The organism is Paraburkholderia nemoris, assembly GCF_905221015.1.
Lineage (GTDB): Bacteria > Pseudomonadota > Gammaproteobacteria > Burkholderiales > Burkholderiaceae > Paraburkholderia > Paraburkholderia nemoris.
Map to the genome: position 1 here is coordinate 115344 of NZ_CAJNBO010000013.1, position 56450 is coordinate 171793.

A 56450-nucleotide genomic window follows, 5' to 3' on the forward strand; every position below is an offset into this window, starting at 1 on the left:
CAATGCGTCGGCGGAAGATGTCTACGCATCCAAGTTTGCGTTTTGCGCGGCCATCGACGAATCGGTGTTGTCGTCGACCTTCAAGATTCGCACGGAATGGGAGCGCCGGCCACTGCAACTGGTGCTGTTCGGAGAGCAACTGGCAGGCGAGAAATTCTTCCAGTATCTGGAGGAATGCCGTGCGCAGGGCGCCGCGCGTTTGCAGTCGCTCGAAGTGTTCCACATGTGCCTGCTGCTCGGCTTCCAGGGTAAGTATCTGCTCGAGGGACCGGAGAAGCTCGCCTATCTGACCGCGCGCATCGGCGACGAAATCGCGCATATGAAGGGCAAGCGCGCACCGTTCGCACCGCATTGGCCGCTGCCGGATCAGGTCGCACACCGGCTCAAGCGCGAGGTGCCGTTGTGGTCGATCGGCGCGGTGTTCGCGCTGGTCGGGCTGCTCGCTTATCTCGGGCTGAACACTTACCTGAAAGATCAGACGTTGCGCACGCTCGCTCCGTATTCGCAGGTGGTCAAGCTCGGCCCGCAATCGGCCACGTTGACGATTTCGCTGCCTTAAGAAGCGTTAAGGGCCGTTAAGGGGCCCTTTGTGTCCGTGCACGTCGGCACGCGACGTCGTTAATACACCGCTCCCGGCGCACGGCCTCATATGACGCGTCAATGGCTGATCATCCACGGCCGGCCGCCAGGATTGGTCTTGAGGCCGCCTTGGGTCGTCGCGCCCGCGGACGCCTTCGACCCGCACCCGCACCCCGGCCCATGACGATGCGTGTATTCGCCCGAACGCTGCGGCGCATGCGCGGAGCGCTCGTTGATCTGGTGACCGGCACGCGCGTCCGTCGGCATCAGCGACAACGCCGCCAGGCTCAGCATGCGCTGCGCCGGTGCGGCGCAAGCGGGACACGCGCAGGCCGTATTGCGCTCGGCGACGCGGCGTATCGCGGCAAAGGGGCCGCAGGTATCGCAACGGTAATCGTAAGTCGGCATCGTGCTGCCCTCTAAAGATCGGTGGATCGGAATTTGCATCGCCCGCATGTCGGATGGCCGCCGTACTGATGACGCGGCGGCCTCGTCACGCGCTATAGCGCCCGCTCAACAAGACACGCGTCAGACCAGATCCGGCGACAGCGGCAGGTCCACCCCACCCGCGATGTGCCTGACCGGCCCGGCCGAACTCGGCCGGATATCGAAGTCGAAGATCTGCGTGGGCAACCACAGCGTGGCGCACGCATTCGGCACATCGACCACACCGCTGATATGCCCTTGTACAGGCGCAGTACCAAGAATCGAATAAGCCTGCGCGCGTGAATAGCCAAACTTCGTCAGATATTCAATCGCGTTCAGGCAAGCCTGCCGGTATGCGATATGCACGTCCAGGTAGTGCTGCTTGCCCTGCTCATCGACCGAAATACCTTCAAAAATCAGGTAGTCGTTATAGTTCGGCGTGATCGGGCTCGGTTTGAAGATCGGATTCCTGATGCCGTACTTCGCCATGCCGCCCTTGATCAGTTCGACCTTCATATGCACCCAGCCGGCCATTTCGATCGCGCCGCAGAAAGTGATTTCGCCGTCGCCCTGACTGAAGTGCAGGTCGCCAACCGATAGGCCGGCACCGTCGACATACACCGGGAAGTACACCTTTGAGCCGCGCGACAAATCCTTGATGTCGCAATTGCCGCCATGCTCACGCGGCGGCACGGTGCGCGCGCCTTCGGCAGCAGCTTTGGCGTGATCCTCGCCAGCGAGTCGTCCCATGTGCGCCGTCGCCGCGAACGGCGGATTGGCGAGGCCGGGCACGCGTTGCGGGTCCGTGGCGATCAGCGCTGCCTCGCGTTCATTCCACGTCGCCAGCATCTTCGGATCGGGCAGGCACCCGATCAGCCCCGGGTGAATCAGCCCCGCGAAGTTCACGCCGGGAATATGCCGCGAACTGGTGTAGAGACCATGAAAGTCCCAGATCGACTTTTGCGCCTGCGGGAATTGGTCGGTCAGGAAGCCGCCGCCGTTCTTCTTCGAGAAGAAGCCGTTGAAGCCCCACTGGCTTTCCTGCTTGGCGCCGATATCGAGCAGATCGACCACCAGCAGATCGCCCGGCTCCGCGCCCTTGACGCCGACCGGTCCCGACAGAAAGTGCACGATCGACAAATCGATATCGCGCACGTCGTCAGCACTATCGTTGTTCTTGATGAAACCGCCGGTCCAATCGTAGGTTTCGAGAATGAAATCGTCGCCGGGATTGACCCAGCAGGCCATCGGGATGTCCGGGTGCCAGCGGTTGTGGACGTTTTCGTTGTCGTAGGCCGACTGTTTCAGGTCGACCTTGATTAGCGTTTCAGCCATTGCAAACCCTCCTCCAGAAAATGACAGACAGTCGGCTCACACCGACAGGTATTCGCGAATCTTTGCGGTGTCGACGGCGCTGCGCGGACTCTCGTGCACGAGCCGGCCGCCTTCGATGACGAACAGCCGATCCGCGACGTCGAGCGCAAAACTCAGCACCTGCTCCGATACGACGATCGTGATATCGCGCAGCTTGCGGATCTCGTTCAATGCTTTGGCAATGTCCTTGATGATCGACGGCTGGATGCCCTCGGTCGGCTCGTCAAGCAACAACACTTTGGGCTGGGTGACGAGCGCGCGGGCAATCGCCAGTTGTTGCTGCTGGCCGCCGGACAGGTTGCCGCCCTTGCGGGTGCGCATGTCGTAAAGCACTGGGAACAGTGCGTAGATCTCCTCGGGTACCGTCTTCGTGGGGGCATTCTCGAGACCGGTCTGGATATTCTCTTCGACACTCAGCGTGGCGAAAATCTGCCGGCCTTGCGGCACATAGGCGATGCCTTTGGCGACCCGTCGGAAACTCTCGTCACGCGATACCTCTTCGCCGTCTACCTGCACCGAACCTGCCTTAAGCGGCAAAATGCCGATCAGCGATTTGAACAGCGTTGTCTTGCCCATACCGTTGCGTCCCATGATCGCCACGGTTTCGTTGTGGGCGGCATTGAAGCTGATGCCGTGCAGCGCTTCGCTTTGGCCGTAACTGACGAATACGTCGTCGACATTCAACATGCTGGGCTCCTCCGTGAACGACTCGATAGCCAGCTCAGTGGCCGAGATAAACGTCGATGACGCGCGGATCCGCCTGCACCTGTTCCATCGCCCCTTCGGCGAGAATCTTTCCCTGGTGCATCACGGTGACCTTGTGGGCGATCTGCGCGACGAACGCCATGTCATGCTCGATCACGATCATCGAGCGGTTCTGGCAGATCCGCTTGAGCAGCTCGGCCGTAACCTCACGCTCGCGCACGCTCATGCCGGCAATCGGCTCGTCGAGCATCAGCAGCTCCGGCTCCTGCATCAGCAACATGCCGATTTCCAGCCACTGCTTCTGCCCGTGCGACAGCAGCCCAGCCTCGAGATCGAGCTGGTTTTCAAGGCCGATTTCACCGGCCACACTGCGCACGCGGTCGAGCACATCGTCGGTGCGCCGGAACGTCAGCGCGCCAAACACGCCCCGCCCGCGCGGGAACGACACCTCGAGGTTCTGGAACACCGAGAGGTTTTCGTAGATCGACGGCGTCTGGAACTTGCGGCCAATCCCTTTGCGCACGCGGCGAAACTCTGGCAGCCGCGTCATCTCCTCGTTGCGAAACTTGATGCTGCCTTCGCTCGCCCGCGTCTTGCCGCAGATCAGATCGAGCAGTGTGGTCTTGCCCGCGCCGTTCGGCCCGATCACCACGCGCAACTCGCCGCGATCGACATACAGGTTCAACGAATCGATCGCCTTGAAACCATCGAACGACACGCTCAGGCCTTCGACGGCCAGCACGAAATCGGTATTGCTCATGAAGCGCTCCTTGCGCCGAGGCGCGCGAGCCATGGTTTGACGTGGCTGTCGTAGAGACCCGCCAGCCCATTCGGAAACGCCATCACGACGCCGATGAAGAGCGCGGCCATCAGGAACAGCCACAGATTCGGGAAACTCTCGGAGAACCACGTCTTGCCGAGGTTGACGAGCACCGCGCCATAGACCGCGCCCACCAGCGACATGCGCCCGCCCACCGCGGCGTAGATCACCATCTCGATGGACGGCACGATGCCCACGAACGACGGCGACATGAAACCGACCTGCAGCGTGAACATCGCCCCGCCGATCGCCGCGAGCACAGCGGCGATGCAAAACGCGAACACCTTGAACATGGCGACGTCGTAGCCGGAGAAGCGCACCCTGTCCTCCTTGTCGCGCATGGCGAGCAGCAAGGTGCCGAGCTTGCTGCGCTGGATCTGCCGGCAGCAGACAATGGCCACGAGCAGCAGCACCGCGTTGACGAAGTACAGGATCAGCTTTGCTCCATCGCCGCGAATATCCCAGCCGAGCAGCGTGCGCAGATCGGTGATGCCGTTCACACCGCCGGTATAGCCCTGTTGGCCGATGATCAGCACCGACAGGATCAGCGCCACCGCCTGCGTAATGATCGCGAAGTAGACGCCGCCCACGCGCCGCTTGAACATCGCGAAGCCGACCACGAACGCGAGCGCGCATGGCACGGCCAGCACCGCCGCCAGCGCAAACGGCAGCGAATGAAACGGCTTCCACCAGAACGGCAAGGCGGTCAGCTGATTCCAGTCCATGAAGTCGGGAATGCCCGGCGTCGACTGGATCTTTGTGCTGATCGGGTCCGAAGCTTCGAGCTTCAGGAACATTGCCATGCAGTAGCCGCCAAGGCCGAAGAACACGCCCTGCCCGAGGCTCAGCACACCGCCGTAGCCCCACGCCATCACGAGCCCAACGGCGACGAACGCGTAGGTCAGATACTTGCCCATCAGGTTAAGGCGGAACACATCGAGCGCGAGTGGAAACACCACGAGAATCAGCAGCGCCAGCACGACGATGCTGCCGTAGCCATCGCCCGTCAGCCAGCGCTTCAGCGCATGCCGCAAGCCGGCGCGGCCCGCGGCGGAGTCCGGCGCGACGGACGCGCCGGCGGAAGGGTTCAGCTGGTCCATATTCGTTTCTCCGGGCTGAAGCGATTGAAAAGGCCGTTCAGTGACGCAGTCGATAAGTGCTCAGGCACGGCGCACCTTCGAAGCGAAGAGCCCTTGTGGCCGCAACATCAGCACAACGACAATGGTGAGCAGCGTCACCACACGAGCCGATGAGCCGGTCATGAAGAATTCGCTGATCGACTGCATCTGCGCGATGCCGAACGCGGACGCCACCGTGCCGAGCAAACTCGCCGCGCCGCCGAACGTCACCACCAGGAACGAATCGACGATGTAGAGTGACCCGCTGGTCGGTCCCGTCGAGCCGATCGCCGTGAACGCGGCGCCCGCCACGCCCGCGATCCCGCAGCCGATCGCGAAGGTCAGCCGGTCGGTCTTGCGGGTATCGATGCCAGCCGCGTTCGCCATCTGCCGGTTCGCAACGGTGGCGCGCACGCGTAGTCCCCAGCGCGAGCGATACAGCGCCAGCAGCACGCCGCCGGTCATCAGCACCGCGAGGCTCATCACGAACAATCCGTTGATCGGGATGTCGAGACCCGGCTTCGGCGACCACGAACCCATCAGCCAGTCCGGCAGCGTGGGGCTCACCTCCTTCGGGCCGAACACCGAGCGAAACACCTGCTGCATCCCGAGGCTCAGGCCCCAGGTCGCCAGCAACGTGTCGAGCGGACGCCGGTACAGGTGGCGGATCAGCGCCCACTCCGCCACCCAGCCTGCCGCGAACGCCAGCACGAAGGCCGCGCAGATCGCGATCGGAAAGTACACCGGCGCGTAGCCATGCCAGTAGTTGTCGGCCAGTTGCGAGAACATGTAAATCGTGTACGCACCAATCGTCATGAACTCGCCATGCGCCATGTTGATGACGCCCATCTGGCCGAAGATCACCGCCAGCCCCAGCCCCATCAGCAGCAGCACACTGAACAGGCTCAGGCCGGCAAAGCCCTGCATCAGCGTGACGTTAAGAATGTCTGAAGGCGACATGACTCTCTCCTCGAAATGATCCGCGCGCGCTCACGTGGCGGCAGCGCGCCTGATTCGCGGCTGATTCGTGTTTCACTGATAACCCTTGGGGAACGGGTTCGGCTCGATCAGATCGGGCGACTCGGCCACCACCTTGAACTGGCCGTCCGCCTGCGCCTGACCGATACGTGTGCGGCTCCACAAGTGATGGTTTGCATGAATCTTCACGTAGCCTTCCGGCGCGCTCTTCAACTCGATGCCAGGCGATGCGGCAACGACCTTGTCGACGTCGAAGCTGCCGGCCTTTTCCACCGCAGCTTTCCACAGCCATGGACCGAGATAGGCGGCCTGGGTGACGTCGCCGATCACCGACTTGGGTCCGTATTTGGCCTTGAACGCCGCGACGAATTTCTTGTTGTTGTCGTTGTCGAGCGATTCGAAATACTTCATCGCCGAATAGAAACCCGCGACGTTTTCGCCGCCGATCCCGAGCACTTCGTCCTCGGTCACCGAGATGGTCAGCAGGAACTGCTTGTCCGCAGTGATGCCGGCCGCTTTCAGTTGCTTGTAGAACGCCACGTTGGAACCGCCAACGATGATCGCGTAGATGCAATCGGGCTTGGCGATCTTGATCTTGTTGATCAACGAGTTGAAGTTAGTGGTGCCGAGCGGGTAATACTCTTCGCCGACTACCTTGCAACCGCTCAGATGCTGCTCGATATGCTTGCGCGCAATCTTGTTCGACGTGCGCGGCCAGATATAGTCGGAGCCGATCAGGAAGAAGCTCTTCGCCTTCTTCGTCTGGTTCGCCCAGTTCAGCCCCCAGAGAATCTGCTGGGTCGCTTCCTGCCCGGTGTAGAACACGTTCTTCGATTGCTCGAGCCCTTCGTAGAACGTCGGGTAGTACAAGAGGCCGTTATCGCGTTCGAAGATCGGCAACACGGCCTTGCGCGACGCCGACGTCCAGCAACCGAATACGGCCGCCACGTGATCGTTTTCGAGCAGCTTCTTCGACTTCTCCGCGAAGGTCGGCCAATCGGACGCGCCGTCTTCCTGAATGATCTTGATCTGACGGCCGAGAATGCCGCCTGCTGCGTTGATCTGCTCGATCGCGAGACGCTCCGCCTGAATCGAGCCGGTTTCGGAGATCGCCATCGTGCCGGTTGCCGAGTGCAACTGGCCGACTGTCACTTCCGTATCGGTCACCGCGAGGTGCGTGGTGTTGACCTTCGCGGTCGGATACTGCTGGGCCCGCGCGATACCGGAGATGGCGAGCGCGGGCGCGGCGGCGAGGCCCATCAAGAGTTTGCGGCGCAGCGCCGAAGGCATGCCAGACTCGTTCTGGTCGTCGTGTGACATCGAATTCTCCTTGTGGTCGTAGTCGGGCGACCCGCGCTGGGAACCGGCTGGCGGTGTCGACGGAACGAAAGGTAGGTAGCCAATTTGCGCGGCCCAATACGTCAGTTGACGTAGGGCGCGGCAAAAATCCGCTCCCTATAATCGCGTCGGCATGGCGCGCGAGCGCTGCCGACGCAGCGCCGCCCATGGCATGACGGTGTCGCGCCGGCATTCGAATGGAATGCAATTTGCATGGCCGTACCGTTAGCCCCGGAACCCGTCGACGACAAGCCTCGATGCACCAAACAGAGTCACAGCCCCCGCGCCCCGCCGACCCGGCCACCCAGGCTGGGGCATCGCGCCCACCGTCCGGCGGCACACAGCGCATCGTCAAGATTCGCCGCGACTACAACGCGTGGGTCGGCGACGAAACGCTCGAGGATTACGCGCTGCGCTTCACGCCGCGTACGTTCCGGCGCTGGTCGGAGTTCCGGGTCGCGAATACGGCGATCGGTGCGGTATCGTTCCTCGTGCTGGAAGCCATCGGCGGTGCGCTGGTGGTGAACTACGGCTTTACGAACGCGGTCTACGCGATCCTCGCCGTCTCGGTCCTGATCTTTTTGACCGGCATACCGATCAGCTACTACGCGGCGCGCAACGGCGTCGACATGGACCTGCTTACGCGCGGCGCCGGCTTCGGCTATCTGGGCTCCACGCTGACGTCGCTGATCTACGCGATCTTCACCTTTGTATTCTTCGCGCTCGAAGCGGCCATCATGTCGCTCGCGCTCGAGCTTTATCTGAAGGTCCCCCTATCGGTTGCCTACGTGATCAGCGCGCTCGTCATCATTCCGGTGGTGACCTTCGGCATCACCTTCATCAACCGCTTGCAAGGCTGGACCCAGCCTGTATGGCTCGTGCTGCTCGTCGTGCCCTACGCCGTGGTGCTGTGGCGTGAGCCGCACCTGCTCGCCGAATGGTTCACCTTCGGCGGTCTTTCGGCGGACGGCCGCGAATTCAACCTGGTCTCCTTCGGTGCCGGCTGCACGGTGGTGTTTTCTCTGATCGTGCAAATCGGCGAACAGGTCGACTATCTGCGCTTCCTGCCGCCGCGCACACGTGCGAATCGCGTGCGCTGGTGGGTCGCGCTGATCTCGGCCGGTCCTGGCTGGATCGTGCCTGGCGCTTTGAAAATGCTGGGCGGGGCTTTTCTTGCCTTCCTCGCAATCGAGCACGAAATCGACCCGGTGAAGGCCGTCGAGCCGACCCAGATGTATCTGGTCGCGTATCACTACGTGTTCCACTCGCCTGAAGGCGCACTCGCCGCAATGACGCTGCTGGTGATCGTCTCGCAACTGAAAATCAACGTCACCAACGCCTACGCCGGTTCGCTCGCGTGGTCGAACTTCTTCGCGCGGCTCACGCATAGCCACCCTGGGCGCGTGGTATGGCTGGTGTTCAATGTGCTGATCGCACTGCTGCTCGTCGAGATGGGCGTATTTGAAGCCATCAGCAAGGTGCTCGCACTCTATGCGAACGTGGCGATTGCCTGGATTGGCGCGGTGGTCGGCGACCTTGTGATCAACAAGCCGCTCGGTTATAGCCCCCGCGGCATCGAGTTCAAACGGGCACACCTGTACGACATCAATCCCGTCGGGGTGGGCGCCATGGTGATCGCCTCGCTGATTGCCGCGCTGTCCCATGCGGGCGTCTTCGGCGCGATCGCTGAAGCACTGGCGTCCTTCATCGCGCTGCTGGTCGCCTTCGTCTGCGCGCCGTTGCTGGCGATCGCCACACGCGGGCGCTTCTATCTGGCACGCGACGGTCGCGACCTCGAAGCGGGCGCGGTACTGCGCTGCGTGATCTGCGAAAACAGCTTCGAGCGCGAAGACATGGCGCACTGCCCGGCCTACGCCGGTTCGATCTGCTCGCTCTGCTGCTCACTCGACTCGCGCTGCAACGACTCCTGCAAACCTCACGCACGACTGCCGGCCCAGTTCGGCAAGTCAATGCATGCGCTGTTCCCGCGGCTCAGGCTCGGCGCCGCCGGCCTGCGGCTCGCGCAGTACGCCGGTCTGTTGATCGTCGTGCTCACGCTGCTTGGCGGCGTGCTTGCCGTGCAGTGGTATCAAAGCGTGCGAACCCTGCCCGATCTCGACACCACGGTCCACGATGTACTGCTGCAGGGGTATCTGAAGGCCTTTTTCGCACTCGCGCTGGTCGGCTGCATCGCCGCGTGGTGGCTGGTGCTCGCCAACGAGAACCGCAAGGTCACGCAGGAGGAATCGCAGCGGCAAGCGGAACTGCTGATGCAGGAAATCGAGGCACACCGTAAAACCGACGCCGCACTCCAGCAGGCGAGCGCCGCCGCCGAATCGGCCAACCGCGCGAAGAGCCGCTATGTGACGGGTCTGAGCCACGAGTTGCGCACACCGCTCAACAGCATCCTCGGCTACGCACAACTGCTGCTGCAAGGCACCGATGAACTGCCCCCCGCCCGCCGCAACGCAGTGGCAACGATCTATCGCAGCGGCGAGCATCTTTTGGCGCTCGTTGACGGCCTGCTCGACGTCGCCCGCATCGAGGCGGGCAAGCTGCAACTGAACGTGACGGAAATTTCGCTGCCGGACTTCGTCACACAACTCTCGGCGATGCTCGAACCGCAGGCCACCGACAAAGGACTGCACTTCGATTTCCAGACGACCGGCCGCATTCCGGAAGTCGTACGCGTCGACGAGAAGCGCGTACGGCAGATTCTCATCAACCTGATCGGCAATGCGATTCGCTTTACGTCGAGCGGTTCGGTGAAGGTGCGCGCCGGCTATGCGTGGGAGACCCTCACCTTCGAGATCACCGACACGGGCCCCGGCATGCCGGCTGCCGAACTGGAGCGCCTGTTCCTGCCGTTCGAGCGCGGCGCGGCGGCACGCGAACACGACCACGGTGCCGGGCTCGGCCTGACGATCTGCCGCCTGCTCACGGAACTGATGGGCGGCAACCTGCAGGTGCAAAGCGAGGTGGGCAACGGGACCCGCTTTATCGTCAAGCTGTTCGCACCGGAAGTGCGCGCGCCGCAATTGCTGGCAAGCGGCCCGCTCAACGTCAAGGGGTACGACGGGCCGCGCCGCACGGTGCTGGTGGTCGACGATCTCACCGAGCAGCGCCGTATCGTCACGCATACGCTTGCGCCGCTGGGCTTCCTGGTGGTCGAAGCGGCCAGCGGACCGGAGGCGTTGCAATGGCTTGGCACAGGGTCGGCCGACCTCATCGTGATGGATGTGTCGATGCCGGACATGGACGGCTTCGAGGCGAGCCGCCTGATTCGCGACAACCAGTTGTCGGCGGCGCCGATCCTGATCCTGTCGGCCAACGCCTTCGCCGACGATCGCGACAAAGGGGCCGCGGCCGGTTGCGACGACTACCTCGCCAAACCGCTACACATTCCGCTCCTGCTCGACAAACTGGCTGCATTGCTGCAACTGCAGTGGATCGTCGAGTCAACTGACACAGCGCTGCCAGCTTCCGCCGTTTCGCTGACCGAAGTGCCGGCAAGCTTGCCCGCCACCCTGCGCGAGAAACTACATGCGCAGCTTGAAATGGGCTACATGCAGGGCTTCATCGAACAACTCGACGCGGCGGAGAGCGGCGCGCCGGAGTTGGCTACCCTGCTCGAACCGTTGCGCACCCTCGCGCGACGATTCCGGCTGACTGAACTCGCGCAGTTGCTCGCGCCTACCCAGCAGGTCAATCCCGATGCATGATGAATCGCTGCTCCTGCCCCCCGACACGCAACCGGAACTACCCGACGACAAGCCGGTTGTGCTGATCGTCGACGACACGCCCGACAACCTCGCGCTGCTGTCCGATACGCTGCAGGCGTCCGGCTATGCGGTGCTGGTTGCGCTCGACGGACAGTCCGCCTTGCAACGCCTCGCGCGCATCACGCCGGATGCCGTGCTGCTCGACGCGCTGATGCCCGGCATGGATGGCTTCGAAACCTGCCGGCAGATCAAGGCCGATCCCCGCAACCGGCATCTGCCGGTGATCTTCATGACCGCGCTGACCGACAGCGAACATGTCGTGCAAGGCTTTCGGGTCGGAGGAATCGATTACGTGACCAAGCCCGTGAAGCCGAGCGAGGTCAGCGCGCGCATTGCCGCGCATGTGCAGCGCTCGCGCCAGCAGCGTCAGGCGGACATGGTGCTCGAAATCGGCATGCGCGCTGCGCTGATTGCCGCCGCGAGCGGAGAAATCAGATGGCAGAGCGACCTTGCGCGGCAGCGGCTCGCGCGTTACGGATCGGGCGACGCGCAAACTGAGGAGAGAAATGGAAGCGCGGAGAGCAACGTGAAGGACAATCTGGTGGACGACGGCGCGCGGCTACCGGCGCCTCTTGCCGAAGCCGGCCAGCGTCTGCCGCCGGTGCTGAGTCAATGGCTGGCGCGCTGGATCGAAACGGGCTGCGACCTGCAAGCCGCCTTCGAGACGGCTGCAGACGGCGCACGCCGTGTCGCGCGGGTACTTGGCCGCGCGACGCGTGGCGACTGGGTGATCCTGCTCGAAGAATTCAACGACGCCGCGCACACCAGCGCGCTCGGCGCGCAATTCAACCTGACGGCCCGCGAAGCGGAAGTCCTGCTATGGGTTTCGCGCGGCAAGACCAATCGCGATATCGGAGACATCCTCGGCATGGCGCCGCGCACGGTCAACAAGCACCTCGAACATGTGTTCGGCAAGTTGCATGTGGAGACCCGCGCAGCGGCGGCGGCGATCGCCGCCAAGGCGAGCACGCGGTATTGAAGATCCCCGCCCTACGTCAAGCCGCTCGCCCCGCTTACTGCGACTCTTCCGCCCAAACGGCGTTTTCACGCGCCATCAACGCCGTCGACGCGGCCGGCCCAAACGTGCCTGCCGTATAACCGCGCGGCTTGTCGCCCGACTTGGCCCAGCCGTCCAGAATCGGTTCGGCCCACGCCCATGCTGCTTCGAGTTCATCACGGCGCATGAAGTGCGTGAGGCGCCCGCGAATCACGTCGATCAACAGACGCTCGTACGCTTCCGCGCGACGTTCGGTGAACGCCTGCTGCAAGTCCAGGTTCAGATTCACCGGCAACATGTGCATGCCGCTGCCGGGTTCCTTCGCGAGCATCTGCAACTGGATCGACTCTTCCGGCTGCAACTGGATCACGAGACGGTTGCCGTAATTGCGCCCACCGCTAGGAATGATCGAGAACGGCAATTCGGAAAACTCGATAACGATTTCCGATACCTTCTTCTGCAGACGCTTGCCGGTGCGCAGGTAAAACGGCACGTTGGCCCAGCGCCAGTTGTTGATATGCGCGCGCAACGCGACGAAAGTCTCGGCACGGCTGTTTGCCGGCACGTTGTCTTCCTCGAGGTAGCCCTTCACCGGCTCGCCGTTTACCGCGCCGGCCGTGTACTGGCCGCGCACGGTATCGCGCGCGATATCCTCGGGCGTCATAGGGCGCAGCGAGCGCAGCACCTTGAGCTTCTCGTCGCGCACCGCATCCGGATCGAGCGACACTGGCGGCTCCATGGCGACGATGCATAGCAGTTGCAGCAAGTGGTTCTGCACCATGTCGCGCAGCGCGCCGGTTTTATCGTAGAAGCCCGCGCGGCTGCCCACCCCGACCTCTTCGGCCACAGTGATCTGCACGCGCTTGATATACGGCGCTTGCCACAGCGGACCGAAAATCGCGTTGCCAAAGCGCAGCACCATCAGGTTCTGCACGGTTTCCTTGCCGAGGTAATGATCGATCCGGTAGATCTGCGCTTCGCTGAAATGCTTGCCGACCGCCGTGTTGATCTCCTGCGCGGACGCCAGATCGTGGCCCAGCGGTTTCTCGAGCACGACCCGCGAATTCTCGTCGACCAATCCTGCCGCCGAAAGGTTTTCGCAGATATTCGTGAACAGATCCGGCGAGGTCGCTAGATAGAACACGCGCCGCACACCTTCGCGCGACACTTCCTTCAGACGCTGGTAGTCCTCGACCGAATCGACGTCCATGCGCACGTACTCGAACAGCGCCAGGAATTTGTCCCAGGCGGCGGCATCGAACGCCTTCTTCTCGATGAAGGGCTTCGCCTTCGTTTCCATGAATTCGCTGATGTACTCCTCACGCGACCACGGCTTGCGGCCGATCGTGAGAATACGGGTATCCGGCGGCAGATTGCAGTGCAGATGCGCCATGTAGAGCGCGGGCAGCAGCTTGCGGAACGACAGGTCGCCGGTGCCGCCGAAGATGATCATGTCGAGCGGCAGGTTGGGAGTGGCTAAAGCGTGTTGGGTCGTCATAGCGCGGTCGCAGCGTCGTGGTAGGCGTCAAGTCAACAGACAAAGGGCAAAAAAACGCCGGCGGACCGGCGCTTTTTTCTGGCAAACGCCTATGGTGCAACGTTTTGAGATTGTTTGCACGGCAACATGTGCCGCAGGTTGGCGCAAGATGCCAACCCGGGCCTGCGAACCGCACCGCGCCGGGTGCGGCGAACCGTCTGCGATCAGCCGCCTGACAAGGCTTCGCGCGCCACGCGGCAGGCCGCCAGATCCCACGCCGCGCAGCCGACACTTTTAAAAACAATCGGTTGTTTCGACGGCAACACTGCAGCGTTGCCCACCACGGCGGCAATTCCGCCGACCCGCGCCCAATCGACACCGGCCTGGATGAAATCGCCGGCTTCATGCCGCGCACCGGCTTCGTCGTCGACGAACAGCGCGCTGCCTGCGATCGTGCGCGCGCCGATCTCGACCATGGCCGGCGTGAATGCGCCGACGCCGATCACGAGCCGGTCTGCGCGCGCGGCTTCTTCGTAGACGGCCTGCTTGCTGGTGGTCAGCGCGATCACCACGTCGATCGAATCGGGGATGGCCGCGGTGGGGTCGGCCAGCGGTTGCAGTTTGCGAACCTTGCCACCCTGCTCAGCATGTGCGGCGCAAAACGCCTCGGCCCGCGCTGGCGCACTGCCCTTCACCCACACACGGGCGTCGGGAAACAGCTCGCCGATCGCTTCCAGATGATTCACCGCCTGCGTGCCGGTGCCGATCAGCAGGAATTCGCGCGGCGTTGCGGACGCGAAAGTGTGTACGCCGAGCATCGACATCGCCGCCGTGCGACGCCCTGTTACCGTCGGGCCGTCGAGGACGAAGAGCGTCTCGCCGGTATCGGCGTCGAAGGCCATCACCTGGCCGTGGATCGTCGGGATGCCGCGCTGCCGATTGCTCGCGCATACGTTGACCAGCTTGTGGATCGCGAGATCGGGCGCAGTGGCCGGCATCGATAGCATGATGCCGCCCTCGTTGAGCGGCACGACGAGCCGTTCAGGACTCACAATGCGTTGTTGCGCGTAGTCGATGCTCGCACGCCTCAATGCATCGACGAGCGTCGCGTACGGGATCAACTGCGCGGTGGCGGCGGCGTCGAAAATCTGCGTAGTCGGGCGGGTCATAAGCGGGTTTTTCCTGTTCAGGCGAGTTGATGCGGTCGATTCAGGGCGCCAGACACGTGGCTAGTTCGGGAATCGGGAGCAAGCGATTCTACGACGCCCGGCGCGCCGTGAAGCCGGATCTAGGGAACGCGTCTGCCGCTGCAGCCGCAGCCGCAGCGCAGGAATTTGCGTGACTCACCAAAAAAAGCAGCGGCGCGCCGCCGCTACGGTCATTGCGAAGCAGCGTCAGCTTTGGCGTCGTCTTTCTTGCCGCCCTTGAACATCGCGCGGCACGGCGGACTGAGTTCGTCGAGGTGCTGCTTCATACAGGCGGTGATTTTTTCCCTGTTCGGAATGTCGGCGGCGCAGAAATGCATCGCGTCGCCGCGGCAGGCCTTGGCCTGGTCGTCCTGGGTGGCCGCACGCGCTGCGGTGGCGGCGCCGAGCGCGACGAGGCTGGCGGCAAGCACGGCATAGGTTCGCTTCATGGCGGGCTCCGGTATCGCAAAAGTCGGTGTGAAGCTCTTCAGCAGAAAACGGGCCCGATCATCGCGTTCGCCGTGCGGCTTGCCTGTTGCCGTGTCTAGCGCACGCTGCGGGTGAGCGTCATGCCACGCCCTGCGTAGAAACGCGCCATCGTTGCGAACGGCAAATAGACATCCGCCTGGTGAGGCGCAACGCCCGATGGATTATGAAACCATACGCCATCGCGATCGCGCCCGTGAAGCAGGATCAGATGCCCGCCCTGGCTCTGATTCGGCCGCTCCGGATAACGGATCTCGGGGCTCACGGAAACGATCGCCAGCGTGTCGCCGTCGATGCGCATGGCGATCTCTTCGAGCGGCGCCTGCGGCAGCACCTCGACCTGAATACCGAATGCCTCGCCGAGCCAGCCGGCGAACGGCCGGTAGATCAAACCGTCGACGCCGCCGTCGTCACGCAACCGGTACACGCCATGGCGCAACGCTTCATCCAGCAACGCAGCGCGCGGCGCGTGTTCGATGCGCCAATAGTCGAGCGCGGATTCGAGGCAGGTCAGACCGCACAGGCGTTTCGCCCAGAATCGGTAACGCTCCGGGTCAGCAAAGCCGCTCTGCTGCCAATGCGGATCGTCGCATGGGTCACCCTCCTGTTCGACGATGTGGCGCACCCATTCGGGGCTGCCCCATTGCGTGTGGTACGGCACGTCGGTGTGGCGTAGTGTCGGTAGGTTCATGAGCCGCGCGAAGTCGGTAGAGAATATTTTCACAGCATGCTACACGGGCGACCCAGCGGGGGCGCACGCAGACGGAATTTATTCGTCACGCGGATATTTGCCATTTATTCGCCAGGCAGATATTTGCCGAATATGCGTCACACGAATATTTGACAAATATCTGTGTGACGCATAAAGTGCATTTATTCGTCTTGCGGATAATTTGCCATGATCCACCTTGTCGCCACGCCGGACCAGATGGCCCAGCTGCTCGCTGCCGGCCGGCGCCAGGCCGGCCTTACCCAGGCTGACGCCGCCGCGCGCATCGGCGTCAGCCAGAGCCGCATCTCGGCGCTGGAAACCGACGCCACCGCCCTCACCCTCGCACAATTGCTGGCGCTGTGCGGCGCCTATGGGCTGCAATTGCAGGTGCGCGACAAGAACCAGCCGGTGCCTGAACCGGCGCCTTTGGTCGAGTGGTAAGCATGGGCCGCCAAACGCATTCGCGGGCGCTTTCGGTGTGGGCCAACGGCGAGCGCGTCGGCGTCTGGCGCCTGCCCACCCGCGGCCCCATGGAGTTCGCTTACGACCCCGCATGGGTCGCCTCGCCCGCGGGCCGGCCGCTTTCGCTCTCGCTGCCATTCGCGCCGAGCAACGTGGCGAACAAAGGCCATCGGGTGCTCAACTATTTCGACAATCTGCTCCCCGACAGCGAGGCGATCAGAAAGCGCATCGCCCAACGCTACCAGACCGATACGCTCGATCCCTTCGATCTGCTGCAAGCCATCGGCCGCGATTGCGTGGGCGCCGTCCAGTTGCTGGCCGAAGACGACGCGCCGGCCGGCGTCGAACGCATCGAAGGCACGCCGCTCTCCGACCGCGAGATCGAGACCATGCTGGCGCGCACCGTCAGCACCCCCGCCCTCGGCGCGGCCGACGAAGCGGACGATTTCCGCATCTCGCTCGCCGGCGCGCAGGAGAAAACCGCTCTGCTGTGGCACGACGGCAAGTGGCAACGCCCGCATGGCGCCACGCCCACCACGCACATTTTCAAGCTGCCGCTCGGGCTGGTCGGCAACAAGCTGGCCGACCTCAGCACCTCGGTCGAAAACGAATGGTTGTGTCTGCGGATTCTGCGCGCCTATGGCCTGCCGGTGGCCAACACCGAGATCATGACGTTCGGCAAGCAGCGGGTGCTGAGCGTCGAACGCTTCGACCGGCAACTGCATTCGAGCGGGCAATGGCTGCTGCGCCTGCCGCAGGAGGACTTCTGCCAGGTGTACGGCGTGCCGTCGCATCGCAAGTACGAAAACGAAGGCGGTCCGGGCATGCTGGACCTCGCGCGGATTCTCCAGCAATCGGTGTCGGCGCAACAGGACATCGAAACGCTGCTGGCAAGCCAGATCCTCTTCTGGATGCTGGCGGCGCCGGACGGCCACGCCAAGAACTTCAGCATTCGCCTGCTGGCGGGCGGCCAGTACCGTCTCACGCCGCTTTACGACGTGATGTCGATCTGGCCGGTGGAAGGCAGCGGCCCGAACCAGTGGTCATGGTTCAAGGCCAGGCTCGCCATGGGGATGTGGTCGCGCAGCAAACACGACGCCTTCCGCGACGTGCAGCGGCGCCACTTCAACACCATGGCACTGAGGTGCTCACACGGTGCGAACGCCGAGCCCTTGATCCAGCGGCTGATCGAGCAGACGCCGGAGGTCATCGCGCGGGTCTCGGCCGAATTGCCCGAGCGCTTTCCGGGCAAGGTCGCCGAGCGGATTTTCAAAGGCCTGAAAAACTCGGCGGCCAAGCTCGACACCATGCCGCCGGCTTAACGGCGGGTGAAGAACAATCCAATCGGAATTACTTACAGATTCCTCCCGGTTTAATCGGTAAAATACATTCGATGCTAAAGGCATAAAACAGATCGCCGAATTCGTCGGTTCGCACCTCGTACCGACAGGTTTGGCGGCGGTCATACCAAAACACAGGCCGTGAGACTTTTTACGGTACATTTGCTGTCCCCCGCGTAGCCGCGTCAATGCGCACCCAATGTGCATGGCCGCGTTGCGCGTGCCGTATCGCATGCCCCCAGCCACCCTTCAAGAAGGCAGATCCTCACGCAGTATGACCAACGAAACAAACTCACCTGACTCCATGGCCGTCGCCGAGCGCGTGCGCGAGTTGATGAGCCGGCATGGAATCGGCAAACGCCAGCAGACCACTGAGCTATGCCGCATCCTCGATCTGAGTTTTTCGCAGGGACACCGCAAGCTGCGCGGCAACAGCCCGTGGACCCTCTCGCAGATCAAGAAGGTTGCCGAGGTGTTCGGCGAACCGGCAGCCCAGCTATTCGGCGCACAGTCGCTCGATCCGGGCATGGTCGGCGCCATCGCCCAGGAGGCGCTGTTCTGCGTCGGCGCGCTCGAGCTGGCCTGCACCGCATGGGTCGGCGCCGCGCTCGAACCGGGCAGCCGCCCTGAATTTGTCGCGTACTCGAAGCTCGGCCAATGGCGCGTGGCGCGCCACGACGGCACGCTCTACCAAAGCGCGTACGAAGTCCACAAGATCGAGATCTATCCGCGCCGCGCCGAGACCGACAAGCCGACCATCGCCGTGGTGGACGACGATCAGGCCTCCGCCGACAACCTGCGCGACTATCTCGAACGCAGCGGTTTCGCGGCGGTGGCGATCTACGGCCTCGCGGCGTTCACCGAACAGCTGCAAACGCAGGTCTTCGACGGCGTTGTGATCGATTGGCTGTTCGGCTCGCAGACTTCGGCGGCGGCGATCCGCGCAGTGCGGGCGTCGGAAAATCCGGACGCGCCGATTTTCGTGCTGACCGGCGAACTGCTGACCGGCAAGGCCAGCGAATCGGAGATCAGCCAGGTCATCCGCAATTACGACGTTGCGTGCTATGAAAAGCCCGCGCGTATGGCGATCCTGGTCGCCGATCTGTCCAAGCGCCTCAACCGGCCTTAATGTTGCTTGCGCCGGCAAGCGGCTGAAGGTGTGTGCTCAGGTTGAGCCCTCCTCCAACTGCGTTTCCTCAAGGCGTCACCTCACACCGTATGCCGCGAAGCCAAAGCTCGCTGCAACGCGCTGCGCAGTTCCTCGTAATGTACTGGCTTTAATAACGCTTCAAAGAACGGCTGCAAGCCGGCTTCTCCCGCGCCCCCACCCGCACCACCCGCACTACCCGCACCGCCTGCGCTATCTGCGCTATCCGCCTCCGGCCCATACGCGCTCACCACGATCACCGGAACACCCGACGACGGCCCTCCCCGTGCCGCGAAATCCGCAAGGAACGTATAACCGTCGCGATCCGGCATATGCAGATCGAGCAACACCACGTCACAGCGGCGCGCGTCGAGCCACGCGAGTGCATCGTCGGCATTGGAGACGGCGTGCGCGTCGAAATCCATGTGCGCGATCATTTCGCTGAGCGACTCGCGAATCAGCCGGTTATCGTCGACGATCAACACGCAGGGGCGCGCGCCGCCCGGTTCGGCCTGCGCCGCCACGCCGGGAGGTGCGGTTGCCGCGACCGGTCTGACCGGAATCGTCACCGTAAAGGTCGTGCCCTCGCCCACCGTGCTCGCCACCTCGACGGTGCCGCCGAACAGCCTGACCAGCCCCTGCACGATCGCGAGTCCCATCCCCGCACCCTCGAAGCGGCGTGCGCGCGAAGCATCCAGTTGTGTGAACTCCTGGAAGATCAGCGGAATCTGCGCTTGCGGCACGCCCGGCCCAGTATCGCTGACGACGAAAATCAGCACCGCCGGCCGCTGCCTCAGTTGCACGCGCACCGTGCCGGTTTCGGTGTAACGGATCGCGTTGGTGACCAGGTTGTTGACGATCTGGCGGATGCGGTGCGGATCTGAATCGACGAGGCCGCCCATGCCGCTCGCCTCGCTTTCCAGCTTGAGGCCGCGCGCGGCGGCCGACATCGCGTGTTCGTCGACGATCGACGCCAGCAGCTCGCGCGGCTCGAAGTGCTCGTGACGCAGCTCGAGCTTGCCGGCGCCGAGGCGCGCGTAGTCGGTCAGGTCTTTCATCTGCGCTTCCAGATGCCGCCCTGCGGTTTCGAGCCGCTGGATCACCTTGCGGTCGGCCTCGGAGTGATAGTTGAAGCCCAGCAATTCGATCGACGACACGATCGCATGCAAGGGCGTGCGCAGTTCGTGGCTGATCATGCCGAGAAACGCGTCCTTCGCGAGACTCGCCTCGCGCGCCGCGCGGCTCGCCTGATGCTCTGCGTCAAGCGCCGCGTGCTGCTGATGCATCAGGCGCGTGCGGCGCCGGCCGTTGAGCACCAGCAGCGTGGTCGCGGCCGCCGACAGCAACAGTAGCAACAGGCCGCCCGCGAACAGCATGCGGCGCTTGTCGATGAAATCGCGGTTCATCGCCTCACGGTCGGCCACGTCGGCGAAACGGCGGCTCAACGCGAGATCGTTGACCTCGTTCCAATGCTGGCGCAACTCAACGACGATCTGATCGGCGCGGCTGCGGTCCTTCGGCAACGCGTCGACCTCAGGCTGAATCCCGTCCAGCAAATGATCGAGCGACTTGATTTCGTCCTGTTGCCGTTGCAGCAGCGCGAGCTGCGTAGTCAGTCTGCGTGTCGAACCGGCCATCACGTGCAGCTTCGATTGCAGCAACTGGTAGCGCAGCACGAGCCGCTGATAGTCGTCGTCGACGCCGGATTGATACAGCAGCAACTGGTTCTCGAAACGCGCGTAGGCGATCTGCAGTTGCGCGGCGTCCCAATAGAAACCATCGTACTGACCGGTCAGCTGTTCGGTGGCGCGCGGATTGAGCAGGTTCGCGTACAACAGATAGCCGATCGCGCCGGCCGGCGCCGCAAGCGCGGTCAGCCAGATCAACACATAGAGGACACGGCGCCAGGGGCGGCGTGTTATTTGACGATGAGTGCCTTGATCTGCCATACGAATTTGGAATCGCCCGCCGCGCCCATGAGTTCATCGGGAAACGCGTCGCGCGGATAGATAAGAAACAGCGGCCCGAAGTCGCTGATCTTCAGGCGCTGGCCGTTCATGCTGTACGCAACGACCACGCCGTAGCGATCGCAGTCCGACACCGGAATGGTGTACGTATAGTCGTCGAGCGTATGGATCTCGACTGCGCTGCCGGATGCGCCGACTGTCTTCAGGATATCCGCGAGCAGTGGTCCTGTGAAGGTGGAACGTGGCGTCCAGGTGGTGGCGGTCGTAATCGAATGAGCCGGCAGCGCGAGCAGTTGTGCCTCGGTGAAGTGATACAGCTGGTGCGCCGCATCGTTGGTCTTGCTGATCTTGCCCTTCACGTCGAGCGATAACGGCAACGACTCCGCCTGCGCCTGTACCTGCATGCTCCAGGCGGCGAAAGCGAGGAGCAGACCCAGCCCCCACCATGCGCGCCTGACCGCACCTTTCCTGCCATCCACCACTATGCCCGCCTTGGTCATCTTCATCTGTCTGGTCATTCCATCGTTTGTTATTTTGCGGGCGGCTGCGCTGCGCCGGCTCAACCGGCCAGCGAACCTGCAGCATCCCGCGTCTGTCCTTTTCCCGCGGCGGCGGTCGTCTTTGCGACACGCCCCGTCCGGCGACGCGCGCCACCCCCGACGCGCGATCTTTGAACCGCATGCATAATATCGCCAAAATTCTTCGTCTCAAAAACGGGGGCCCGCCGCAGCACCGCGCCGCGCGCCGCTCTCCGTGTACGGGACACCTGCCCTACGCGCACAGCGACGCCCTGAGAGTCATGAACAAGCCGGTTTTGCCCCTGACGTACGAACAACTCGATCACTGGATCGAGTCGCTGCAACCCGCGTTGCTGGCGGAGCGTTTCACCATGGCGATCGGCATTCTGCGTGGCGGCGCACCGCTTGCGCTGATGGTTTCGCATGCGGCCGGCACACCCGTCGCCTTCCTTCGATACGACCGCCAGTCACGCACGGTCGCCTGGGATTCAACGCTGCCGATTCCTCCCGCTGGCTCGAAAGTGCTGCTGTGCGAAGACATCGCGGGGCGGGGCTTTACGCTGACCGATTGCATCGCATTCCTGCAGCAGCATGGTCTCGACGTCAGAACGCTGACCGCCGCGGTCGACGACCTGAGCCGCATGCAACCCGACTACGCGATCGACGCCCGAGGCTACTTCGCGCTGTTTCCGTGGGAGCGCCAGGCCTACACCGAGCGTTACCGCGAGGACTGGGAGCGCGTTGAAGCGGGCACTGCGCCCGCCATGGCCGACGATCACGAATACGCCACCTACGCGATCGACCTCGACGGCATTCTGCTGCCCGACGTGCCGCTCGCGCGCTACGACGAGGACCTGGCCGCGGCGCTCGCCGAACGCGACGCGTTGCTGCCGTTCGAGGTGCTGCCGTTCGAGGTGCTGCCGGGCATCGATCTGCAACGCGTGCGCACAATCATCACCGGGCGGCCGGAACTGGATCGGGCGCGCACCGAAGCGTGGCTCGCGCGGCACGGCTTCGGTCATATGCAACTGGTGATGCGCACGCCCGGCACGCACGACGAAAGTGCCGCCGGCGCCGCTGCTCACAAGGCTGCGGCGGCGTTGCGCGGCGGTGTCACGCACTTTGTGGAGAGCGATCCGGTGCAGGCGCTGCTGATCGCACAGCAGGCGCCGTTGCTGCGCGTGATCTGGTGGGACGCGCTTACGCAAACCGGGATGCTGGTGGGCGCTCGCGCGTGGACGTGAGCGACGGCTAGGCTTCTTTCGCCTCTCTGAGTTCTTTGGTTTCTTTGAACTCTTTACCGTCACGCAGATACAGATGTCGCGCGGCCCGTTGCGAGGCGACGATGATCAGCTTCATCGTCGCACGCGTGGCGCCGACGAACAGCTTGCGTGCAATCCGCTCGTCGAATAGTTCGAAGTCGACCTCCGTGAGAATCACGCACGGCGCCGCCTGCCCCTTGAAGCGGTAGATCGACTCGAACAGCACATCCCCTTCGCGATACTCCGGGTTGCCGAACAGATCGTACTTGCCCGTGAAACTGCGCAACCGATGCGGTCCGAGATGATCCTGCGCGGTCATCGCCGAGCCTTCGCGGCCGCGAAACGACAGCACCGCAATATCCTGTTTGCGAAAGCCGAGCGACAAGGCCTGCGTGATCGCCCGCTTGGTCGCCTCGATGCTGCCTTCGGCGGCGTTCGCTTCGTCATAGACGGAGAGCGAAATATCGGAGCCGTCGAACGGACTGCCTGAGGCCAGGCCCGCCGCAACCGGCACCGAGGCGCCGACCACGTCGCGCACATAATCGAGAATGTCACGCGGGCTACGGTAGTTGGTGGTCTCTTTCAGCGTGGTCCAGCCGTGCAGCTCGACCGGCTCGCGCATATACAGATTCTGCAGCGGATCTTCGAGCCACCACCACGCGGCGTCCGGCCGCAACAGGCGCTCGAGTGCAGCCACCCACGGCTGCTGGAAATCCTGTCCTTCGTCGACGATCAACACGTCGAATTGCCAGCGCGCGTCGATCGGTGTTTCGGCGAAAGTCGTTTCAAGCTGTTTGAAGACGTCGCCGGACTGGAAATCCGGCTCGCGGCCCGCGTCGCGCGCGACCCAGTCGCATAGCTGGTGATAGTTCGCCACCTTTGCCTCAGGCGGCGCAACCCGCGCAATGTGATCCGCAAGCGGCCGGTTGAAACATACGTACAACGGCCGCTGACCACGCGCCGCCGCGTCCTTCATTACCTGCACTGCCAGTTGCGTCTTGCCGGAGCCGGCCGTGCCGATCACGCGCAGCCGGAACGGCGAAAACTCGAGTCGCCGCGCCCAGGTCGCGAGGCCGCCGGCCAGACGCGTGACGAGCGTGCCGGCCTGGCCGACCAGTGCGCTGGCGTCGGGCGTAAGCGAAAGTTCATCGGCGAGAAAGTGATGGATTTTCGGCGCGCAGGCGAGGCGTGCTTCGTCCGCCGGCAAGGCTTCGCGAATGATCGCGGCGAGCCGGTCTTTACGCGTCGCGTCGACGATCCGCGCGGGATTCACGCCGGCAATCGCCGCGTCCTTGACAATGTGGTCCGGGCAATACAGCAGTTCTTCGATGAAATACGTACCCGCGCCGAACGCCGCGGTGAAACGCCGGTGCAGCGTTTCGACGGTATGCGCGAGCGCGATCGCCACATTGCGTTCCGTCTGGAGATAGACCTTGACGAGCCCCTTGGGCGTTTCGCGCAGGAAGCCGGTTTTCTGTTCGACGATCATCACGCGCCCAGCCGGGCTGACGATCACGAAGTCGGCCTCGCCAAACACTGAAAAATTCTGGTTCAGACGGGTCCAGTGCACGCCGTGGTAGACGGTGTAACCATCGGGAAGCGCTTCTTCCAGCAGCGCGAGGGTTTCGCGTTCGCGTGCCGCCGCGCCGGTGGCGGCGAGGCTCTTCCAGTCGTCGGGGACAATGCGGGCCATGCGGTGCCTCGTCGTATTCGGGTGCGCTCATTGTACGCAACGCCCGCGCGTTGCCGGCATGGCGCATCGGGCGAAACACGGACCTCTATGGGCAAGGTGCTTCGGACCATGCTCCGGGCAACACTTCACGCGGCAGATTGCAGGCCGGCGGCGCGCAAACCCACGCGCATCGTGTATCGTTACTGGCTGAACGCCGCGCGCCGCGCACGGCTTGCCACCTGTCAATATAAAGAAAGGATTTGCCGGATGATCACGATCTGGGGACGCGCTAACTCGGTCAACGTACAGAAAGTCTTGTGGTGTTGCGACGAACTGGTGCTGCCGTACGAACGCATCGACGCGGGCCTGCAATTCGGCCGCAACAACGAGCCCGACTACCTGGCGATGAACCCGACCGGTAAAATTCCGACGCTGGTCGACGACGGCTTCGTGCTGTGGGAATCGAATTCGATCCTGCGCTATCTGGTGCTGCAATACGGCGCATCGAGCCTCCTCTATCCGTCCGAACCGAAACTGCGCTCCAGCATCGACCGTTGGCTCGACTGGTCGCTCACCACGCTGCAACCCGCGGAAAAACCGGTGTTCTGGGCCCTCGTGCGCACACCCGCCGCCGAGCGCGACGCCGCCAAGCTCGCTACCGACTTCGGCGCCGTCACGTTGCTGTGGCGGCTGCTGGATAACCATCTGCAAGGCCGCTTCTTCCTCGAAGGCGAAAAGTTCACGCTCGCCGATATCGTGATCGGCGCGTACGCGAAACGCTGGTTCGGGCTGGACGGCGTCGAACGCCCGCCATTGCCGAATCTGGAGCGTTGGTATTCGCGGCTTGCGACACGCCCGGGTTTCAAGAAATACATCGATTTCCCGCTGACTTGAACTATCTGGCGGCCGTTTGGCGGCTTCACGGGCGGCTTCGTGCCCTGCCGCGGCGTCCAGCCGCGACCGGCACGTACGCCGCACACCGGCACAGTGAAGCACGATGGCCTTTATAATCCACGCATGAAGACCGCCAAGCCCGCCGCGACCGCCGACAAAACCACGCCTGCCGCCTCCGCTCATCATCATGAGCCGGGGCACGTGCACAGTGGTCACGGGGAATCGCAGGAAGCCGCACTGACTCTCGCGGAAGAATATTGCCGCGAACGCGGCGAAAAACTCACGCCGATCCGCCGCAAAGTGCTCGAATTGCTGTTGAATTCCGGGCGCGCCACTAAAGCCTATTCGCTGCTCGACGACATGCGCCAGATCCATCCGGGCTCGGCGCCGCCTACGGTTTACCGGGCGCTGGATTTTCTGCTCTCCGCGGGGCTCGTGCACCGGATCGAATCGATCAATGCGTTTACCGTGTGCCACGACCTGACGCAATGCCAGCACGGCATTCTGGTGGTGTGCCAGCAATGCGGCAACGTCACCGAATTGCATCAGCCGAAGCTGCGCCAGGCGCTCGTCGCGCAAATCGAAGACGCGGGTTACCGCCTGGCGAGCGATGAAATCGAATTGAAGGGATTGTGTTCCGCCTGTCAGGCAGCGGAAGCGGCCAGCGCCAGCGCGGCCGCACCGGTCGTCGCCGCCAAATAACAGCGATACATGCAATCAGGTTTGCAGTCTGATTGCAGATCGTTTCGCCAGACGAAAGCTTGCCGCCGAAGATGCAACGGCAAGCAACCGCCCTTCGGCCGCGAGGCCGCTCCTCAGCCTGCCGCGCGAGCGTCGATCGCGTCGTGCAACAGTGTCACGAGGTCTTCCGGCAATGCCGGCTTGGTCATGAAATGCTGGAAGCCTTCGCCGATGCTGCGTAAGCGGTAAGCGTCGTCGGTGTGGCCCGTGAGCGCCACGGCCACCGAAGGCGCGTGGTCACCACGAATCTCGTGATCGCGCAGCCGCTGGATCAGATAAAAGCCGTCCATGGCCGGCAATTCGAGGTCGCACACCACGGCATCAGGCAACAGCCGCAGCGCCGCTTCGACGCCCTCTTCCGCATCCGCCACTGCGACGACATGCGCCCCTTCCGCCTCGAGTAACAAGGTCAGTGATTCCCGGCTATCCCGGTCGTCTTCGACGAGCACGATCGTGGCCTGATCGAGCCTCAATGCTCCGTTCATGTTCTGTTGTTGCTCTAAAAAACCGGTTAGGCCATCAGACTCGGCCAACGTACTACCCTGCTGTTTGCCGCCGATTTGCGCGGCTGCGATATTGCTGTTCATGGTTCCGACTCGATTTCATGCGTCGAGTTGCATGCAGGCCCGCGATTGTAAAACATGGCCTGGGCGCAACGCGTGCGCACAGTAACGCGCCAAAATTGCACGCCGATGAAAAACCGGCCCTCGGCTCCACTGCCCTGGCTGACCGATGCCGACACCCGATTCGCCGTGGCGGCTGCTGCAAACCCGCGTCCATCGCCTTGCCCGCCTCAGCGTCTGCTCTGACATTCATGTTCTATTGCGGCGCCGGCGCTGTTATGCCTCTCGCGCGGCGTTCAAATCCACTCCTCAGGTAGCACGTTGCGTGCCTCGCCAGATTCACCAGATTCGTCGTTACGTCAGCATGGTTGCGCGAGCCTGCCGCACGATCCGCGGCGGCGCTATGATCGTGTGCGCGAGATCGCAGCGGCTGCGTTACGTTCTGCCGCTGCGACGCAGCACGTCATCTGAGCGCCATCTCCCCGCCCCTAAAACCTGAGGCCGCCCGACACCATGTTCGATCTCGACTCCGCCACGCTCGAAACACTCCGTCATGTCAGTACCGCCACGCTGACCACCCAGTTGTTCAAGCGCGGCTTGCGCAATACGTTCATGCAGGGCGTTGCGCCGCTCGCCGCGCACAGTGGCGCGAATCTGGTCGGGCCGGCCTTCACGCTGCGCAATATTCCTTCGCGCGAAGACATCGACGTGCTCGAACTGTTTGCGGATCCCGAGTACGCACAGCGCAAATGTGTCGAGACCATTCCGGCCGGCCATGTGCTCGTGCAGGATTGCCGCGGTGAACGCAGCAGCGCCTCGTTCGGTTCGATCCTCTCGCTGCGGTTGCAGGTGCGCGGCGTAGCGGGCATGGTGTCCGACGGTCCGGTGCGCGACAGCACGACGATCGCCGCGCTCGGCATGCCGGTGTTTTGTGCCGGCGCAAGCGCACCGCCGAATCTGATCCGGCATCACGCGGTGGATATCAATGTGCCGATCGGCTGTGGCGGTGTCGCTGTGTTTCCCGGCGACGTGATCGTGGGCGATGCGGACGGCGTGGTGGTCATCCCGTTCAAAATGGCCGCCGAAGTTGCGCAAGCTGCCGCCGAGCAGGAGCAACTCGAAGTGTTTCTCACCGAGCGTATTCGTGAAGGCGCCGCCCTGCCCGGCACTTATCCGCCGAACGAAAAAACCAGGGCCGCGTACGAGGCGTGGCGGCAAAAACGCAGTTCTGAATGAGTCAGGCCGTGTGTCAGTCCACCTTGCCAGGACCGACGCCCTGCACCAGCAAGGCCACCGCATGCCGTGCGATCTCCTCGCTGCCGATGTTGCGCCGCGCGGGATCGTTACGCCACAGCTTCGAGGTGGCCAGCGGCAGAATCGTCATGCCCAGCAACGTGACGAACATCAGCGAGGGCTCCAGCCCGGCATTCAGGCGCCCCTCCTTTTGCCAGCGCGCGATGGCTAACAGCGACGCCTTCTGATTCGCGTCGCCGAACCGTTCATGCATGCGCTGGCGCAGCAGGCCGCCGTCGCTGATCACTTCACGCACCCACAGCGACGGAAACCACGGGTTGTCGCTCGCAGCCTTCACCAAACGCTGCGCGAGTTGCGTGATGGCCGCCACCGGATCGTCGGGATTTTCCTGAAACGGCACGCCCATCCCCGCGCGCAGCGGCGCAAAACGCTCATCGATCAGCACGTCGAGCAACTGATCGCGCGTCTTGAAGTAGTAATGCATCATCGCCGATGTGAAACCCGCCTCGCGGGCAATCTCGCCGAGCGTGGTGTCGACGATGCCCTGCCGTGCGAACAGGGCGAGCGCCGCGTCCAGCAGGCGGTTGCGCTGCTCAGGGCCGCGCGCCGAGCCCGAAGGCCTGCCCGGTCGCCGTGCGGGTGCGGACGGCGGTGCGGCAATTGAAGCGTCCGCAGAATCGCCCCCAGCGGCTGACGCCGGCTTCGAAAGCTTTCGCGCCTTCACGGCGGCCGTGCTGCGCGGCGGGCGTTTCACTTCCCGGTCATCTGACGGAATCCTTGCCATTGCATTCAATTTGACGAGTGACACAATGTCGCATATATTAATCTCCGAATTAATTAATTTCAACACTGTGGCGCCATGGACCAATCGACAACGACTCAACCCGCCGGGCTAACGCTGCCAGATGCGCAGTCAGATCCGCAGTCCGGCCCGCAGGCAAATGATCACCCGCCGATCCGCCTGCTGTTTCCGGCACTGCTGCTGGTCATGCTGCTCGCCGCGCTCGATCAGACGATCGTCTCGACCGCGCTGCCGACCATCGTCGGCGAACTCGGCGGCCTCAACAACCTCTCGTGGGTGGTGACCGCCTACCTGCTCAGCTCGACCATCGTCGTGCCGTTGTATGGCAAATTCGGCGATCTGTTCGGCCGCAAGATCGTGCTGCAAACGGCGATCGTCGTGTTCCTCGTCGGCTCCGCGCTATGCGGCGTCGCCCAGAACATGACCCAGTTGATCGTGCTGCGCGCGCTGCAGGGGCTCGGCGGGGGCGGTCTGCTAGTCGTGACGATGGCCGCCATCGCGGACGTGATTCCGCCGGCCGAGCGCGGCCGCTTCCAGGGCGTATTCGGCGGCGTGTTCGGTCTCGCGACGGTGGTCGGGCCCCTGCTCGGCGGCTTTCTCGTCGAGCACCTGTCATGGCGCTGGATTTTCTACATCAACCTGCCGCTCGGCCTCATCTCGCTGGCTGTGATCGGCGCGGTCTTCAAACCGCACGTGCGGCACGTAAAGCACACCATCGACTACATGGGCGCCGCGTTTCTCGCCGGCGCACTCACCGGCATCATCCTGTTCACGAGTCAGGGCGGCACGATCCTGCCGTGGTCGTCGCCGCAGTTGTGGTTCACGCTGGGGATGGGGCTGGTAGCGATCTGGGGCTTCATCCACGAAGAGCGCACTGCCGTCGAGCCGATCATGCCGCTCGAGCTCTTCAAACAGCGCACGTTTTTGCTGAGCAGTCTGATCGGCTTCATCATCGGCGTGTCGCTGTTCGGCTCGGTCACCTTCCTGCCGCTGTATCTGCAAGTGGTCAAGGGCTCGACACCCACGCAAGCCGGCATGCAGATGCTGCCGATGATGGGCGGTCTGTTCGTGATGTCGATGGTGACCGGACGTGTAATCAGCAAGATCGGCAAATACCGCATGTTTCCGATCGCCGGCACGTTTCTCGTGGCCGTCGCGATGTTGCTGCTCGCACGTCTGCAGATCAACACGCCCATTCGTGTGATGTATATCGACATGGGCATTCTCGGCTTCGGCCTCGGCATGGTGATGCAGGTGCTGATTCTCGCCGTGCAGAATACGGTCGAGTTCAAGCACATGGGTGTCGCCACGTCAGGCGCGACGCTGTTTCGCTCGATCGGCGGCTCGATCGGCGTGGCCGGTTTTGGCGCGGTGTTTTCGAACGGCCTTGCCGCGCGCCTGGAAAAACTGATTCCGGCCGACACCGAATTGCCGCACGCGCTCGGACCGGCAGCCATCCACCAGTTGCCTGAAGCCTTGCGCGACGACTATCTGCAAGCGTTTGCCGGTGCGTTGCACACGGTGTATCTCTCGGCGGCCTGCGTCGTCGTGCTGGCCTTTGCGCTCGCATGGCTTCTGAAGGATCATCCGCTGCGCAAGCACTGATTTTTGTATTCCGTTTGCAACAGGCGTTTTCTGCAAGCGCTTGATGACGAGGTCGAACGCCGCGCGCTTCGACCTCGTTCTGCTTTCATTGCCGCCATTTCGTCATGCCAATTCCGCCAGCGCGCCATCGTATCGACGCCTCTGCACCGCGATTGCGCAAACTGTGTAAAAAAAACCGTCAGCCTGTTCGTTCTGCCGACATATGCAGTGTTTCGTCGTACCTACAAATGTGCTCTAGCGCACATAAAGTAGGTGAGAACGTCGATTGACGTTCTCATTGAAACGCCACATATTGCAAGCAGCGGCACCGCAAGCTAGGACTTGCGTCCCTGGATTCTCCAGCGCATGTGGATCGTGGTTTCCGCGGACATTACTCCTGCCTCAACACGATCTGGAGCATGCCGTAACGGCATTGTTTTCCACAGGTGGGTCCACAGTATGTCCACCCAGACAATACTCGGCCATAGTTTCCCGACGCCCTGCAAACGCTGCGGCGGTGCGCTGTACCGGCAAGTCGACTATTGCCCGTATTGCGGCGCCGTGCATCCGCTTGACACCGGGCCGCACAAGCGTGTCGTGATTCCCGGCAGCCGCGCCAGCGCCATCAGCAAGACAGCGCAGAAAAACGGCTTCGATCCGACACAGCCGGCTGAAATCGACCTCGCCGCGCCGACTGCGGTCACCGACGAAGCCGCGCCTGTCGAGTCCCCGATAGAAGCGCCGGCACTCGTGCCTGAGGACGAGCCGATTCCGCCGCTCACCGATCTGAAGTATTCTGCGGACCGCAGCACATTCCCGATACGCCGGGTGCTGCTCGCAATCGTGGCGATTGGCGCAATCGGACTAGCGTATGTCGCCTTTACACTATTCAGCGACGACCACGAATCGCGGAACGGCAATACCGAGCAGACGGCGGACAATCCTCAGGATGCCAGAACGGCGACCGGCACGATTGCGCCGTACGCACCGGCTCAGCCAACGAATCAGGCCGCCGCGGTTAAGCCCGCTATCCCCAGCAATGCCGCCAAGGCAGCACCGGCAATCCTGGCCACGCCCGTCGCGCCGCCGTTGCCCCCAGAGCCTGTAAAACCAGCAGCGCCGCAGTTCCGCGATGCCGCACAAGCGCTGCAGGCAGCGCGTCTGGCCTTCCGCGCCAACGACCTCTCCGCGGCACAAGCGGCGCTTGGCACGGCGCAAACGCTGCAGCCCGGCAACGCCGACGCACAAAGCCTGTTGACCGAATTGAAGCCACTCGCCGCGCGCCGCGACGCCGCGTTGCAGGCCGCACAACTGTGTGCCTCGCAGCAGTCGTGGAGTTGCGCGCGCCAGCACGCCAATGAGGCGCTCGCGATCGACACCGGCAACGACACCGCGAAAACGATCCTTGCACGCGTGATTCACGAGACAGGTTGGGCACCGCTCAAGCCGCATGCGTAGACCGGCATTCCAGCGAGCTAAAAAGTTTGGATACCGAATTTACTGGCCGTTCGCACGATCGATTTGTCTGACTGACCGCATGAATCATGGCACGCCCGATTGCGCTGGCGTTTCGCGTGCCCTCTGCGCGGCAACAGACGGACATGGCGGGCGCCACGCATTGAACATGAGAAGGCAAGCCGGCTCACCGGTGCTTCGCGCGCGCCGATGCGAGAGGCAGTTAAACCCTGACCGATAGGTAGATAAACCATGCTGAAGAAACTTCTGGCGGGATGGCTGGGGCTGGCGCTGATGATCATGTCTTCGTTTGCAGGCGCGGAGGCTGCGCACTACAAGATCGTCACCGGCCCGGAACGCGGCACGTACATTCAGATCGGCCAGGATCTGTCGAAGTGGGTGGCGCAGCCGGCGGGCATCGACCTGGAAGTGATGGCGTCGAAGGGTTCGGCTGAAAATGTGCAGCGCATGCGCTTCGAGCCTGGCGTGAAGCTCGCGCTGGTGCAGTCCGATGTGTATCAGGCCTACATCGACATGGCCAACGCGGGCAATGCCGACGCGGGTACGACGATCCGGCCACTACGGCTTATCATGCCGCTCTACGACGAGGAAATTAACGTCGTGGTGCGCGCGGACTCGCCGATGAAAACCTTCGCCGACATCAAGGACAAGAGCATCAGCGTGGGCCTGCTCGGCAGCGGCACCGCGCAAACGGCCACGACCCTCTATCACCTGATGTTCGGACAGGCGATTCCCGAGCAGAACGTCCAGCACCTGAGCAACGAAGACGCGCTGGCCGCGTTGATCGTCAAGAAGGTGGACGTTGCGATCATCGTGGTCGGGCAGCCGGCGAAACTGTTCAACGACATGAATCCCGAGCTGCTGCAACAGATCCGCCCGCTGAAGGTTGATCCTAACGCGCCCGAAACCACCCGTGCGAAACAGACGTATTTTCCCACGACACTCCGCGCGACCAGCTATCCGAACTGGCTGAAGGAAGATGTCCCCACGCTAACGGTCAAGGCCTTTCTCGTCACGTACGATTACGGTCTGCGCGATACCGTCGGCAATCTGAATCACTTTGCGGACTCGCTCTGCGCCAACTTCGACAATCTGCAGGAGCATGGGCATCCGAAGTGGAAGCAGGTGAAACTCGAATTGCCGCCTCTCGTGCGCGGATGGAGATACTACGGGCCGGTGGAAAAACATCTGCGCGCGTGTCTTGCGAACAAGAGCGCGGCGATCAGCGCGACGGCCGCACAAGCCGCACAGAAACCGCGCTCCGCCTGCACGGATCAGGAGCGTTTGTTGTTGCTGTGCAAGTAAGGTTGCGTGGCGTGGCGCGCGCTCAGGCGTGCGCCTTCGACGCAGCCGACACGTCCATCGCCCGTTGCAGCGCTTCGTACACCTTCGGCCGGTTGCATTGCGACACGTTAAAGCGCAGGAAGCCGGCCGCCGATTGCGACGCGCTGAAAACATTGCCCGGCGCGAACACCACACTCTCAGCTAATGCGTGACGCGCGATATCGGCGGCGTCGAGCGCATCGGGCAAGCGCGCCCACACGAATATCCCGGCGCGTGGCCGCGTCCACACTTCAAGGCCGGCATAACCTAGCCGCCTGATCGTCTCCCCCATGGCGTCCGCCAGCTTCGCGCGCATCGATTCCAGATGCCGCCGGTAGGTGCCATCCACCAGCAAACGATGCACGACGCTCGCCGCGAGCTGGCCGTTGCCGAACGTGGTGGCCAGCTTCAGATCGACCAGCGGCTCGATCCATTCGCTGCGCGCCGCGATGTAACCGCAGCGCACGGCCGCGGACAAGGTCTTCGAAAAACTGCCGATCGAGACCACCCGCGCGAGACCGTCGAACGCTGCGAGACGCGGCGCGGGTTCGTCCTCGAAGTCGGCAAAGATATCGTCTTCGACGATCAACAGATTGTGCTCACCCGCCAGTTTCAGCAGCCGATGCGCAATGGCAGGCGCAAGCGTGGCGCCGGTCGGATTGTGGATCGCGGAATTGGTCACGTAGAGCCGCGGGCGGTGCTCGACCAGCGCCCGCTCGAATGCCGCCAGATCCGGACCGGACGGCGTATAAGGCACACCGACGATGCGGACGCGATGCGCGCGCAGCAGCGCCTGGAAGTTGAAGTAGCACGGATCGTCGATCAGAACCGTGTCGCCGGCTTCGAGCAGAAAGCGGCAGACGAGATCGAGCGCATGCGTGCCGCCGTCGGTCAGCAGGATCTGCTCGGGCGGCGCGTCCACGCCATGTTGCGCGAGCCGCCAGGCAAGTTGCTGACGCAACGCGGGTAGACCGAGCGGGCTCGCATAGTCGGCGAGCGGCGACTGCGGATCGCGCGCCACGGCACGCAACGCGCGGCGTACGCCGTCTTCCGGCAGCCATGAAGGCGGCATCCAGCCGCAACCCGGCTTGAGCACCTTCGCACCGGCCTCCAGCGACTGCCGCGTGAGCCACAGCGGATCGACCTCGCGATCCAGCCGAGGCCCGAGATCGGCGAGCGCAAGCGGCGGCGCATGGCCGGACACGAAAAAGCCGGAACCGCGCCGCGCCACGATCACCCCTTCCGCGACCAGCCGGTCATACGCTTCCACCACGGTCGACTTCGACACGCCGAGCGTCTCGGTCATCGCGCGGATCGAGGGCACGCGCGCACCCGGCATCAACGAACGGCTGGCGATGCGCTCGCGCAAGCTGTCCATCACCGTGCCGACCCGCGTGCCGGTTGGCGCGCCCAAGGCTGCCCGGTTGGTATCGCTTTCCGCCATCTGTACTGCTCCATGTTCGGTACAGTTTGTACGAATTGTACTGATCCGTAGCTTACCCTTTTCGGCTCGAAAGCGGATGCTGCAGGTTCCATTTTTAATGCGCATGGACTCTTTCGATGGACAAGACAACGAACGGCTGGGTGAGCGGCATGGTGGGCGTGTTGATTTTCAGCGGCTCGCTACCCGCCACCCGCATCGCCGTACAAGGCTTCGATCCGGTGTTTCTGACGATGGCGCGCGCTACGATCGCGGGCACGTTGGGGCTGCTGCTTCTGCTCGTGTTTCGCCAGGCCCGGCCCGCGAAGCGCGAGCTCGTGCCGCTGGTGATCGTCGCGCTCGGCGTGGTGGTCGGCTTTCCGCTTCTGACCGCTCTGGCGCTGCGCCACGTGAGCGCCGCGCACGCCGTGGTGTTCGTCGGGCTCCTGCCGCTGTCCACCGCGATCTTCGGCGTGCTGCGCGGCGGCGAACGCCCCCAGCCGGCGTTCTGGCTGTTCTCGGCGCTCGGCAGCGGCGCGGTGGTCGCGTTCGCCTTGCGCCACGGCCTTAACGCGTCGCCGCTCGGTGATGCGTTGATGCTCGCGGCGATCGTCGCCTGCGGCCTGGGTTATGCCGAAGGCGCGCGGCTGTCGCGTCATCTCGGCGGCTGGCAGGTGATTTCGTGGGCGCTGGTGCTGTCGCTGCCGGTGATGCTGCCGCTCGCCTGGTGGGCGCGGCCTGCATCGTTTGAAGGGGTGAGCCATGCGGCGCTGTGGGGACTCGCGTACGTGTCGCTTTTCAGCATGCTGATCGGCTTCGTGTTCTGGTATCGCGGACTGGCCTTAGGCGGGATCGCGGGGGTCGGGCAACTGCAATTGCTGCAGCCGTTCTTTGGTCTGCTGCTCGCCGGTTTGCTGCTGCACGAACAGGTACCGCTCGCAATGATCCTGGTGACCGTCGTGGTGGTCGCGTGTGTGGCGGGCGCGCGGCACTTCTCGCGAAGCGCGCCGGTGCGGCCGGCCGTCTGAAAGATGTATCGCCCGTGCGTGCGTTCCCTGATTTTCAGGACCGCGCGGGGTCGGTTGTCGGATGAATATGTCATCATCTCGATAATCGATCCACCACTCGCGCCGCGACTACGATGCCCACCGCATTTGCACAAACCGTCGAAGCCCGCTTTGCCAAACTCACGCCCACCTCCAAGCGCGTCGCCAGCTACATGCTGGCGAATCTCGACCGGCTTGGACTCGAGAACGCCGACCAGATTGCCCAGCAAGCCGGCACCAGCGGCATCTCAGTGGGCCGGTTCTTGCGCAGCATCGGCTACCAGAACCTCGATGACCTGAAGCGCGAATTGCGCGGCGCGCAGGAGCGCCCGTGGCTGATCACCGACCGGCTCGACGCCTTTCGCCGCGCCTCCGGCCAGCACGACGAAGCCACACCGGCCGCAAGCGGGCCCGATGTTGCCACCCCGGCTGCCAGCCCCGCCCCAAACCCCGCTCTCGCGCACTCGCTCGAACTCGAAATCGGCGCGATCCAGCATGTCTACCAGCTTGCGCAATCGCCGGTGTTTGCCCGCGTGGCCGAACGCATTTCGAACGCTGACGCCGTCTATATCCTCGGTATTCAGTCCACGCGCGGCATCAGCAACGCGTTCTACAGCTACCTGGAGTACATCCGTCCGCGCGTGTTCTATTCGGACGGGATGTCGGGCTCCTATGTCGATTCGCTGAACTCCGAGTTCAAGTCGCCGTATCTGATCGTCACCGATACGCGCGCCTATTCGATGATCGCGCGCCGCTATTGCGAAGCGGCCAGCCGCCGTGGGCTGCCCTTCGCGCTCGTCACCGACATTTACTGTCCGTGGGCGCGCGAATTCGACGGCGATCTTTTGCAGGTGAAGACCGATGTCGGTCAGTTCTGGGACTCGCTGGCGCCGCTCACGTGCCTGTTCAATCTGCTGATTTCGGCGATTGTCGAACGGCTCGGGCCGGGCATCGACGAGCGCGTTGCACGTAACCGCGAACTGCAGAGCGAGTTCGACCAGTTCGATCTTTGAATCCGCTTTGGCGAAACCACGGGATTGACGATCGGCTTACCGGCGGCCCCGGCCCTAAGCATGGCAAGCGCATGGTGCTGCGAGGCGCGATGCACGGGTGATCGAATCGGCAACCGCATAAGCCGTCCGCTGCGCTTGCGGTCGTGCGTTGATCGCATCAGGACGCCGTCGTCGCCGCGGCTTCTCCACCGAGATACGCATCACGTATCCGCTCATCACCGAGCAGCGACTCCGCCGTGCCTTCCAGCACGACGCGGCCGGTCTGCAACACATAGCCGTAATGCGCGATTTCCAGCGCGAGGCTGGCGTTCTGCTCGACCATGAAGAACGTCACGCCTTGCTTATTGATCGTGTCGATCAGTTCCAGCACCTTATCGACGTAGAGCGGCGACAAACCCATGGTGGGTTCGTCCATGCAGATCAATTTCGGCCGGCTCATCAGTGCGCGCGCCATGGCCAGCATCTGCTGTTCGCCGCCCGAGAGCGTGCCCGCCTTTTGCGCCAGGCGCTCTTTCACGCGAGGGAAAAGGCCCAGCACGCGCTCATAGTCTTCGTCGATCGCAACACGATCGCGCCGTGTATAGGCACCCATCAGCAGATTCTCACGCACCGTCATGTCGCCGAACAGCCGCCGCGCCTCGGGTACGGACCCAACACCGCGCCGCACGATCTGCGGCGTACTGAGTCCTGTGATCGCCTCACCTTCGAATGTCACGCTGCCGGAGCGAGGCTTGTGCAAACCGAGAATCAGCTTCATCGTGGTCGATTTGCCGCTCGCGTTGCCGCCGAGCAAACTCACGATCTGCCCGCGCCGCACTTGAAAATTGACGTCGAAATGCACCTGCACGGGACCGTAAAACGTCTCGATGTGTTCGAGTTTCAGTAGAGCGTCGCTCATCGTCGATGTTCCAGAAGTTCAGGCCGCGACGCGCACAGCCGCCGCGCCGCCGACATTGCGATGGCCCAGATACGCCTCGATCACGCGCGGATCGTTGCGCACGTCGCGCGGCAACCCTTCGGCGATTTTGCCGCCGTTGTCGAGCACGATCACGCGATCCGATAGCCGCATCACCATGTCGAGCTTGTGTTCGATCAGCAGGATGGTCAGCCCGCGCGCTTTCAGTTGCTGGATCAGCACCAGCATTTCGGCGGTTTCGGACTCGTTCATGCCGGCCGTCGGCTCGTCGAGCAGCAGGATGCGCGGATGCAAGGCAAGCGCGCGGGCGATCTCGACGCGCCGGCGGTTCGCATACGACAGGCTGTGCGCCGGATGATCGATACGCGGCGCGAGGCGCTCGCCGAACCCGGCGATGATCTCGCGCACTTCATCACGCAACGCCGCGTCTTCACGCCGGACCGAAGCGGGTCCGATCAGTGCGCGCGCGACTTCGGCGATGGCGCCGACAATCGGCCAACCCGTGCGGGTAGCGCGCAAACGTGCATGCGCGCCGATCAAGACGTTGTCGAGCACGCTCAGATTGCCGAACACGCGGCCATGTTGAAACGTGCGCGCAAGTCCGAGCGCGGCGAGCTTTTCCGGTCGCACGCCGGTGATGTCGCGGCCGTCGAATTGCACGCTGCCTGCGTCCGGCGTATCGAGCCCGGTGATCAGATTGAACAGCGTCGACTTGCCCGCGCCGTTCGGCCCGATCACGCTGACGAGTTCGCCTTCCGCAATCGAAAGATCGACGCCGTTCACCGCGGTCAATCCGCCGAAGCGCCGTGTCACGCCGCGCACGTCGAGAAGAGTCTGTGTCATGTGCGCTCCGTCATACCGTTCCCAGCAAACCCTGCGGCCTGAACCGCACCAGCAGCAGCAACACCAGGCCGTAGATCAGCATCCGATAGTCGGCGGCCCAGCGGAAAATCTCCGGCAAGCCGATCAGCGCGGCCGCGCCGACGATGCCGCCCAGCACATTACCGAGCCCGCCGAGAATCACCATCGTCAGGGCGAGGATGGAGACTTGCGAGTCGAAGGTCTGGTTGTTGATGTAGCTATACAGATGCGCCGCAATCCCGCCGCTGATCCCGGCAGCCAGCCCGCCGAACGCAAACGCGATCGCCTTGTAGCGGTTCGGGCGAATGCCGTGCGAGCGCGCGGCGACTTCGTCTTCGCGAATCGCCCGCAGCGTCCGACCCAGATGTGAGCTCAACAGCCGCGTTTGCAAAAGCGCCAGCACGATCAGCACGCCCAGCGCGAACCAGTAGATCGCGCGAGCGCTATCGGGCGTCCAGCCGAACACCGACAACGGCGCAATGCCCGCGATGCCGAGTGGGCCGCGCGTCAGACTGTCCCAGTTGAGGATCACGAGACTCACCACTTCGCCGATGCCGAGCGTCGCAATCGACACGTAGTGGCCGCGCAACCGGAACGCCGGATAGACCAGCAGCGTGCCCAGCGCGGCGGTGATCAGGCCGGCGCAGAAGATCGTCACGACGGGTGACCAGCCGAGATTCGTCGACAGCAACGCAGAGGCGTATGCGCCGATCACCAGCAACGCAGCATGACCAAGCGAAATCTGTCCAACCGTACCCGCCACCAGCGTCAGGCTCAACGCCAACATTCCGTACAGCCAGGCATTGGTGAGTGTTTGCAGGAGATAGGACGAACTGGCGACGAACGGCAGCGCAACCGCAGCCAGTGCCAACGCGATCACCACAGCGCGTGGCACTTTCACCGCTTTGCCCGCGGACAGGAACGTGCCCGTCATCGGCTCGGGCGGCAAACGGCGGCTGCCGCTAAAGAGTCCATTGGGACGCCACACCAGAAACAGCAACAGCAAAACGAACGCGAACAGATCGCGGTAACTGGTGCCGAAGATCGCCACGCCATAACTCTCGACCAGACCCAGCAGCAAGCTGCCGACAATCGCGCCCGGCACGTTGCCCAGACCGCCGATCAGCAACGCCACCACGCCCTTCAGCGTGGCCTGGAAACCCATCGCCGGATCGATGCTGTTGTAGTACATGCCGACCAGCAAGCCGCTCACGCCGCCGAGCGCGCACGCAATCGCAAACACCGCCTGATTGACGCCGTTGACGTTGACGCCCATCTGCTGCGCCGCGTCCCGGTCTTGCGCGGTAGCGCGTACGGCCCAGCCGAGGCGCGTGAAACGCAGGAACACATAGAGCACGGCAGCCGCCGTCACGCCGATGCCTGCGATCAGCAGATCCAGCGAGCCGATCGTTGCGCCGCCGAGGCGAAAGTGCCAATCGGGCAGCGTGCTAGGCACCGGCCGCGGATCGGCGCCGAACAGCAACTGCGCGCATTGATCGAGCACGAAGCTGATACCGATCGTCGCGAGTAGCGGCGCGATGCGCGCAGCACCCTGCAGCGGCCGCAAGCCGATGCGCTCGATCGCGATGCCCAGCAGCCCGCAGCCGACCACCACCGCCAGCAAGGCCAGCGGCAACGGCAAACCGAGCCGCGTCAGGCACAACCAGCCGATGAAGCTGCCGATCATGTACACCGAGCCGTGCGCAAAGTTGATCAGATGCGACACGCCGAAAATCAGCGCGAGGCCAACCGCCAGCAATGCATAGATATTGCCGACGATCAGTCCGTTGATCGTGTAGTCCAGCCATGAAGCCATAGCATTCAGATCCGGTGAGAAGCAGACACGTGAGCGTTGCTTGTGCGTTGCCCAGGCGTTATTTCGATGCGACCAGCGGCTTGGAACCATCCCATTGCTGGAACTGATTGTCCTTGACGACCAGGTACACGCTGCGCGCGCCGGCCACACGGCGCGTCTGCGGATCGAACTGCACCTTGCCGAAAATCAGGCTCGGCACGTCCTTGATCTGCTTCAGGCCGTCATGCACTGCCTGACGGGTCACGCCGTAGCGGCGCATGACTTCCGCCGAGACGATCATCGCGTCGTAAGCGCGCGCGGCGAAGGTATCGGGCTCGCCGCTGTACTTCGCGCGATAACGCTGCACGAAGTCCTGTACTTCAGGCCGCTTGTCGCCGGGGAAAAAATTCGATTCGGTGAATACGCCGTTCACGGCCTCGCCGCCGAGTTCGAGAAACTTCGGCGAATAAACCGAGCCCACTGCCGCGATTGGTTGCGTCAAACCCGACGAACGCGCCTGGCGCACGATTTGCGCGCCGTCTGCGTAGTACGAGATCAGCACGAGCGAATCGGGCTTCGCTTCGTTCACACGCACCAGCGTCGCGCGGAAATCCTTTTCGGTCGGCTGATAGCCTTCCGCCGCGACAACCTGCGCGCCATCCTGCGCGGCGGCTTTCGCGAAAATGTCCTTGCTGGTGCGGCCCCAGTCGGTATTCAGATAGAGCACGGCAATGCGCTTGAAGCCGAGTTCTTTCGTCGCGTAGTGCGCGAGCAGCGGCTGCTCTTCGGCTTGACTCAGTGCGGTGCTCCACATGTAGTCGCCACCCTTGGTGAAGTCGGGGTGTGAATTGGTGAAGCCGAATTGCACGAGTTGTGCCCGCTGATAAATCGGCGAGGCCGCCATCGAGGTCGTGCTCGACAGGTCACCCAGCTCCAGCAGAATGCGCGGATCGCCAACGAACTTCTGCGCGATCGACACGGCCTGGCGCGGGTCGCCACGGCTGTCCTCGAAGTCGTAGGCAAGCGGGCGGCCCTTGATGCCGCCCTGGCTGTTGATCTGCTCCAGCGCGAGATCGAAGCCACGCTTCCACTGTGTGCCGTATTGCGCGTCCTGTCCGGTCAACGGTCCGCTCACGCCGATGAGATACGGCTCGCCCGTCGCGGCGCCGGCGTAGGCCGCCGAGGTCGCTGCGACGCCCACTACTGCTGCGAGCACCGGCAGCGTTTTCAGCCAGCGTGACCAGTTGGTCCGCGACGATTTGGATACGTGTTTCATGTTTGCCCCGCCTGTCAGCTTCAAAGTGGGGCCATGTAACCACGGTGAATTCCGGCGAACCAACGAAGTTTTGGGAATATGGTTATCACGTTGGAGAGGATGCCTCCGCTCGCTCACGACAACGCGACGAGCACCTGTTCACCCCCATGCGCAGGCACACCGAGGTATCTCACTGACGCAATTGATTTTTCTCTCTTCCGACACGCGCCATATGAAACAGAATCCGCGGCGCCACGCCCTCGCCCGCGAATCCGCTTCGCATTTTTTCGGCTGTCGATATCGGAATTCATTATATAAATCCCGCATTCAGACGACCCTACAATGCGCAGACCGAATTGCCAGGGCGAGTCATGGAGCTGCATCAACTCGAAGCATTTTCGGCGGTTATGTCCGCCGGCAGCATCACCGGCGCGGGACGTCTGCTCGAACGCTCGCAGCCGGCCGTCACGCGTCAGATTCAGGAGCTCGAGGCCGATCTCGGCTATGCGCTGTTCAATCGCAACGGTCCGCGTGTGACGCCGACGCATCGCGCGTTTCTGCTTTACGAAGAAGTCGAGCGTTCGCTGATCGGGCTGAAGACCATCGAGCAACGGGCGCGCGCCATCGGCCTCGACGAAGCAGAACCATTGCGCGTGGCGGCCACGCCCGCGCTGGCGGCGTCGATCGTGCCGCCCGCCATCGCCTCGCTGCCGCCGCTCGGCCATGCCCCGCAATTCCAGTTACGCAGTTTGTCGGCGGAACACGTCGTGCATGAAGTGCTGACCCGTACCGCGGATATCGGTCTGGTGACGCTTCCGATTGGGCATGCGGGCCTCGACATCCACTGGATCGCCGAAGCGCCCTGCGTGGCGCTCGTGCAGAGCGGCGACCCGCTCGCCACGCAGCCGAGCATTGCACTGCGCGATCTGGCAGACCGGCGCATCGTCACCGTGGCGAACAGGTTTCGACTCCGGCATCGGATCGACGCAGCGTTCGCGGCTGCACGTATTTCCGCCGACGTGTTTCTCGAAACCAATTCATCGTTAAACGCTGTGATGGCCGCTCGCGCGGGCGCCGGTGTCGCGATCGTGGATCCGGCCACCGGACTCGGTCTGTCTATCGAAGGTGTAACGGCGCGGCCGCTCGACTGCGCGATTCCGTTCTTCTTCGGCGTCGTGACGCCCGCAGGCAAACCACGCCGCGCGGCCGTCGACGCATTGCTGCGAGCCATCGAGCACGCGACCCGCGAGCTGCTCGAAGGCGTGGTGCTGCATCCCGCCCAGCAACACGACGCACTGCTACAGCGCGAAACGCGCGTCTCCCGTGCGCGCACCAAACACCCGGAACACACAGCATGAATCGCCTTGCCGTACTCGAAGCCCGCTTGCGTGAAGATCTGCGCTGGCTGGAATTACCCGCACCCTCGTGGGTCCCGCCGCGTTTCGCCGATGCTGAACGCGTGCTCGATGTCGCCGTGATCGGCGGCGGCATGGCGGGCCTCACCGCAGCGGCGGAACTGCGCTGGCTCGGCATCGACAATCTGCAGGTGTTCGACCGCGCGCCATCAGGATGCGAAGGCCCATGGGTATCGTTCGCGCGAATGGAAACGCTGCGCTCGCCCAAGCAACTCACGGGGCCCGCCCTGCGCATGCCGGCTCTCACGTTTCGCGCGTGGTACGAAGCGCAATTCGGCGGCGCCGCGTGGGATGCGCTCTACAAAATTCCGCGAACACAGTGGATGGACTATTTGCGCTGGTATCGCGAGGTGCTCGATCTGCCGGTGCAAAACGACACCACGTTGACCTCGCTGCGTCCGCGCGACGATGGCCTGCTTGAACTCGATCTCGCTGATGGGAGTGGGCAGCGCACGGTGCTCGCACGGCATGTCGTGCTCGCCACCGGACGCGACGGCTTGGGCGGTCCATCCGTACCAGCTATCGCCAATACGGTTGCACGCCGCTACTGGGCGCACTCCGCGGATGCAATCGATTTCGCAGGATTGGCCGGCAAGCGTGTCGGTGTCGTCGGCGCGGGTGCGTCTGCCTTCGACAATGCCGCAACCGCGCTCGAAGCGGGTGCGGCGAGCGTCGATCTGTTTATCCGCCGTGACGATATTCCGCGCGTGAACAAGCTGACGGGCATCGGCAGTCCGGGGCTCGTGCACGGTTTCGCCGATCTCGACGACGCGTCCAAATGGCGTTTCCTCCATTACGCACAGACTGAGCAAACACCGCCGCCAAGAGACAGCGTGCTGCGGGTTTCACGGCATGAGGGCGCTCGCTTTCACGTCGGCAGCCCGCTTGTTGCGCTCGATGAACTCGACGGCGCGCTCGCGGTAACGACGCCGAAAGGCCGCTACGTAGTCGACTTTCTGATCTTCGCGACCGGCTTTCATTCGGATATCGCCACGCGTGCCGAATTCGCACCGTTCGCCCGCTTTGTGCGGCGCTGGAAAGACCGCTATCAAGCGGACCCGTCGCTGCCTTCGTACGAACTGGCCGAGTCGCCGGATCTCGGCGCCGCGTTCGCGTTTCAGGAGCGCGAGCCCGGCACGTGTGCCGCGCTGACGCAGATCCATTGCTTCAATCATGCAGCGAGCCTCAGCCACGGCAAGCTCTCCGGCGACATCCCCGCGATCAGCGAAGGCGCGCAGCGTCTGGCGCGCGGTATCGCAAGCCGCCTGTTCGACGCGGATCGCGAGCGGCACTACCAGGCGCTGCTTGCCTTCGACACGGCTGAGCTGCGCGGGGACGAATGGAGCGATGCGGATGCATCGTCCGACACTTCGCGCGCTCGCCTGCAAGCAGAGAACGCAGCTGAAAACACCGCTGAAAACACCGATTAACCCGCCGGAGCAGACATGACCGACCTCGCTTCACCGACTCAAGCCGCAACGCCCTCTGGCGCTGACACCATCGACACCCTCGCCGGCCTGCAAGCCGGCAGTCCGCTCGCCGCAATCCGCCATGCCCGCGACAAAGTCGCGCTGCACACGCAACGCAGCGAAGACGCGTTATTCGATCCGGCGTTGCCCGACCTGTCGCTGCAGGAACGTTTGTTTGCCGCGTGGTATGCCGCGCGCCTCTCGCTCGCCAACGACCTCGCCGACACCTACACAGCGAAGCTCATCACCATTGGCGCACAGCCGACCACACTCGACGCAATCGAAGCGGGCACGCTCGACCCCGCCGCCGACGCTCGCCTGATCGCAATCCTCTCGCACGTCAAGCTGCTGACGATCAAGCCAGTCGAAGCACGCCCCGAGCATTTGCAAACGCTGCAGCAGGCCGGCATCACGACGCGCGGTATCGTCGCGTTGTCGCAACTGATTGCGTTCGTCACTTATCAATTGCGCGTGGTAGCGGGCCTGAAGGCATTGCGCGCCGCACAGGAGGCAGCATGAGTCAGGTGGACACCAGTGCATCGCCGGCTGACCGGCTCAACGGCTTCACCTTCGATACGCTCGGCTGGCGCGCGTGGCTCGACACGGTCAGCCTCGCTGGCGCCACACTGGAGCAGATTGCCGTGCTCGAAGAGAGCCATCCGCACGCCAAGACCTCCGACTACTATCTGCTGCTGGTCCAACAGGCGGAAATTCTTCGGCAGCGCTCCGGAGTCTTCAACGCGATCATGTATGCGCCAGGTGGCCTGCCGCGCGCCGAGCGTGAACTCGCCAGCACCGTGGTGTCGCGCGTGAACGGCTGCGTGTACTGCGCTTCGGTGCATGCACAACGATTCGGCCAACTCGCGAAGCGGACCGACGCGATCGAACAGGTTTTTGAAGACCCGTCGAGTGCAGGCACTACGGAGCGCGAGCGCGCGATCATCCAGTACGCGATCGAACTGACCGATCACCCTGAAAACGTTGACGCCGCCGCCATCAAGCGGCTAGAAGCCAACGGCCTGACGGATGCGGAGATCCTCGACCTGACTCACGCTATCGCGATCTTCGCCTGGGCCAACCGGCTGATGCTCACGCTTGGAGAACCGGTGTTTCCGCATGCCGAATAGGCCACCGGTCGCATTGCGGTATCCTCACGGGCTCGTTCAGAAGGAGGATGCATTCATGAAGTTTTCGATTTGCGTGGCGGTTGCCGCCCTGACGCTGACCGCCACCGCCTACGCGCAAACCTCTCAAACCTTTCGCTTCGGCGAAGGCCAGAGCTCGCTGCCGTCCGGCAATGCCCATCCGGCACCCGCGCCCGGCGCCCAGGCCCAACAGCCGCAACCTGTGCAAGCCCAGCCGCAACAGCAACCGGCGGAACAGGCTCCGGCCAAGGCCAAGCCGAAGCACAAGGCAAAACATCACCGGCATCATCGCGGGCATGTGACGCAGCCGGATACGTACTCGCATAGCTGATCGGCGAAACGCATGCCACGCGCATGCGTCTTCGCGACGAAAATCCGTAGCGCCCGGCGCGGCCGCATGGCCGGGCGCTGCGCGCCATCCCTCGATCACGCCGCTCACCTATGCATACGCGGATACTGCCTATAGGTCGCGGCGATTTTTGATTCGCTTCAAATTCTCGCCCGCGGCGGGCATAGTGAAACGTATCCTCAGACTCACTGCCGACAGGACCACGTATGAGCACCACCCGCCCCGCGCCCTCCTCGCCCCATTCAGCCGATTCCACTGCCACCCCGCTGTCCACCGCGCCCTTGATCCGCGATGCCACCGAAGCCGATCTGCCCGCAATCCAGGCGATCTACGCGCACCACGTACTGACCGGCGTCGCTTCGTTCGAAGAAATCCCGCCTTCCGTCGACGACTTGCGCACGCGGCTCGCGTCGGTACGTAGTCACGGCCTGCCGTACATGGTGGCCGAGATCGACGGCGAAGTCGCCGGCTATTGTTACGCGACGCCGTACCGGCCGCGCCCTGCCTATCGCAACACGATCGAAGATTCGATCTATGTGAACGACGCCTATCGCGGGCGCGGCCTGGGACGCGTGCTATTGCAGGCGCTGATCGAGCGCTGCGAAACCGGACCGTGGCGGCAAATGGTTGCCGTAATCGCCGACGGCGGCAGCGGCGGTTCGTTATCGCTGCATACGCAGTTAGGCTTCGAATTGACCGGCACGTTGAAGGCGGTCGGCTTCAAGCACGGCCGGTGGCTCGACACCACACTGATGCAGCGAACGTTGGGCGTGGGCGATTCGACCGTGCCGGATGACGTGGCGCGTTAAAATCCCCCCATGCCCAAAACGCCGCCCCCCATTTCGCCCTCGTCCGACGCCCCGAGCGTCCCGGCAAGCGCTACGCCGCGCAACGAATACACGGTCGACGAACTCGCGCGCGTGAGCGACACCACCGTGCGCAACGTGCGCGCCTATCAGGACCGCGGCCTGCTCGAGCCGCCGGAAAAGCGCGGCCGCGTCGGCGTCTATGACGACACGCATGTCTCGCGTCTGAAGCTGATCAACCACCTGCTCACGCGCGGCTACACGCTCGCGAACATCCAGGATCTGATCATGGCCGTCGACGAAGGCCACGATCTGCGTTCGATCCTCGGCCTTGAAACCGCGATCGGCAGCCGCTGGTCGCGCGAACGGCCGAAAAAATACTCGCTGCTCGAACTGCTGCAAATGTTCGGCGACAAAGCATCGCCGAGCGCCTTGGGCAAAGCGGTCGATCTGGGTTTGCTGGAGCGCGACGGTCTCTCCTTCGTGTCCGGCAGCCCAACGGCGCTGGCCGCCGGCGCGACCATGGCCAAGGAAGGCATTCCGCTCGCCGACCTGCTCGACGCCGTGGGTATCGCCAGACCGCATTTCAATGCGGTCGCCAAGGCGCTGGTCGATCTGGTGGTCCGTCAACTGGATCGCTATGACGCCGACGCCCTGCCGCCGCCCGCCGATGTGCCCGCCCTGGTTGACGCGATCTGGCGGGTGCGGCCGCTAGCGATGGTGCTGGTGGAAAGCGAAATGAACCGCGCGCTGGAAGAAGCCTCCGGCGATTATCTCGGCGACCGCGTCGCGGCGATCATGGAAAAGAAGCTGGGTCACGCGCCCGAAGGCACGGCGGCCGAGCGCGCCGCGGCAAAGAAAGACAAACCCAAAAAATAGCGTTGCACGCGGCCATTTGCTCGCGCTAGCGGCGCTGTTCGCGGGCGCGGCGAGAGCGCTCCCTTTCAGCGCGCAAGCAGGCACTTTCATGCCCCCGCCGTTCGCGCGCGCGTGATATTCAAATCTGCATTGCTTCGTTTGATCGGCGGAACGTCCATGCGACGATCTTCGACTAATCGAACGCAATGGAGATTTGCAGCATGTCCCGTCACACCCGTATTTCGCTCCACGTCGCCGCTGCGTTGCTGGCGGCGCTCACCACATTCAGCGCGACCGCGCAGAGCACCAGTAATGGCAACGGCAGCGAGCCGGCCAACGTGCTGCGCATCGGCTATCAGAAGTCGGGCTTGCTCGCGATCCTCAAGGCGCAAGGCTCGCTCGACGAAAAGCTCAAGCCGCTCGGCTATAGCATCAAGTGGTTCGAATTCCCGGCCGGCCCGCAACTGCTCGAAGCGCTGAACGCGAACAGCGTCGACTTCGGCTATACCGGCGCGCCGCCGCCCGTGTTCGCCCAGGCTGGTGGCGTGCGCTTCGTGTATGTCGGCGCGGAGCCGTCAGGGCGTCATGCCGAAGCGATTCTGGTCAAAAGCGATTCGACGCTGCGTAGCGTCGCCGAACTGAAAGGCAAGCGCGTCGCGCTGCAGAAGGGTTCGAGCTCGAACTATCTGTTGCTCGAAGCACTCAAGAAAGCGGGCCTGCGTTATGAGGACATCCGGCCGGTGTATCTCGCTCCCGCCGATGCGCGAGCCGCATTCGAGAGCGGCACCGTCGATGCATGGGTCATCTGGGATCCGTACTACGCGTCTGCGCAGCAGGCGCTGAAAGCGCGCACGCTTGTGGACTATTCGGAGCTCAACAGCCCTTACAACTTCTATGAAGCCACGCGCGACTTTGCGCAGCAGCATCCGGATGTGATCGGTGCGATTCTTGGACAGTTGCGCACCACCGGCCTATGGGTGAATGACCATCCGGTGGAAACTGCCGCGCTGATCGCGCCGAAGGTCGGCCTCGATCAGAAGCTGGTTGAAACCTGGGTGCGCCGTTATCCGTACGGCACCACCGCCGTGACCGACGAGATCGTGCGCTCACAGCAGGTTGTCGCGGATGCGTTCTACGGCGCGCATCTGATTCCGCAGAAAATCACAGTGAAGGACAACGTCTGGCAGAACCGCGAGGTGACTGCGGCTTTGGCCGCGAAGTGAAGCGGCAGCGGGCTGGCGTGCTGCCGCGCCGCGCGCCTCCTTGCGCATAGCCCGCGTCGCCAGGAACAGCAGCGGACCCGCGGGTCCGCTTTTTTACGCCTGATACTTTCATCTTTATTTCACATTGCGAAAAATTCTAAGGCCGGTCTTAGAGCCCAGGGTCTAACAGCCCACTTGCGTCATCCGTTGACAGCCTCTATTGTTACATCACTCAATGTAACAGTTAAGAGCGAACAACAAGGAGACGGATCGGATGAACGCACGCATGATGCCCCCCGACAACGCGGCGCCCAACGCATCCGCGCCCGTCGATACCGATATCGCCATCATCGGTTCCGGCTTTGCCGGCCTCGGCATGGCAATCCGCCTGCGGCAAGCCGGCATGACCGATTTCATCATCGCCGAAAAGGCCGAGTCGGTCGGCGGCACCTGGCGCGACAACCACTACCCCGGTTGTGCCTGCGACGTGCAATCCCATGTCTATTCGTTCTCCTTCGCCCCAAATCCGCGCTGGACCCGCATGTTCGCGCGTCAGCCGGAAATTCGCGCCTATCTGGAAGAATGCACGCAACGCTTCGGCATCCAGCGTCATCTGCGCTTCGGCCATGAACTGGCCTCCGCGATCTACGACGAAACCCGCCATCGCTGGCAACTGACGTTCGCAAACGGCCAGCAATGGTCTGCGCGCGTGCTGATCTCGGGGATGGGCGGACTCTCGCGCGCGGCCCTGCCGAACATTCCCGGCATCGAAACATTCAAGGGTAAAGCGTTCCACTCACAGCACTGGGACCACACGTATCCGCTCGAAGGCAAACGCGTCGCGGTGATCGGCACCGGGGCGAGCGCGATCCAGTTCGTGCCGCAGATCGCGCCGCGCGTCTCGCATCTGAACCTGTTCCAGCGCACGCCGCCGTGGATCATGCCCAAGGCCGACCGCGCGGTGAAGCCGTTCGAACAGTGGTTATTCAAGCATCTGCCGTTCACGCAGAAGATCATGCGTTCGGCGCTCTACTGCATGCTCGAATCGCGCGCCTTCGGCTTTGCGATTCATCCTTCGTTGATGAAGACCGCGCAGAAGGTCGCGGAGCGCCATCTGCGCCGCCAGGTGCCCGATCCGCAATTGCGCGCCACGCTCACGCCGAACTACACGATGGGCTGCAAGCGCATCCTGATCTCGAACGACTACTTCCCGGCGCTGTCGCGCCAGAACGTATCGGTGACGACTACCGGAATCGCCCGGGTCGAAGAAGATGCGGTGATCACGACCGACGGCGCGCGTCATCCGGCCGATTGCCTGATCTTCGGCACCGGCTTTCAGGTGGCCGATCCGTTTCCGGCGGGCGTGGTGCGTGGCCGTGGCGGCGTCGATATCGTCGATACATGGCGCGATGGTGCGCATGCGTATCTCGGTACAACACTGCCTGGTTATCCGAATTTCTTCATGATCGTCGGCCCGAACACCGGCCTCGGTCACAACTCGATGGTGTTCATGATCGAGTCGCAGGTCGAATACGTGCTGCGCGCGCTGAAGACGATGAACGCGGAACGCGCCGATGCGATCGAAGTGCGCCCGCAGGTCGAGCGCGCCTACAACGAACAGATCCAGCAGAAACTCGGCCGCGCAATCTGGTCGACGGGCGGCTGCAAGAGCTGGTATCTCGATCCGAAGACCGGCAAGAACACCACGCTGTGGCCAGGATTCGCCTACAAATTCCGCCAGGCGACCAGCACCTTCAGCATGGGCGATTACCTCGCGTATTCGCCCGCGGTGCAGCCGCTGAGTGGACATGGCAGCTCACAGCAACAGCCTGTGCATGCACATGGCAACGCAACCGCGACATCCGCCGAAGCAACCTGAAAAAACATAACGACAAGGCACCGTTCAGAGAGGACAGGAGATAAGCCAATGAAGAACTTCACCGACAGAGTGGCCGCGATCACCGGCGCAGGCTCGGGCATGGGCCGCTCGCTCGCGATCCGGCTGGCGCGCGAAGGCTGCCACCTCGCGCTCGCCGACCGCAATGCCGCGAGCCTCGCCGAAACCGCGCAACTCGCACAGGCCGCCGCGCCGCATATCGTCGGCTCGCCGCTGCGTATCACTACGCGTGTGCTCGACGTGTCGGACCGCGCTGCGATGTTCGAATGGGCCGCTGAAACGGCCGCGCAGCATCAGCGCGTAAACCTCGTGTTTAACAACGCGGGCGTGGCATTGTCGAGCACCATCGAAGGCATGGAGTACGCCGACCTGGAGTGGATCGTCAACATCAATTTCTGGGGCGTGGTGCACGGCACGAAAGCGTTTCTGCCGTATATCAAGGCCTCCGGTGCGGGACACATCGTCAACACGTCGAGCGTGTTCGGCCTGTTCTCGCAGCCCGGCATGAGCGGCTACAACGCAACCAAGTTCGCTGTGCGCGGCTTTACCGAAGCGTTGCGCCAGGAACTCGATCTGATGAAGTGCGGCGTGTCGGCCACCTGCGTACATCCGGGCGGCATTCGCACAAGCATCGCGCAGTCGAGCCGGATCTCGTCGAACATGGTCGGCTTCATGCTGGAAAACGAACAGCAAGGCAAGGACGACTTCGAGAAGTTTTTCATCACCACCGCCGACGAAGCCGCACGCGTGATTCTCGACGGCGTGCGCAAGAACAAGCGGCGCGTGCTGATCGGCCGCGATGCGCGCGCCGCCGACTGGCTGGCGCGTACGTTGCCGGCCGCCTATCAGGCGCTGGTCGTGATGCAGACGCGCCGCATGAAACGCATTGCGGAAAAGCGCGCACGCCGCGCCGCGCAGGTGGACGGCCGGCGTGCGTGACGCACCGCCCGATGGCGTGCAGCGCGCAATGCAATCCACACGATCAGCACGATCAACAGGACATAAAAGACTACAAGGAGAATGGTCATGATGCCGGTTCGCCGCGACCTCCGCTTCAACTTACCGCCCGAACGCGCCTCCGATTGGCACGTGCAGGGCTCGCATGTGACACACTTCTTCAACGCGCTTTCGCTGCTCTTCCCTGCCGGCGAGCGTTTCTTCATGGACAGCGTGCGCAACTACCGCGACCAGATCGACGACCCCGTGCTGAAAAAGCAGGTGCTCGGCTTCATCGGCCAGGAAGCGATGCATACGCGCGAGCACATCGAATACAACGATCTGTTGCAGGAAGCCGGTTTGCCCGCGCATAAGCTCGACAAGCGCCTGTGGGCGATTCTCAACTTCGGCCGCAAGATCCTGCCGCATTCGTATCAACTCGCGGTCACGGTCTGCCTCGAGCATTACACGGCGATGCTGGCCGGCCTGCTGCTGGAAGACGCATCGCGTATCGGCGGTTCGGTCGAAGGCTATACGCAGATGTGGACGTGGCATGCGCTCGAAGAAACCGAACATAAATCGGTTTCGTACGACGTGTGGAATACGGTGCTGAAACCCGGCCTCGGACGCTATCTGCTGCGCACCGGCACGATGCTCGCCACAACGCTGACCTTCTGGCTGATCGTGTTCGACTTCCACGTGCGTCTGCTAGTCGCCGATCGCAAACGCGGCGGCCATATCCGCGGTATGTGGCGCGTCGTGAAGTATCTGTACGGCCCGCGTCATGGCGTGTTTCCGCGTATTGCCGGTGAATGGCTGAGCTTTTTCCGGCCGGGCTTCCATCCGTGGGATCACGACAATCGCGCGCAACTGTCGCGCATCGACGGCCTCATTGCCGCGGTGGACGCCACCAACGCGGCTACGCCGAGCGCACGCAAGGCCGCACGACGCGGCGTGCAGGCGGCCGCGTGATACGCGACACGCTGTCGGTCGAGGCCGGCGACGTGCGGCTCGCGGTCTACGTGAGTGGACCGCGAGACGCGCCGCCGATCGTGCTGGTGCACGGTTATCCGGATTCGGCGGCAGTGTGGGAGCCGGTGCGCGCGCAACTCGACGCGCGCTACCGTGTCATCAGCTATGACGTGCGCGGCGCCGGGGCATCCGGCGCGCCCGAGTCGCGCGCGGCTTACCGGCTAGAGCGGTTGGCCGCCGATCTCGCGGCCGTCGCCGATGCAACGTGCGGCGCGCGGCCGTTTCACCTGGTCGGCCACGACTGGGGTGCGATTCAAAGCTGGGAAGCGGTCACTGATCCGGCCTTCAAAGGCCGCATTGCGTCGTACACGTCAATCTCAGGGCCGTGCCTCGATCATGCGTCTTTCGGCTTACGCGGCGTTGGCGCTGGTGATGATGCTGGTGCCGATCGTGCGGAACAGTCCAATGCGCGTCAGACAGCCAAGCGCCCGTTCGGCAGCGGCCTTCGGCAAACACTCAAATCCTGGTACATCTTCTTCTTTCACCTACCGTTGCTGCCGGATCTGGTATGGCGCGCGGGCGGCGCACGCATGTGGCCGTCATGGCTGCGCCTGACCGAACGGGTGCGCCCTGAACGCGATCCTGCGCAGATGCGTAACGCGATCAACGGCCTGAATCTTTATCGCGCCAATTTCATCGACAAGTTGCTGCACCCGCGTGCGCGTCATGCGCATGCGCCAGTGCAATTCATCGTGCCGCTGCGCGATCGCTACGTCGGGCCCGAACTCTCCATTGGACTCGAAGGCTGGCTCGGTCCGTATAGCCGCACTGAAATCGACGCCGGCCATTGGGTCCTATTGCGGGAACCCGAGCGTATCGCGGCAGGCATCGAGCGCTTTGTCGAGCAGCACCGGGCACAGCAGCCGTCAGACAACGGCCGCCCCGGCACCTCGGCGGTCAACGCTCGCGCGGCAGACGCGTGAACAGCGTCGGGTAGTCGATCACGAGGCCGTCTTCATCCACCGTCAGGTCCGCGGTGAAATTGCGGAAGATGCCCTCATAGCGATACACGCGATTCAACTCGATGCACGAATACGCCTGTTCGGCACGCGTAACCTGTAAATCCGGCGTCGAAATATAAGCCACGGAAATCGGCTGACGTTCGCCTTCGGCCAGTTGCAAACGGCGGATCGGCAACGTGTTCGTATAGGGCGTGGCGGCGATATCGATATCGATGCAGCCTTCAATCGCGCTCAGTACGAGGCCATGGCCGTCGTGCCAATGGCCGGCGCCGTCGCCGTGCAATTCCAGCTCAGCGCCGCCGACGATCTTTAGCCAAGCATACGTGGTGCGCCATTGCGCATCGCAGCGCACCTTATAGTGCAGGCCATATTCCTTGCCGTAGCGCTGCCCGACCAGGACGCTTTCCACCGCAAAGCCGTCCGCGCGCGCGTCGAACGCAAGATGTTCGAAGCCGTCGCCCTCCTCCGATGCCCACCTTAGTTCACGCATCAGCCTATCTCCTTGTGGAACGGCGCGGCAAACGCGCCGGGTTTCTATCGTAGCGCGAAAGTTTTCGGCTCGCCGGCGCATCGTTTTCCGGCTTTCGGCTCTCTCGCGCGAATGTGTCGCAAATAGCCACTATCAACGGCGGCGATGCCCGGCGCGGCGCCAGTAGCCTATGCTCGCGGTTTATTTTCAACCTGACCCGCTGCGCGTGCCTCACTGGCACGCGGCAAAGTCGCGCCGCATCGAATCCCCCGCCCTCAAACCATGCACGCCGCCGCAACCGAAGCACAATCCACCGCCTTGCGCACCTTGCTGCGCAGTTTCGGCCAGATCTGCTGCAATCGAACGCCTTCACCGGCGCGTGCCTGCTGGGCGCGTGGTTGCTATACGATCCACGTCTCGCCTGCGCGGCGCTGATCGGCGCGATCGCGGCCAACGTGAGCGCGGTGCTGGCTGGCTATCGCGAGGACGACACGCGCGCCGGCCTGCACGGCTTCAATGGCGCGCTGGCCGGTCTCGCCGCGTTCAGCTTCATCGCCGACAACGCGACGGCCGCCGCCGTAGCCATTCTGGCTGCGACAGGCACGGCATGGCTGCTGGAACCGTGGTCGCGCTGCTTGCGCGCGCGTGGTCTCGGCTATTTCTCGAGCCCCTGTTTGATCGTCACGTGGCTTTGGCTGCCGCTCGTGACACGCGTCGCTCAACAAGCAAGCCTCACCACTGAACCCACGCTCAGCGCGGTGCAATTGAGCAGCGGCTTACTCGCCGGATTCGCGCAAACCGGCTTTGCGTCCGGCGCGTTGCCAGGCGTGCTCGTATGGATCGGCATTGCGGCTGCGTCAAGACGGCATGCGCTGTGGGCGCTGCTCGGTGCGACCCTCGCTAGCGTCATGCACCTGCTGCTCGGCGCGAGTGCAAGCTCGTTCGACGCAGGCCTGTTAGGATTCAACGGCGCGCTGACCGCGATCGCGCTGGCCGATTGCGGCATCGCGATGACGCTCGGCGGTGTCATGCTTTCGGTCGTGCTGCAGACGGCGGCCGCTTACTATGCGTTGCCGGCCATGACTGCGCCATTCGTACTCGCGACGTGGAGCATGCAGTGGCTCGCTGGCCGTTTTCCGCGCGGTACGGCAATGGCCGAAGCGGCGAAGCGCGTCGAAGCCGGGAGGCATGTCAGGTCGCCTGCATCGGTCAGGCGCCCGGGTTAGCGCTGCGGGTTTGGGGTGCAGGTTTGGGCCAAGGGCTTAAGCCGCACATATGGGCCGCGGGCTTGAGCCGCAGGTTTAGGCGCAGATTCAGACCGCAGATTCAGACTGCAGGTTTATCCCCCTGACGCAGGCCACCGTCACAGCCCATCAAGCAGTCTCAGGAGACAGACATGTCGTTCACCCATACGCCCGCTGGCCGCGTCACCGAGACGGGGCCAAGATCCGAAGCGGAGCAGCAAACCCGCGTCGACCTCGCCGCCGCCTATCGCCTCGCGGCGCTCAACGGCTGGGACGATCTGGTCTACACGCATATCTCGGCCAGCGTTCCCGGCGAACCCGGCCACTTCCTGATCAACCCGTTCGGCCTCGCATTCGACGAAGTGTGCGCGTCGAACCTGGTGAAGATCGATATCGAAGGCAACATCGTCGGCGCGAGCGAGCATCCGGTCAACGCCACGGGCTTCGCGCTGCACGCCGCCGTGCACGCGGCACGTGCCGACGCTTTTTGCGTGATGCATTTGCACAATACAGCAGGCGTGGCGGTTTCCGCGCAACCGGCCGGCTTGCTGCCGGCGTCGCAACATGCGCTGCGTTTTTACGGCCACCTCGCGTATCACGATTACGAAGGCCTCGCCTTTACGCCGACCGAAGGCGAACGCCTCGTCGCGCATCTCGCCAACAAACCGGCCATGCTGTTGCGCAATCACGGCACGCTGACGGCCGGCCGCACCATCGCCGAAGCCTATGTATTGATGGCGACGCTGATCAAGGCCTGCGAAATCCAGCTGCAGGCGCAAGCATGCGGCAGCGAACTTGTCGTGCCAGGCGATGACGTAGCCGCACGCACTGCCGATCAACTGTACGACGGCGGCGCAATTGAAGGCGCGCTGGAATGGCCTGCGTTGCTACGCAAGCTCGACCGGATCGATCGCACGTACCGCGATTAAATTCACCTCTCAACATCACTCATCACGGAGTCACGCAATGCCCACGTTTCATATCGAACTCTTCGAAGGCCGCTCGGTGGAACAGAAACGCCAGTTCGTCGAAGCCATTACCAAAGCGACGTGCGAATCGCTCGGCGTCGAACCGAACTCGGTGGACATTATCCTCACCGACGTGAAACGCGAAAACTGGGCAACGGGTGGGCGTTTGTGGTCCGACGCGGACGCATGATTGTCCGTATTTGCCATCCGACGTCTTAATCCTGTCCGATTGTCACAACAGATTCGCGCCCGGTGAGCGGAAAAAGCCGGCACTGAATCCATCGGTAGGCGGTAACGCGAGACGGGCGCTTCACGACCGAACCGAAGTCCGTGCGCCGCAGAGAATGCTGCGCGCGTTGCGCGCGCAGCAGGTACTTCTGAGCGACGCGTATCTGAAACGCGTCGCCA

At 63.3% G+C, this 56450-nt stretch carries 51 protein-coding genes and 1 pseudogene (1 of these 52 only partly in view); 30 read left to right on the forward strand and 22 right to left on the reverse strand.

What is annotated here, in order from left to right; translation table 11 throughout:
- On the forward strand, window positions 1-559 hold the 3' portion of the coding sequence (gene icmH / locus KHO33_RS21180) for a type IVB secretion system protein IcmH/DotU (protein ID WP_054036477.1). The gene continues 221 nt to the left of window position 1, outside the view; the window shows 559 of its 780 coding nt (coding positions 222-780); its start codon lies off the left edge, out of view; the stop codon is at window positions 557-559.
- Between the two features lie 98 nt (window positions 560-657).
- Here icmH and KHO33_RS21185 read toward each other — a convergent pair whose 3' ends face one another.
- The 7 genes from KHO33_RS21185 to urtA all read right to left on the reverse strand — a co-directional run bounded on the left by KHO33_RS21185 (window position 658) and on the right by urtA (window position 7320).
- A complete protein-coding gene (locus tag KHO33_RS21185; RefSeq protein WP_200565973.1) occupies window positions 658-987 on the reverse strand; it encodes an FmdB family zinc ribbon protein in 330 nt (109 codons plus the stop codon).
- 120 nt (window positions 988-1107) lie between these two features.
- Complete coding sequence (gene fmdA, locus KHO33_RS21190) at window positions 1108-2340, reverse strand: formamidase (protein WP_200565974.1); 1233 nt, start codon at window positions 2338-2340, stop codon at window positions 1108-1110.
- 36 nt (window positions 2341-2376) lie between these two features.
- Window positions 2377-3066 carry an urea ABC transporter ATP-binding subunit UrtE gene (urtE, locus tag KHO33_RS21195; protein ID WP_054036482.1) on the reverse strand — a complete coding sequence of 230 codons (690 nt, stop codon included), beginning with the start codon at window positions 3064-3066 and terminating at the stop codon, window positions 2377-2379.
- Window positions 3067-3100: 34 nt separating this feature from the next.
- A complete protein-coding gene (urtD, locus tag KHO33_RS21200) occupies window positions 3101-3844 on the reverse strand; it encodes an urea ABC transporter ATP-binding protein UrtD (RefSeq protein WP_200565975.1) in 744 nt (247 codons plus the stop codon).
- Entirely contained in the window at window positions 3841-5004 is a 1164-nt protein-coding gene (gene urtC / locus KHO33_RS21205) for an urea ABC transporter permease subunit UrtC (protein WP_200565976.1), read from the reverse strand. The genes urtD and urtC overlap by 4 nt, the downstream gene beginning before the upstream one ends.
- A 60-nt stretch (window positions 5005-5064) precedes the next feature.
- Window positions 5065-5982 (reverse strand): urea ABC transporter permease subunit UrtB, encoded by a 918-nt coding sequence (gene urtB, locus KHO33_RS21210; RefSeq protein ID WP_054036485.1) that lies wholly within the window; start codon window positions 5980-5982, stop codon window positions 5065-5067.
- A 72-nt stretch (window positions 5983-6054) separates the two neighbouring features.
- Window positions 6055-7320: an urea ABC transporter substrate-binding protein gene (urtA, locus tag KHO33_RS21215; protein WP_054036487.1), complete on the reverse strand. Its 1266-nt coding sequence runs from the start codon at window positions 7318-7320 to the stop codon at window positions 6055-6057.
- 275 nt (window positions 7321-7595) lie between these two features.
- Between urtA and KHO33_RS21220 the strand changes: the two genes are divergently transcribed.
- Both KHO33_RS21220 and KHO33_RS21225 read left to right on the forward strand, forming a co-directional pair.
- Window positions 7596-11060 (forward strand): ATP-binding protein, encoded by a 3465-nt coding sequence (locus KHO33_RS21220; RefSeq protein WP_407946188.1) that lies wholly within the window; start codon window positions 7596-7598, stop codon window positions 11058-11060.
- On the forward strand, window positions 11053-12099 hold the full coding sequence (locus KHO33_RS21225; RefSeq protein WP_200565978.1) for a response regulator transcription factor: 1047 nt from the start codon (window positions 11053-11055) through the stop codon (window positions 12097-12099). Before KHO33_RS21220 ends, KHO33_RS21225 begins: the two co-directional genes overlap by 8 nt.
- Window positions 12100-12133: 34 nt before the next feature.
- Here the strand turns inward: KHO33_RS21225 and zwf are convergent, their stop codons facing one another.
- The 4 genes from zwf to KHO33_RS21245 all read right to left on the reverse strand — a co-directional run bounded on the left by zwf (window position 12134) and on the right by KHO33_RS21245 (window position 15958).
- Window positions 12134-13615: a glucose-6-phosphate dehydrogenase gene (zwf, locus tag KHO33_RS21230; RefSeq protein WP_200565979.1), complete on the reverse strand. Its 1482-nt coding sequence runs from the start codon at window positions 13613-13615 to the stop codon at window positions 12134-12136.
- A gap of 203 nt (window positions 13616-13818) precedes the next feature.
- Window positions 13819-14763: a bifunctional Delta(1)-pyrroline-2-carboxylate/Delta(1)-piperideine-2-carboxylate reductase gene (gene lhpI, locus KHO33_RS21235; protein WP_200565980.1), complete on the reverse strand. Its 945-nt coding sequence runs from the start codon at window positions 14761-14763 to the stop codon at window positions 13819-13821.
- Window positions 14764-14972: 209 nt separating this feature from the next.
- The gene (locus tag KHO33_RS21240) at window positions 14973-15230 is read right to left on the reverse strand and encodes a hypothetical protein (RefSeq protein WP_200565981.1); all 258 of its coding nucleotides are present in this window, start codon (window positions 15228-15230) and stop codon (window positions 14973-14975) included.
- A 95-nt stretch (window positions 15231-15325) separates the two neighbouring features.
- Window positions 15326-15958 (reverse strand): C39 family peptidase, encoded by a 633-nt coding sequence (locus KHO33_RS21245; protein WP_200565982.1) that lies wholly within the window; start codon window positions 15956-15958, stop codon window positions 15326-15328.
- Window positions 15959-16165: 207 nt separating this feature from the next.
- Here KHO33_RS21245 and KHO33_RS21250 point away from each other — a divergent pair, with 207 nt between their 5' ends.
- From KHO33_RS21250 to KHO33_RS21260, 3 genes are all read left to right on the forward strand, one after another.
- Window positions 16166-16420: a helix-turn-helix transcriptional regulator gene (locus KHO33_RS21250; RefSeq protein ID WP_054036490.1), complete on the forward strand. Its 255-nt coding sequence runs from the start codon at window positions 16166-16168 to the stop codon at window positions 16418-16420.
- Window positions 16421-16422: 2 nt separating this feature from the next.
- Window positions 16423-17763, forward strand: coding sequence for a type II toxin-antitoxin system HipA family toxin (locus KHO33_RS21255; RefSeq protein WP_200565983.1), 1341 nt, complete (start codon window positions 16423-16425; stop codon window positions 17761-17763).
- A 292-nt stretch (window positions 17764-18055) separates the two neighbouring features.
- Window positions 18056-18910: a helix-turn-helix domain-containing protein gene (locus KHO33_RS21260; protein WP_054036494.1), complete on the forward strand. Its 855-nt coding sequence runs from the start codon at window positions 18056-18058 to the stop codon at window positions 18908-18910.
- A gap of 80 nt (window positions 18911-18990) precedes the next feature.
- Here the strand turns inward: KHO33_RS21260 and KHO33_RS21265 are convergent, their stop codons facing one another.
- Both KHO33_RS21265 and KHO33_RS21270 read right to left on the reverse strand, forming a co-directional pair.
- On the reverse strand, window positions 18991-20877 hold the full coding sequence (locus KHO33_RS21265) for an ATP-binding response regulator (RefSeq protein WP_200565984.1): 1887 nt from the start codon (window positions 20875-20877) through the stop codon (window positions 18991-18993).
- Complete coding sequence (locus tag KHO33_RS21270; RefSeq protein ID WP_054036544.1) at window positions 20847-21395, reverse strand: molybdopterin-dependent oxidoreductase; 549 nt, start codon at window positions 21393-21395, stop codon at window positions 20847-20849. The genes KHO33_RS21265 and KHO33_RS21270 overlap by 31 nt, the downstream gene beginning before the upstream one ends.
- A 299-nt stretch (window positions 21396-21694) precedes the next feature.
- Here KHO33_RS21270 and KHO33_RS21275 point away from each other — a divergent pair, with 299 nt between their 5' ends.
- Complete coding sequence (locus KHO33_RS21275) at window positions 21695-22657, forward strand: phosphoribosyltransferase (RefSeq protein ID WP_200565985.1); 963 nt, start codon at window positions 21695-21697, stop codon at window positions 22655-22657.
- A gap of 7 nt (window positions 22658-22664) precedes the next feature.
- Here the strand turns inward: KHO33_RS21275 and KHO33_RS21280 are convergent, their stop codons facing one another.
- A complete protein-coding gene (locus tag KHO33_RS21280) occupies window positions 22665-24368 on the reverse strand; it encodes an ATP-binding domain-containing protein (RefSeq protein WP_200565986.1) in 1704 nt (567 codons plus the stop codon).
- Window positions 24369-24614: 246 nt separating this feature from the next.
- On the opposite strand from KHO33_RS21280, the gene KHO33_RS21285 reads away from it, so the two are divergent.
- Together KHO33_RS21285 and KHO33_RS21290 are read left to right on the forward strand one after the other, a co-directional pair.
- A complete protein-coding gene (locus KHO33_RS21285) occupies window positions 24615-25241 on the forward strand; it encodes a glutathione S-transferase family protein (RefSeq protein WP_200565987.1) in 627 nt (208 codons plus the stop codon).
- A gap of 123 nt (window positions 25242-25364) precedes the next feature.
- Window positions 25365-25943, forward strand: a complete 579-nt coding sequence (locus KHO33_RS21290) for a Fur family transcriptional regulator (RefSeq protein ID WP_200565988.1) — start codon at window positions 25365-25367, stop codon at window positions 25941-25943.
- Between the two features lie 113 nt (window positions 25944-26056).
- Here KHO33_RS21290 and KHO33_RS21295 read toward each other — a convergent pair whose 3' ends face one another.
- Window positions 26057-26569 (reverse strand): response regulator, encoded by a 513-nt coding sequence (locus KHO33_RS21295; protein ID WP_054036498.1) that lies wholly within the window; start codon window positions 26567-26569, stop codon window positions 26057-26059.
- Window positions 26570-27058: 489 nt separating this feature from the next.
- Between KHO33_RS21295 and KHO33_RS21300 the strand changes: the two genes are divergently transcribed.
- The gene (locus tag KHO33_RS21300) at window positions 27059-27781 is read left to right on the forward strand and encodes a ribonuclease activity regulator RraA (protein ID WP_200565989.1); all 723 of its coding nucleotides are present in this window, start codon (window positions 27059-27061) and stop codon (window positions 27779-27781) included.
- A 13-nt stretch (window positions 27782-27794) separates the two neighbouring features.
- On the opposite strand, the gene KHO33_RS21305 is transcribed toward KHO33_RS21300, so the two are convergent.
- Window positions 27795-28583 (reverse strand): TetR/AcrR family transcriptional regulator, encoded by a 789-nt coding sequence (locus KHO33_RS21305; protein WP_200565990.1) that lies wholly within the window; start codon window positions 28581-28583, stop codon window positions 27795-27797.
- A gap of 75 nt (window positions 28584-28658) precedes the next feature.
- On the opposite strand from KHO33_RS21305, the gene KHO33_RS21310 reads away from it, so the two are divergent.
- The 3 genes from KHO33_RS21310 to KHO33_RS21320 all read left to right on the forward strand — a co-directional run bounded on the left by KHO33_RS21310 (window position 28659) and on the right by KHO33_RS21320 (window position 32966).
- A complete protein-coding gene (locus KHO33_RS21310) occupies window positions 28659-30206 on the forward strand; it encodes an MDR family MFS transporter (protein ID WP_200565991.1) in 1548 nt (515 codons plus the stop codon).
- A 438-nt stretch (window positions 30207-30644) separates the two neighbouring features.
- On the forward strand, window positions 30645-31643 hold the full coding sequence (locus KHO33_RS21315; protein WP_200565992.1) for a zinc ribbon domain-containing protein: 999 nt from the start codon (window positions 30645-30647) through the stop codon (window positions 31641-31643).
- Between the two features lie 249 nt (window positions 31644-31892).
- Window positions 31893-32966 (forward strand): TAXI family TRAP transporter solute-binding subunit, encoded by a 1074-nt coding sequence (locus KHO33_RS21320; RefSeq protein ID WP_200565993.1) that lies wholly within the window; start codon window positions 31893-31895, stop codon window positions 32964-32966.
- A 22-nt stretch (window positions 32967-32988) separates the two neighbouring features.
- On the opposite strand, the gene KHO33_RS21325 is transcribed toward KHO33_RS21320, so the two are convergent.
- Complete coding sequence (locus tag KHO33_RS21325) at window positions 32989-34428, reverse strand: aminotransferase-like domain-containing protein (protein ID WP_200565994.1); 1440 nt, start codon at window positions 34426-34428, stop codon at window positions 32989-32991.
- A 116-nt stretch (window positions 34429-34544) separates the two neighbouring features.
- Between KHO33_RS21325 and KHO33_RS21330 the strand changes: the two genes are divergently transcribed.
- Complete coding sequence (locus KHO33_RS21330) at window positions 34545-35432, forward strand: DMT family transporter (RefSeq protein WP_200565995.1); 888 nt, start codon at window positions 34545-34547, stop codon at window positions 35430-35432.
- Window positions 35433-35545: 113 nt separating this feature from the next.
- Window positions 35546-36463 (forward strand): sap1 transcriptional regulator SapR, encoded by a 918-nt coding sequence (sapR, locus tag KHO33_RS21335; RefSeq protein WP_200565996.1) that lies wholly within the window; start codon window positions 35546-35548, stop codon window positions 36461-36463.
- A 157-nt stretch (window positions 36464-36620) separates the two neighbouring features.
- Here sapR and KHO33_RS21340 read toward each other — a convergent pair whose 3' ends face one another.
- From KHO33_RS21340 to KHO33_RS21355, 4 genes are read right to left on the reverse strand one after another with little or no spacing between them, the layout of a single operon-like run.
- Window positions 36621-37361 carry an ABC transporter ATP-binding protein gene (locus tag KHO33_RS21340; protein WP_054036506.1) on the reverse strand — a complete coding sequence of 247 codons (741 nt, stop codon included), beginning with the start codon at window positions 37359-37361 and terminating at the stop codon, window positions 36621-36623.
- Between the two features lie 18 nt (window positions 37362-37379).
- Window positions 37380-38222, reverse strand: a complete 843-nt coding sequence (locus KHO33_RS21345) for an ABC transporter ATP-binding protein (RefSeq protein WP_200565997.1) — start codon at window positions 38220-38222, stop codon at window positions 37380-37382.
- A 10-nt stretch (window positions 38223-38232) separates the two neighbouring features.
- Window positions 38233-40056, reverse strand: coding sequence for an ABC transporter permease (locus tag KHO33_RS21350; RefSeq protein ID WP_200565998.1), 1824 nt, complete (start codon window positions 40054-40056; stop codon window positions 38233-38235).
- Window positions 40057-40114: 58 nt separating this feature from the next.
- On the reverse strand, window positions 40115-41311 hold the full coding sequence (locus KHO33_RS21355) for an ABC transporter substrate-binding protein (protein WP_200565999.1): 1197 nt from the start codon (window positions 41309-41311) through the stop codon (window positions 40115-40117).
- A 350-nt stretch (window positions 41312-41661) separates the two neighbouring features.
- Here KHO33_RS21355 and KHO33_RS21360 point away from each other — a divergent pair, with 350 nt between their 5' ends.
- From KHO33_RS21360 to KHO33_RS21415, 12 genes are all read left to right on the forward strand, one after another.
- A complete protein-coding gene (locus KHO33_RS21360; protein ID WP_200566000.1) occupies window positions 41662-42648 on the forward strand; it encodes a LysR family transcriptional regulator in 987 nt (328 codons plus the stop codon).
- Complete coding sequence (locus KHO33_RS21365) at window positions 42645-44135, forward strand: NAD(P)-binding domain-containing protein (protein ID WP_200566001.1); 1491 nt, start codon at window positions 42645-42647, stop codon at window positions 44133-44135. Before KHO33_RS21360 ends, KHO33_RS21365 begins: the two co-directional genes overlap by 4 nt.
- 15 nt (window positions 44136-44150) lie before the next feature.
- Window positions 44151-44693 (forward strand): CMD domain protein, encoded by a 543-nt coding sequence (locus KHO33_RS21370; protein ID WP_200566002.1) that lies wholly within the window; start codon window positions 44151-44153, stop codon window positions 44691-44693.
- The gene (locus KHO33_RS21375; protein ID WP_054036516.1) at window positions 44690-45301 is read left to right on the forward strand and encodes a peroxidase-related enzyme; all 612 of its coding nucleotides are present in this window, start codon (window positions 44690-44692) and stop codon (window positions 45299-45301) included. Before KHO33_RS21370 ends, KHO33_RS21375 begins: the two co-directional genes overlap by 4 nt.
- Window positions 45302-45356: 55 nt before the next feature.
- The gene (locus tag KHO33_RS21380) at window positions 45357-45650 is read left to right on the forward strand and encodes a hypothetical protein (protein ID WP_054036518.1); all 294 of its coding nucleotides are present in this window, start codon (window positions 45357-45359) and stop codon (window positions 45648-45650) included.
- A gap of 224 nt (window positions 45651-45874) precedes the next feature.
- Complete coding sequence (locus tag KHO33_RS21385; protein ID WP_200566003.1) at window positions 45875-46477, forward strand: GNAT family N-acetyltransferase; 603 nt, start codon at window positions 45875-45877, stop codon at window positions 46475-46477.
- 9 nt (window positions 46478-46486) lie between these two features.
- Window positions 46487-47353, forward strand: coding sequence for a MerR family transcriptional regulator (locus tag KHO33_RS21390; protein ID WP_054036521.1), 867 nt, complete (start codon window positions 46487-46489; stop codon window positions 47351-47353).
- 200 nt (window positions 47354-47553) lie between these two features.
- Window positions 47554-48555 (forward strand): sulfonate ABC transporter substrate-binding protein, encoded by a 1002-nt coding sequence (locus tag KHO33_RS21395; protein WP_200566004.1) that lies wholly within the window; start codon window positions 47554-47556, stop codon window positions 48553-48555.
- A gap of 253 nt (window positions 48556-48808) precedes the next feature.
- A complete protein-coding gene (locus KHO33_RS21400) occupies window positions 48809-50413 on the forward strand; it encodes a flavin-containing monooxygenase (protein WP_200566005.1) in 1605 nt (534 codons plus the stop codon).
- Between the two features lie 48 nt (window positions 50414-50461).
- Window positions 50462-51370, forward strand: coding sequence for an SDR family NAD(P)-dependent oxidoreductase (locus KHO33_RS21405; RefSeq protein WP_200566006.1), 909 nt, complete (start codon window positions 50462-50464; stop codon window positions 51368-51370).
- An 87-nt stretch (window positions 51371-51457) separates the two neighbouring features.
- The gene (locus KHO33_RS21410; protein ID WP_054036549.1) at window positions 51458-52339 is read left to right on the forward strand and encodes a metal-dependent hydrolase; all 882 of its coding nucleotides are present in this window, start codon (window positions 51458-51460) and stop codon (window positions 52337-52339) included.
- Entirely contained in the window at window positions 52336-53322 is a 987-nt protein-coding gene (locus KHO33_RS21415) for an alpha/beta fold hydrolase (RefSeq protein ID WP_200566007.1), read from the forward strand. Before KHO33_RS21410 ends, KHO33_RS21415 begins: the two co-directional genes overlap by 4 nt.
- On the opposite strand, the gene KHO33_RS21420 is transcribed toward KHO33_RS21415, so the two are convergent.
- Complete coding sequence (locus tag KHO33_RS21420; RefSeq protein WP_200566008.1) at window positions 53297-53851, reverse strand: putative glycolipid-binding domain-containing protein; 555 nt, start codon at window positions 53849-53851, stop codon at window positions 53297-53299. The genes KHO33_RS21415 and KHO33_RS21420 overlap by 26 nt on opposite strands.
- A 261-nt stretch (window positions 53852-54112) precedes the next feature.
- Between KHO33_RS21420 and KHO33_RS21425 the strand changes: the two are divergent.
- The 3 genes and pseudogenes from KHO33_RS21425 (at window position 54113) to KHO33_RS42155 (ending at window position 56232) form a co-directional block, all read left to right on the forward strand.
- Window positions 54113-55056: pseudogene (locus KHO33_RS21425) on the forward strand (urea transporter).
- Between the two features lie 170 nt (window positions 55057-55226).
- Window positions 55227-56003: a class II aldolase/adducin family protein gene (locus KHO33_RS21430; RefSeq protein ID WP_200566009.1), complete on the forward strand. Its 777-nt coding sequence runs from the start codon at window positions 55227-55229 to the stop codon at window positions 56001-56003.
- Complete coding sequence (locus KHO33_RS42155) at window positions 55999-56232, forward strand: 4-oxalocrotonate tautomerase (RefSeq protein ID WP_268963331.1); 234 nt, start codon at window positions 55999-56001, stop codon at window positions 56230-56232. The genes KHO33_RS21430 and KHO33_RS42155 overlap by 5 nt, the downstream gene beginning before the upstream one ends.
- Window positions 56233-56450 lie beyond the last annotated feature (218 nt).

What these genes read in the sequence shown, in the direction of transcription:
- KHO33_RS21250 (WP_054036490.1), top strand. Translation starts at nt 16,166, where the DNA reads ATGATCCACCTTGTCGCCACGCCGGACCAGATGGCCCAGCTGCTCGCT.
- KHO33_RS21365 (WP_200566001.1), top strand. Translation starts at nt 42,645, where the DNA reads ATGAATCGCCTTGCCGTACTCGAAGCCCGCTTGCGTGAAGATCTGCGC.
- urtD (WP_200565975.1), bottom strand. Translation starts at nt 3,844, where the DNA reads ATGAGCAATACCGATTTCGTGCTGGCCGTCGAAGGCCTGAGCGTGTCG.
- KHO33_RS21330 (WP_200565995.1), top strand. Translation starts at nt 34,545, where the DNA reads ATGGACAAGACAACGAACGGCTGGGTGAGCGGCATGGTGGGCGTGTTG.
- sapR (WP_200565996.1), top strand. Translation starts at nt 35,546, where the DNA reads ATGCCCACCGCATTTGCACAAACCGTCGAAGCCCGCTTTGCCAAACTC.
- KHO33_RS21360 (WP_200566000.1), top strand. Translation starts at nt 41,662, where the DNA reads ATGGAGCTGCATCAACTCGAAGCATTTTCGGCGGTTATGTCCGCCGGC.
- KHO33_RS21265 (WP_200565984.1), bottom strand. Translation starts at nt 20,877, where the DNA reads ATGGCAGATCAAGGCACTCATCGTCAAATAACACGCCGCCCCTGGCGC.
- zwf (WP_200565979.1), bottom strand. Translation starts at nt 13,615, where the DNA reads ATGACGACCCAACACGCTTTAGCCACTCCCAACCTGCCGCTCGACATG.
- KHO33_RS21220 (WP_407946188.1), top strand. Translation starts at nt 7,596, where the DNA reads ATGCACCAAACAGAGTCACAGCCCCCGCGCCCCGCCGACCCGGCCACC.
- KHO33_RS21410 (WP_054036549.1), top strand. Translation starts at nt 51,458, where the DNA reads ATGATGCCGGTTCGCCGCGACCTCCGCTTCAACTTACCGCCCGAACGC.
- KHO33_RS21385 (WP_200566003.1), top strand. Translation starts at nt 45,875, where the DNA reads ATGAGCACCACCCGCCCCGCGCCCTCCTCGCCCCATTCAGCCGATTCC.
- KHO33_RS21300 (WP_200565989.1), top strand. Translation starts at nt 27,059, where the DNA reads ATGTTCGATCTCGACTCCGCCACGCTCGAAACACTCCGTCATGTCAGT.
- KHO33_RS21270 (WP_054036544.1), bottom strand. Translation starts at nt 21,395, where the DNA reads ATGACCAAGGCGGGCATAGTGGTGGATGGCAGGAAAGGTGCGGTCAGG.
- KHO33_RS21395 (WP_200566004.1), top strand. Translation starts at nt 47,554, where the DNA reads ATGTCCCGTCACACCCGTATTTCGCTCCACGTCGCCGCTGCGTTGCTG.
- KHO33_RS21320 (WP_200565993.1), top strand. Translation starts at nt 31,893, where the DNA reads ATGCTGAAGAAACTTCTGGCGGGATGGCTGGGGCTGGCGCTGATGATC.
- urtE (WP_054036482.1), bottom strand. Translation starts at nt 3,066, where the DNA reads ATGTTGAATGTCGACGACGTATTCGTCAGTTACGGCCAAAGCGAAGCG.
- KHO33_RS21245 (WP_200565982.1), bottom strand. Translation starts at nt 15,958, where the DNA reads ATGAACCTACCGACACTACGCCACACCGACGTGCCGTACCACACGCAA.
- KHO33_RS21290 (WP_200565988.1), top strand. Translation starts at nt 25,365, where the DNA reads ATGAAGACCGCCAAGCCCGCCGCGACCGCCGACAAAACCACGCCTGCC.
- urtA (WP_054036487.1), bottom strand. Translation starts at nt 7,320, where the DNA reads ATGTCACACGACGACCAGAACGAGTCTGGCATGCCTTCGGCGCTGCGC.
- KHO33_RS21380 (WP_054036518.1), top strand. Translation starts at nt 45,357, where the DNA reads ATGAAGTTTTCGATTTGCGTGGCGGTTGCCGCCCTGACGCTGACCGCC.
- fmdA (WP_200565974.1), bottom strand. Translation starts at nt 2,340, where the DNA reads ATGGCTGAAACGCTAATCAAGGTCGACCTGAAACAGTCGGCCTACGAC.
- KHO33_RS21430 (WP_200566009.1), top strand. Translation starts at nt 55,227, where the DNA reads ATGTCGTTCACCCATACGCCCGCTGGCCGCGTCACCGAGACGGGGCCA.
- KHO33_RS21285 (WP_200565987.1), top strand. Translation starts at nt 24,615, where the DNA reads ATGATCACGATCTGGGGACGCGCTAACTCGGTCAACGTACAGAAAGTC.
- KHO33_RS21370 (WP_200566002.1), top strand. Translation starts at nt 44,151, where the DNA reads ATGACCGACCTCGCTTCACCGACTCAAGCCGCAACGCCCTCTGGCGCT.
- KHO33_RS21420 (WP_200566008.1), bottom strand. Translation starts at nt 53,851, where the DNA reads ATGCGTGAACTAAGGTGGGCATCGGAGGAGGGCGACGGCTTCGAACAT.
- KHO33_RS21295 (WP_054036498.1), bottom strand. Translation starts at nt 26,569, where the DNA reads ATGAACAGCAATATCGCAGCCGCGCAAATCGGCGGCAAACAGCAGGGT.
- KHO33_RS21350 (WP_200565998.1), bottom strand. Translation starts at nt 40,056, where the DNA reads ATGGCTTCATGGCTGGACTACACGATCAACGGACTGATCGTCGGCAAT.
- KHO33_RS21310 (WP_200565991.1), top strand. Translation starts at nt 28,659, where the DNA reads ATGGACCAATCGACAACGACTCAACCCGCCGGGCTAACGCTGCCAGAT.
- KHO33_RS21390 (WP_054036521.1), top strand. Translation starts at nt 46,487, where the DNA reads ATGCCCAAAACGCCGCCCCCCATTTCGCCCTCGTCCGACGCCCCGAGC.
- urtB (WP_054036485.1), bottom strand. Translation starts at nt 5,982, where the DNA reads ATGTCGCCTTCAGACATTCTTAACGTCACGCTGATGCAGGGCTTTGCC.
- KHO33_RS21305 (WP_200565990.1), bottom strand. Translation starts at nt 28,583, where the DNA reads ATGGCAAGGATTCCGTCAGATGACCGGGAAGTGAAACGCCCGCCGCGC.
- KHO33_RS21400 (WP_200566005.1), top strand. Translation starts at nt 48,809, where the DNA reads ATGAACGCACGCATGATGCCCCCCGACAACGCGGCGCCCAACGCATCC.
- urtC (WP_200565976.1), bottom strand. Translation starts at nt 5,004, where the DNA reads ATGGACCAGCTGAACCCTTCCGCCGGCGCGTCCGTCGCGCCGGACTCC.
- KHO33_RS21355 (WP_200565999.1), bottom strand. Translation starts at nt 41,311, where the DNA reads ATGAAACACGTATCCAAATCGTCGCGGACCAACTGGTCACGCTGGCTG.
- lhpI (WP_200565980.1), bottom strand. Translation starts at nt 14,763, where the DNA reads ATGACCCGCCCGACTACGCAGATTTTCGACGCCGCCGCCACCGCGCAG.
- KHO33_RS21345 (WP_200565997.1), bottom strand. Translation starts at nt 38,222, where the DNA reads ATGACACAGACTCTTCTCGACGTGCGCGGCGTGACACGGCGCTTCGGC.
- KHO33_RS21340 (WP_054036506.1), bottom strand. Translation starts at nt 37,361, where the DNA reads ATGAGCGACGCTCTACTGAAACTCGAACACATCGAGACGTTTTACGGT.
- KHO33_RS21185 (WP_200565973.1), bottom strand. Translation starts at nt 987, where the DNA reads ATGCCGACTTACGATTACCGTTGCGATACCTGCGGCCCCTTTGCCGCG.
- KHO33_RS21280 (WP_200565986.1), bottom strand. Translation starts at nt 24,368, where the DNA reads ATGGCCCGCATTGTCCCCGACGACTGGAAGAGCCTCGCCGCCACCGGC.
- KHO33_RS21240 (WP_200565981.1), bottom strand. Translation starts at nt 15,230, where the DNA reads ATGAAGCGAACCTATGCCGTGCTTGCCGCCAGCCTCGTCGCGCTCGGC.
- KHO33_RS21315 (WP_200565992.1), top strand. Translation starts at nt 30,645, where the DNA reads ATGTCCACCCAGACAATACTCGGCCATAGTTTCCCGACGCCCTGCAAA.
- KHO33_RS21375 (WP_054036516.1), top strand. Translation starts at nt 44,690, where the DNA reads ATGAGTCAGGTGGACACCAGTGCATCGCCGGCTGACCGGCTCAACGGC.
- KHO33_RS21405 (WP_200566006.1), top strand. Translation starts at nt 50,462, where the DNA reads ATGAAGAACTTCACCGACAGAGTGGCCGCGATCACCGGCGCAGGCTCG.
- KHO33_RS21275 (WP_200565985.1), top strand. Translation starts at nt 21,695, where the DNA reads ATGAACAAGCCGGTTTTGCCCCTGACGTACGAACAACTCGATCACTGG.
- KHO33_RS21325 (WP_200565994.1), bottom strand. Translation starts at nt 34,428, where the DNA reads ATGGCGGAAAGCGATACCAACCGGGCAGCCTTGGGCGCGCCAACCGGC.
- KHO33_RS21255 (WP_200565983.1), top strand. Translation starts at nt 16,423, where the DNA reads ATGGGCCGCCAAACGCATTCGCGGGCGCTTTCGGTGTGGGCCAACGGC.
- KHO33_RS21260 (WP_054036494.1), top strand. Translation starts at nt 18,056, where the DNA reads ATGACCAACGAAACAAACTCACCTGACTCCATGGCCGTCGCCGAGCGC.
- KHO33_RS21225 (WP_200565978.1), top strand. Translation starts at nt 11,053, where the DNA reads ATGCATGATGAATCGCTGCTCCTGCCCCCCGACACGCAACCGGAACTA.